General features: G+C 69.5%; 38 protein-coding genes, 1 tRNA gene and 1 riboswitch. Of the genes, 13 read left to right on the forward strand and 26 right to left on the reverse strand.

Features of this window, described 5'->3' with window-relative positions:
• Positions 1-29 precede the first annotated feature (29 nt).
• The 3 genes from NS2_RS19310 to glsA all read right to left on the reverse strand — a co-directional run bounded on the left by NS2_RS19310 (position 30) and on the right by glsA (position 3,497).
• Positions 30-449 carry a DUF1707 SHOCT-like domain-containing protein gene (locus NS2_RS19310; protein WP_033089328.1) on the reverse strand — a complete coding sequence of 140 codons (420 nt, stop codon included), beginning with the start codon at positions 447-449 and terminating at the stop codon, positions 30-32.
• Between the two features lie 93 nt (positions 450-542).
• A complete protein-coding gene (locus NS2_RS19315; RefSeq protein ID WP_036546374.1) occupies positions 543-1,469 on the reverse strand; it encodes a LysR family transcriptional regulator in 927 nt (308 codons plus the stop codon).
• 192 nt (positions 1,470-1,661) lie between these two features.
• Positions 1,662-3,497 carry a glutaminase A gene (gene glsA, locus NS2_RS19320; RefSeq protein ID WP_033089330.1) on the reverse strand — a complete coding sequence of 612 codons (1,836 nt, stop codon included), beginning with the start codon at positions 3,495-3,497 and terminating at the stop codon, positions 1,662-1,664.
• Positions 3,498-3,640: 143 nt separating this feature from the next.
• Between glsA and dxs the strand changes: the two genes are divergently transcribed.
• Both dxs and NS2_RS19330 read left to right on the forward strand, forming a co-directional pair.
• Positions 3,641-5,587 carry a 1-deoxy-D-xylulose-5-phosphate synthase gene (gene dxs, locus NS2_RS19325; RefSeq protein WP_045438238.1) on the forward strand — a complete coding sequence of 649 codons (1,947 nt, stop codon included), beginning with the start codon at positions 3,641-3,643 and terminating at the stop codon, positions 5,585-5,587.
• 119 nt (positions 5,588-5,706) lie between these two features.
• Positions 5,707-6,510 carry an enoyl-CoA hydratase gene (locus tag NS2_RS19330; RefSeq protein WP_033089331.1) on the forward strand — a complete coding sequence of 268 codons (804 nt, stop codon included), beginning with the start codon at positions 5,707-5,709 and terminating at the stop codon, positions 6,508-6,510.
• Between the two features lie 150 nt (positions 6,511-6,660).
• On the opposite strand, the gene NS2_RS19335 is transcribed toward NS2_RS19330, so the two are convergent.
• The 3 genes from NS2_RS19335 to NS2_RS19345 form a co-directional block, all read right to left on the reverse strand.
• Positions 6,661-7,179 (reverse strand): hypothetical protein, encoded by a 519-nt coding sequence (locus NS2_RS19335; protein ID WP_033089332.1) that lies wholly within the window; start codon positions 7,177-7,179, stop codon positions 6,661-6,663.
• A gap of 122 nt (positions 7,180-7,301) precedes the next feature.
• Positions 7,302-8,546, reverse strand: a complete 1,245-nt coding sequence (locus NS2_RS19340; protein ID WP_033089348.1) for a ribonuclease D — start codon at positions 8,544-8,546, stop codon at positions 7,302-7,304.
• A 166-nt stretch (positions 8,547-8,712) separates the two neighbouring features.
• Positions 8,713-9,339, reverse strand: coding sequence for a DUF3000 domain-containing protein (locus NS2_RS19345; RefSeq protein WP_033089333.1), 627 nt, complete (start codon positions 9,337-9,339; stop codon positions 8,713-8,715).
• Between the two features lie 73 nt (positions 9,340-9,412).
• Between NS2_RS19345 and hemE the strand changes: the two genes are divergently transcribed.
• On the forward strand, positions 9,413-10,480 hold the full coding sequence (gene hemE / locus NS2_RS19350) for a uroporphyrinogen decarboxylase (protein WP_033089334.1): 1,068 nt from the start codon (positions 9,413-9,415) through the stop codon (positions 10,478-10,480).
• 399 nt (positions 10,481-10,879) lie between these two features.
• Positions 10,880-12,226, forward strand: a complete 1,347-nt coding sequence (locus NS2_RS19355; protein ID WP_033089335.1) for a protoporphyrinogen oxidase — start codon at positions 10,880-10,882, stop codon at positions 12,224-12,226.
• Between the two features lie 77 nt (positions 12,227-12,303).
• On the opposite strand, the gene NS2_RS19360 is transcribed toward NS2_RS19355, so the two are convergent.
• Positions 12,304-13,254: a serine/threonine dehydratase gene (locus NS2_RS19360; protein WP_033089336.1), complete on the reverse strand. Its 951-nt coding sequence runs from the start codon at positions 13,252-13,254 to the stop codon at positions 12,304-12,306.
• A gap of 88 nt (positions 13,255-13,342) precedes the next feature.
• Here NS2_RS19360 and NS2_RS19365 point away from each other — a divergent pair, with 88 nt between their 5' ends.
• Positions 13,343-13,984: a TetR/AcrR family transcriptional regulator C-terminal domain-containing protein gene (locus tag NS2_RS19365; protein WP_033089337.1), complete on the forward strand. Its 642-nt coding sequence runs from the start codon at positions 13,343-13,345 to the stop codon at positions 13,982-13,984.
• 92 nt (positions 13,985-14,076) lie between these two features.
• Positions 14,077-14,772, forward strand: coding sequence for a hydrogen peroxide-dependent heme synthase (gene hemQ / locus NS2_RS19370; protein WP_033089349.1), 696 nt, complete (start codon positions 14,077-14,079; stop codon positions 14,770-14,772).
• Between the two features lie 143 nt (positions 14,773-14,915).
• On the opposite strand, the gene msrB is transcribed toward hemQ, so the two are convergent.
• The 4 genes from msrB to NS2_RS19390 all read right to left on the reverse strand — a co-directional run bounded on the left by msrB (position 14,916) and on the right by NS2_RS19390 (position 19,326).
• Positions 14,916-15,371, reverse strand: coding sequence for a peptide-methionine (R)-S-oxide reductase MsrB (gene msrB / locus NS2_RS19375; protein ID WP_052086716.1), 456 nt, complete (start codon positions 15,369-15,371; stop codon positions 14,916-14,918).
• A 29-nt stretch (positions 15,372-15,400) separates the two neighbouring features.
• Positions 15,401-16,687, reverse strand: coding sequence for a glycosyltransferase family 87 protein (locus NS2_RS19380; protein ID WP_045438240.1), 1,287 nt, complete (start codon positions 16,685-16,687; stop codon positions 15,401-15,403).
• 273 nt (positions 16,688-16,960) lie between these two features.
• Positions 16,961-18,520: an alpha/beta hydrolase gene (locus NS2_RS19385; RefSeq protein ID WP_033089339.1), complete on the reverse strand. Its 1,560-nt coding sequence runs from the start codon at positions 18,518-18,520 to the stop codon at positions 16,961-16,963.
• A 32-nt stretch (positions 18,521-18,552) separates the two neighbouring features.
• On the reverse strand, positions 18,553-19,326 hold the full coding sequence (locus NS2_RS19390) for a pyrimidine reductase family protein (protein WP_045438242.1): 774 nt from the start codon (positions 19,324-19,326) through the stop codon (positions 18,553-18,555).
• Between the two features lie 35 nt (positions 19,327-19,361).
• Here NS2_RS19390 and zapE point away from each other — a divergent pair, with 35 nt between their 5' ends.
• Both zapE and NS2_RS19400 read left to right on the forward strand, forming a co-directional pair.
• Positions 19,362-20,384 (forward strand): cell division protein ZapE, encoded by a 1,023-nt coding sequence (gene zapE, locus NS2_RS19395; protein WP_033089341.1) that lies wholly within the window; start codon positions 19,362-19,364, stop codon positions 20,382-20,384.
• Between the two features lie 120 nt (positions 20,385-20,504).
• Positions 20,505-21,311, forward strand: coding sequence for a tyrosine-protein phosphatase (locus NS2_RS19400; protein WP_045438244.1), 807 nt, complete (start codon positions 20,505-20,507; stop codon positions 21,309-21,311).
• Positions 21,312-21,320: 9 nt separating this feature from the next.
• Here NS2_RS19400 and NS2_RS19405 read toward each other — a convergent pair whose 3' ends face one another.
• Positions 21,321-21,578, reverse strand: a complete 258-nt coding sequence (locus tag NS2_RS19405) for a hypothetical protein (RefSeq protein WP_033089343.1) — start codon at positions 21,576-21,578, stop codon at positions 21,321-21,323.
• A gap of 196 nt (positions 21,579-21,774) precedes the next feature.
• On the opposite strand from NS2_RS19405, the gene NS2_RS19410 reads away from it, so the two are divergent.
• A complete protein-coding gene (locus NS2_RS19410; protein ID WP_045438247.1) occupies positions 21,775-22,581 on the forward strand; it encodes a DUF5602 domain-containing protein in 807 nt (268 codons plus the stop codon).
• A 204-nt stretch (positions 22,582-22,785) separates the two neighbouring features.
• Complete coding sequence (locus tag NS2_RS19415; protein WP_052486703.1) at positions 22,786-23,508, forward strand: ATP-binding cassette domain-containing protein; 723 nt, start codon at positions 22,786-22,788, stop codon at positions 23,506-23,508.
• Here the strand turns inward: NS2_RS19415 and NS2_RS19420 are convergent.
• On the reverse strand, positions 23,484-24,020 hold the full coding sequence (locus NS2_RS19420) for a GNAT family N-acetyltransferase (protein WP_033089344.1): 537 nt from the start codon (positions 24,018-24,020) through the stop codon (positions 23,484-23,486). The two genes, NS2_RS19415 and NS2_RS19420, sit on opposite strands and share 25 nt — an antisense overlap.
• A 22-nt stretch (positions 24,021-24,042) precedes the next feature.
• The gene (locus NS2_RS19425; protein WP_045438249.1) at positions 24,043-25,275 is read right to left on the reverse strand and encodes an MFS transporter; all 1,233 of its coding nucleotides are present in this window, start codon (positions 25,273-25,275) and stop codon (positions 24,043-24,045) included.
• 362 nt (positions 25,276-25,637) lie between these two features.
• Between NS2_RS19425 and NS2_RS19430 the strand changes: the two genes are divergently transcribed.
• Together NS2_RS19430 and NS2_RS19435 are read left to right on the forward strand one after the other, a co-directional pair.
• A complete protein-coding gene (locus NS2_RS19430; RefSeq protein WP_235263972.1) occupies positions 25,638-26,489 on the forward strand; it encodes a hypothetical protein in 852 nt (283 codons plus the stop codon).
• 166 nt (positions 26,490-26,655) lie between these two features.
• Positions 26,656-28,032: an FAD-dependent monooxygenase gene (locus tag NS2_RS19435; RefSeq protein ID WP_045438261.1), complete on the forward strand. Its 1,377-nt coding sequence runs from the start codon at positions 26,656-26,658 to the stop codon at positions 28,030-28,032.
• Positions 28,033-28,213: 181 nt separating this feature from the next.
• Here the strand turns inward: NS2_RS19435 and NS2_RS19440 are convergent, their stop codons facing one another.
• The 9 genes from NS2_RS19440 to NS2_RS19480 all read right to left on the reverse strand — a co-directional run bounded on the left by NS2_RS19440 (position 28,214) and on the right by NS2_RS19480 (position 38,334).
• On the reverse strand, positions 28,214-29,407 hold the full coding sequence (locus NS2_RS19440; RefSeq protein WP_045438252.1) for a sigma-70 family RNA polymerase sigma factor: 1,194 nt from the start codon (positions 29,405-29,407) through the stop codon (positions 28,214-28,216).
• Positions 29,408-29,606: 199 nt separating this feature from the next.
• Positions 29,607-29,933, reverse strand: a complete 327-nt coding sequence (locus NS2_RS19445; protein ID WP_071811761.1) for a hypothetical protein — start codon at positions 29,931-29,933, stop codon at positions 29,607-29,609.
• Between the two features lie 106 nt (positions 29,934-30,039).
• Positions 30,040-30,112: transfer RNA gene (locus tag NS2_RS19450), tRNA-Gly, on the reverse strand.
• 137 nt (positions 30,113-30,249) lie between these two features.
• The gene (locus tag NS2_RS19455; protein ID WP_052086720.1) at positions 30,250-31,500 is read right to left on the reverse strand and encodes a DUF8176 domain-containing protein; all 1,251 of its coding nucleotides are present in this window, start codon (positions 31,498-31,500) and stop codon (positions 30,250-30,252) included.
• Entirely contained in the window at positions 31,497-33,161 is a 1,665-nt protein-coding gene (locus NS2_RS19460) for a cutinase family protein (RefSeq protein ID WP_081986103.1), read from the reverse strand. Before NS2_RS19460 ends, NS2_RS19455 begins: the two co-directional genes overlap by 4 nt.
• 12 nt (positions 33,162-33,173) lie before the next feature.
• A complete protein-coding gene (locus NS2_RS19465) occupies positions 33,174-33,875 on the reverse strand; it encodes a hypothetical protein (protein WP_143161276.1) in 702 nt (233 codons plus the stop codon).
• Positions 33,872-34,840, reverse strand: a complete 969-nt coding sequence (locus tag NS2_RS19470) for a MinD/ParA family ATP-binding protein (protein WP_052086722.1) — start codon at positions 34,838-34,840, stop codon at positions 33,872-33,874. Before NS2_RS19470 ends, NS2_RS19465 begins: the two co-directional genes overlap by 4 nt.
• A 3-nt stretch (positions 34,841-34,843) precedes the next feature.
• Complete coding sequence (locus NS2_RS19475; protein WP_062614347.1) at positions 34,844-35,581, reverse strand: DUF8176 domain-containing protein; 738 nt, start codon at positions 35,579-35,581, stop codon at positions 34,844-34,846.
• A 1,460-nt stretch (positions 35,582-37,041) separates the two neighbouring features.
• Positions 37,042-38,334 (reverse strand): hypothetical protein, encoded by a 1,293-nt coding sequence (locus tag NS2_RS19480; protein ID WP_033091673.1) that lies wholly within the window; start codon positions 38,332-38,334, stop codon positions 37,042-37,044.
• Positions 38,335-38,675: 341 nt separating this feature from the next.
• On the opposite strand from NS2_RS19480, the gene NS2_RS19485 reads away from it, so the two are divergent.
• Positions 38,676-39,329: a DUF8175 domain-containg protein gene (locus NS2_RS19485; protein ID WP_045438256.1), complete on the forward strand. Its 654-nt coding sequence runs from the start codon at positions 38,676-38,678 to the stop codon at positions 39,327-39,329.
• Between the two features lie 3 nt (positions 39,330-39,332).
• Here NS2_RS19485 and NS2_RS19490 read toward each other — a convergent pair whose 3' ends face one another.
• The 3 genes from NS2_RS19490 to NS2_RS19500 form a co-directional block, all read right to left on the reverse strand.
• Positions 39,333-39,647, reverse strand: coding sequence for a DMT family transporter (locus NS2_RS19490; RefSeq protein WP_033091674.1), 315 nt, complete (start codon positions 39,645-39,647; stop codon positions 39,333-39,335).
• Between the two features lie 9 nt (positions 39,648-39,656).
• Positions 39,657-39,719, reverse strand: a riboswitch (guanidine-III (ykkC-III) riboswitch).
• Positions 39,720-39,802: 83 nt separating this feature from the next.
• A complete protein-coding gene (locus tag NS2_RS19495; RefSeq protein WP_096490627.1) occupies positions 39,803-40,000 on the reverse strand; it encodes a DUF397 domain-containing protein in 198 nt (65 codons plus the stop codon).
• Positions 39,997-40,823 (reverse strand): DUF5753 domain-containing protein (locus tag NS2_RS19500; RefSeq protein ID WP_222594875.1); only part of this gene is annotated, 827 nt, incomplete at its 5' end. The genes NS2_RS19500 and NS2_RS19495, both read right to left, overlap by 4 nt.

Below are 40,823 nucleotides of genomic sequence, written 5' to 3' on the forward strand. Positions count from 1 at the left end.
AGTACTAACCCTCATGTCCGGTAGCGCTCTCACGTCCGGTAATAGCGCGGCCCGCGGGGTCCGAAGCCGCGTCGCCCGCGCGAGGCGGCGAGGAAGAACAGGAACGGCAGCAGGAAGAACGGCAGGTGCGTCAACACCGTGAACCCGAGGGCGAACACCAGGAACACCGCCGCCGCGACCGGCACGACCGGCACCGGCCGCCGCGGCATCGGGGCCGGGGCGAGCAGCTGCGGGGCGGGCGGCTGCGGCCGGGGCAGATCGCCGAAGAGCACCGTCAGCTCGCCCGCGGTCTTGGCGGCGTAGGCCCGGCCCACCCGGTCGTCGTATTCGGCGACGTCGAGCCGGCCGGCCGCGAAATGTTCGCCCAGCGCCGCGGCGGCCTGCTCGCGTTCCGCGGTGCCGACGCGGATTTCGGGCGGCCCGTAGACCGCGGGGTCGAATTCGCTCATGACAATCCGCCTCATGGGAGGGAAGCAATCTCGTTGTCCGCCAGCGTAGGCGCGTTTTCCACGGCGCGCCTGCACCCGTCGGCGTAATCCGCGCTACGCCTGCCGACGTACGCCGGGCGCGGCGTGTTCGGCGGCCAGCGCGGCGAATTCGGCGACCCGCGGATGGTCGTTGCCGCTGCGCCAGACCAGCAGCACCCGGGCCGCGGCCAGACCGGTCAACGGCACGAACGCCACCTCCGGGTGGGCGAAGTAGGTGGGCATGGCGGTGGTGGTCGCGAAGACCGCGTCGGTATGGGCGACGGCCGAGAGCATTTCGGGTTCGGTGCGCGCGGGCGCGGCCTGCGGGATCGGGCGTCCGGACGGGGTGAAAGCGGGCGGCCAGAAGCCGCGCGCGAATTCGGGACTGACGCCGGGGTGCGGGCCGATCACCCGCAGTTCCGCCAGCTGTTCGATATCGATGGAGTCGTGCCGGGACCAGGGGTGGCTGCGGGCGATGGCCAGCAGCCGCGGGAACACCGCCAGCTCCGGGCCCACGGTCAGATCCGGCTGTTCGACCGGGGCGAGGGAGATCTGGACGTCCACCTCGCCGCGGCGCAGCGGCCCGTAGATATCGGTCCAGGACAGCTGGGTGAGCGTGACCGGGCATTCCCGGTGCCGCGCCCGGAACTGCGTCATCGCCGCGTCCAGCGTGTGGCCGTAGGGCCCCAGGAACCCGACGCGCAATCCGCGTGCGGCGGTACGGGTCTCGTCGATGGCCTGCCGCAGGTCGGCGAAGGCCGGGCGGATGCGCGTCACCAGATGTTCGCCCAGCGGGTTCAGCGCGACCCGGCGGCTGGTGCGTTCGACAAGTCGTCGCCCGATGCGCCGTTCCAGACTCCGGATCAACTGGCTGACCCGGGGCTGCGAGAGCCCCAGCCGCGCGGCGGTGCGGCCGAAGTGCAACTCCTCGGCCAAGACCAGGAACGCCTCCAGTTCGGCGGGGTCGACGCGGCTCTCGCGGAAGGATTCATCGATCAGCATTTCTTATCGATTGTCCAGGATTTGCCCATTGATGGAAATCCGACACGTGCCCGATGCTGGATCGGTCAGTGATGCGCGGTGTTTGCTGGCAGTGCACGCCGCCCCGCTGACCGCCCGCTGACCCGAGCGGAACGACTACGGGAGACGTCGTGCGACCGCGAGGGGTGTCGGACGGCCGTGTCCCGGAAGCAGTCAGATGCCGCCGTGCGCCGCGACCGCGCGCACGGCGGCATCGGCCTGGGTGTAGGCCGCGGCCGCGAGCCGCTCCAGCAGGGCCAGTTTGATCTGCGGGGCCTGGCTGGTGAGCCGGTCGAAGCGCGCGGGCGGCAGCACCGCCACCCGGACCGTGGTCTCGGCGTAGACGTCATTGGCGTAGGGAACGCTTGCGAGCATCGAGGTCTCGCCGAAGGACATGCCCGGGGTGAGGGTGATCAGCCGGTGGCGACGCCGGTCGCGGTCGGTGAAGGTGAACCGGACCCGGCCGTCGAGAATCAGGAACAGCCCGCAGCGCGGACTGTCGCGGGCCACGATGAGTTCGCCGCGCGCGATGGTGCGGGTCTCGAATTCCTTTGCCAGCAGCGCGCGTTCGTCGTCGGGCATATCGGCCAGCGCCGGATGCCGGTCGATGGTCAGGGCGGCGGGGCACTCCTGGCCGGGCGGTCGGTGCGCGTCGAGGATGAGTTGTTCGCACCATTCGGTGGCCGCGTCGCGATCGATGAACACCCGCCCGCGCGGATCGTCGGGCACCAGGCTCGAAACCAGATGGCCCAGCTTGCCGTCGGGATCCACCAGGGCCACCCGGCAACCGGCGGCGGCCAGTTCGGCCTCCAGATCGTCGAACATGCGAACCGCGATCGGGCTCACGTCGCCGACCTCGCGCAGATCCAGCACCAGCGCCTCGAGCTCGGTCGCGGAATCCTCCACGGTGCGCACGGTCGATTCCGCACCGGCGAACAACAGGTCGCCGTGCAGTTCGAAGATCCGTGCGCGATCACCGAATTCGTGCAGCACCGCCAGTTCGTCGGCGTCGCGGCGCAGCCGTGAGGGCGCATCGGCCACCGAGTAGGCGGCGCGGATCGCGGTGTGCGCGGCCCGGGTCACGTGCAGGAAGTGCAGGCCGAGCCGGTTCGACAGTTCCCGGCACGCCTTCACCCCGCGCACGCTGCTGCCGTGCGCGTCCAGCCGGGGCGAGTGGACCGCGATGCCGATCTGCCCGGGTAGCACGGCCAGGATCCCGCCGCCCACACCGCTTTTCGCGGGCAGCCCGACCGTGGTCACCCAGTCGCCCGCCGAGTCGTACATGCCGCAGGTGGTCATGACCGAGAGCACCTGCTCGACCAGCGGCCGCGTCAGCGCGCGTTCCCGGGTCAGCGGATTCACCCCGTTGTTGGCCAGCGTCGCGGCCATCAGCGCGAGATCGCGGCAGGTGACATCGATCGAGCACTGCCGGAAGTAGCGGTCCACCGCCTCGTCCGGATCGATGTCGATGATCCCGGCCCCGCGCAGCAGATACCCGATGGCGCGATTGCGGTACCCGGTGCGCGCCTCGGAGGCGTACACCGCCTCGTTCATGCTCAGCTCGCGTCCGGCGAATCGGCTGTAGCTGCGCCGGATTCGGGCGAACCGGTCGGCCGCGTCCGTCCCCTCGATCAGCGAGGCCGCCGCGATGGCCCCGGCATTGATCATGGGATTGCGCGGCCGCTGTGTCACGGGGTCCAGACTGATTTCCGCGAACGGTTCCCCCGAGGGCTCCACATCGATGCGCTCGGCCACCGCCGCGGGCCCCCGATCGGCCAGGGCCAGCGCGTATGTGAACGGCTTGGAGATCGACTGAATGGTGAAGGCGGTGTCCAGATCTCCGCTCCCGTACACCCGCCCGTCCGCGGTAGCCAGGCAGATGCCGAACGAATCGGGTTGCACCGCCGCCAGTTCCGGAATGTAGTCGGCCAGCGTTCCCGATGTGTCAGCTCGGCACAGCTCGTAGACTTCGTCGATGATGCGGGCCACGACGCCGCCGGAGGGGACCACCGGGCCACTGTAACCGGCGTAACGTGTGTTGAGCCTCACATCTGCTGCGATGTCGCAGGTGACATTCGTTCCTGGAATTGGGGGCCGACGAGGGCTCCGTAGACTGTTGCAATCACAGGAGACATCCGGAGGGAGCAATAGCCGTGGGAGTGCTTTCCCGGGTCGATACGCCCGAGGACCTGCGCCGGCTGTCGGTGGGGGAACTGCACGAGCTGGCCGAGGAGATTCGCGAATTCCTGGTGCGGAAGGTCGCCGTCACCGGCGGGCACCTGGGTCCGAACCTCGGGGTCGTGGAGCTGACCATCGCGTTGCACCGCGTTTTCGACTCGCCCGCCGACCCGATCATCTTCGACACCGGGCATCAGGCGTACGTGCACAAGATCCTCACCGGTCGTAAGGACGGGTTCGACACGCTGCGCAAGGAAGGCGGGCTGTCGGGGTATCCGTGCCGGGCCGAGAGCGTCCACGACTGGGTGGAGTCCTCGCACGCGTCGGCCTCGCTGTCCTACGCCGACGGTCTCGCCAAGGCGTTCGCGCTGACCCGGCAGAAGCGGCACGTGGTCGCGGTCGTCGGGGACGGCGCGCTGACCGGCGGCATGTGCTGGGAGGCGTTGAACAATATCGCCGCCGGGCAGGATCGCTCGGTCGTCGTGGTGGTCAACGACAACGGCCGTTCCTACGCACCGACCATCGGCGGTCTGGCCGAGCGGCTGGCCGGGTTGCGCACCCAGCCCGCCTACGAGCACGCGCTCGACGCCACCAAACGGATCGTGCAGAGCATTCCGCGCGTGGGGGATTCGGCGTACTCGATGCTGCACGCCATCAAGACCGGCATCAAGGACGCGGTCGCGCCGCAGGAGCTGTTCAGCGATCTCGGGCTCAAGTACGTGGGCCCGGTCGACGGCCACGATCAGGTGCAATTGGAGGCCGCGCTCAAGCGCGCCAAGGACTTCGGCGGTCCGGTCATCGTGCACGCGGTGACGCAGAAGGGCCGCGGGTACAAACCGGCCGAGGATCACGAGGCCGATCAGATGCACGCCATCAACCAGATCGACCCGGAGACCGGTGAGCCGCTGGGCGGCCCGTCCGCGCCGAGCTGGACCTCGGTGTTCTCCAAGGAACTCATCGCCCAGGCCGAGCAGCGCGACGACATCGTCGCCATCACCGCCGCCATGCCGGGCCCGACCGGGCTGACACCGTTCGGAAATCGCTTCCCGGACCGCATGTTCGACGTCGGCATCGCCGAACAGCACGCCATGACCTCCGCGGCCGGTATGGCCCTGGGCGGGCTGCACCCGGTGGTCGCCATCTACTCGACCTTCCTCAACCGGGCCTTCGATCAGCTGCTCATGGATGTGGCGCTGCTCAAGCTCCCGGTCACGCTGGTGCTCGACCGCGCGGGCATCACCGGCGACGACGGGGCCTCGCACAACGGCATGTGGGACCTGTCGGTGCTGGGCATCGTTCCCGGCATCCGGGTCGCCGCCCCGCGCGACGCCGCCCGGCTGCGTGAGGAATTGGGGGAGGCGCTGCACATCAGCGACGGCCCCACCGCCATCCGTTTCCCGAAGGGCACTGCGATCGAAGAGATTCCGGCCGTGGAGCGTTTCGAGGGCGTGGATGTGCTGCGCCTGCCCGATGTGCCCGACGCCGCCTCCTATTCGGCGCACGCCGATGTGCTGCTGATCGCGGTCGGACCGTTCGCCGAGCTCGCCCTGAAGGTCGCGGATCTGCTGGAGGCCGAAGGGGTTTCGGTCACCGTGGTGGACCCGCGCTGGGTGCTGCCGGTGTCCGACACCCTGGTCAAGATGGCCGAGAACCACCGCCTCGTGGTCACCCTCGAGGACAGTGGCCTGCACGGCGGCATCGGTTCCACCGTCTCGGCCCGGCTCCGCAGCTCGGGCGTGGACGTCCCGGCCCGCGATCTCGGTGTGCCGCAGCAGTTCCTGGACCACGCCCTGCGCTCGAAGATCCACCAGGAGCTCGGCCTGACCCCCGGCGAGGTCGCCCAGCGCGTGCACGTCTGGCTGGGCGCGACCGACACCTCCGCCAGCGAGATCGAGGACGCGCTGCTCCCCGCCGTCGAGTAGCGGTCCCGCCGCACGGCCACGGACCCGCGATCACACCGATCGCGGATCCGTTTTCTATGTGGAGCTGGACTTCTCGCGTAGATTCTGTAACAGGTTACAGTTTCTGGTCAGGAGTTCGGATGTCGTTTGTGCTTGTCGAGAAGCCGCGTCCCCAGATCGCGTTGGTCACGTTGAATCGGCCGGAGCGGATGAATGCCATGGCGTTCGACGTCATGGTGCCGCTGCGCGAGACCCTCGAGGATGTGGCGGCCGACAACGAGGTGCGGGTGGTGGTGCTCACCGGGGCCGGGCACGGGTTCTGCTCGGGCGCGGATCTCCAGCACGCGGGCAAGGTGCCGGGGGTGGAGGGTTTGACGCGCACCAGCATCGCGCGCCGCTCCATGACGCTGCTCGACAATGTCATGCTCACCATCAAGCGCATGCATCAGCCGGTGATCAGCGCCATCAACGGCGCGGCCATCGGCGGCGGCTTCTGCCTGGCCATGGGCACCGACATCCGAATCGCTTCGGAGGACGCCTATTTCCGCGCCGCGGGCATCAACAACGGCCTCACCTCCGCCGAACTCGGCATCAGCTACACCCTGCCCCGCGCCATCGGCACCACCCGCGCCTTCGAGATCATGCTCACCGGCCGCGATGTCGACGCCGCGGAAGCCGAACGCGTCGGCATCGTCTCCCGCGTCGTCCCCGCCGACAAACTCCTCGAGGCCGCCTACGACACCGCCGACCAGATCATCCGCTGGTCCCGAGTCGGCGGCGAACTCACCAAACGCCTGCTCTGGAACGGGCTGGAGGCAGGCTCTTTCGAATCCCACATGCAGAACGAGGGCCTGGCCCAGCTCTACGTCCGCCTCACCACCGACAACTTCGACGAGGCCATCCGAGCCCGCCGCGACCGCCGCTCACCCGACTTCCGCGACTGAGCGGCGACTCCGTCCTTTGACGCCCCTGCGCGCCGAGGGGCGGAGATGCCCAGGCCGGAGTGGTTGCGCCTCAGCCGATGCGGCGCAGGGATCGGGATTGGGTGTGCATTCCTGAACTTGTTTCTGCGACGTCGGGTCGGGGGTCGTCGGTCAGCCCAGGTGTCCGGACGGTGTCGAGTACGAGCTGCCGGGCTGGAGCAGACTGCTGCCGGAGCCGATGCTGCCGCCGCCACCGCAGCCGCCCTGCTGGGGCTGGTGCGGGGTCGGCGCTCCGGGGGGTGCGGCTACGACGGTCACCGTTACCGAGTCCGTCGTGGTGGCAAGGTTGAACAGGCCGCTGTAGGAGCTCGTGGACAGGGTGTGGGTTCCGGTGGTGAGCGGTACCCAGGTGACCGAGTACTGGCTGCCGCCGAGGCAGGCGCCGTTGTCGTAGAAGTCGCTGGTGGGAGGGGTGGCACTGGTGCCGTCGTAGGGCGCGAAGAAGGTATAGCTCTGTCCGACGACGAAAGATGCTGGAGGCGTGCATGTTACGCTCGAGCAGTCGCGTATCTCGATGCCGTGGAGACCGGCGCTGGCGAGGCCGGGGGAGAGCGCGGCGAGGGTTGCGGTGACGCCGACAAGGGTTGCGGCCCAGGCGAAGTGGCGGGTGCGATGGCGGGCGACATGCATGTGTGGACTCCTGTTCGTCCCCCCTGCCCGGGGGTCGACAGAATCCAACTTTCACCTACTGTGAAATGAGTCCACTTCAGAAAACTGTTGTGCCCCAACTTACTTGGGCGATATTTCCGTGGTCAGTCCTTCGGGTAGAGGGCTTCGCTCAGGCGGGGGACGGCGAGTTCGCGTTGCCAGGGGCGCGCGCCGCCCGCGGCGAGGTAGTCCTCGATGAGGCCGGGGGCCTCGCCGTTGGTGGCGGACTTGGGCAGGCCGTCCCAGCACATGCGGCGCAGCAGGTCCGGAGTCAGGAGGTTTTCGACCGGGATGGAGACCTCGGTGGAGAGGTCGGTCATGGCGGCGCGGGCGCGCTGGAGACGGGCGGCGGCGGCCGGGTCGCGGCGCTCCCAGCGGTTGACCGGGGGTGGGCCGTCGAACGGCTGGGTCAGCGGAGGGAGTTCGGAGTCGGGCAGGGCGCGGGCGCGTTCGACCGCGCCGAGCCATTCGCGAGAGTAGCGGCGCTGGCGCGGGCCGCCGAAGATCGGCAGGGTGCGCAGCTGGGCGATGGACTTGGGCTCGTTGGTGGCGGCGGCCACGATCGCCGAGTCCGGCAGGATGCGGGCGGGGGCGACATCGCGCAGGCGGGCCAGGCGGTCGCGGGTGGTCCATAGTTCGCGGACGATGGCGAGCTGGCGGGTGCGGCGCAGGGTGTGGATGCCGGAGGTGCGCCGCCAGCGGTCGGACTTGGGGGCCGACTGTTCGGCGCTGCGCACGTGCTCGAATTCCTGTGCGGCCCAGTCGGATTTGCCCTGCTCGGCCAGGTCGGCGGCGACCGCGTCGCGCAGCTCGATGAGTAACTCGACATCGAGGGCGGCGTAGTTGAGCCAGTCGTCGGGCAGCGGGCGGGTGGACCAGTCGGCCGCGCCGTGGCCCTTCTTGAGCTCGCGGCCGAGCAGCTTCTCCACCATGGCGGCCAGGCCGACGCGCTCGTAGCCCGCCAGGCGGCCGCCGAGTTCGGTGTCGAAGAGCCGGGCCGGGTACAGACCGAGTTCGGCCAGTCCGGGCAGATCCTGCTCGGCGGAGTGCAGCACCCACTCCAGATCGTTGATGGCCGCGGCGAGCGGTTCCAGATCCCCGTCCACCGGAATCGGGTCGATCAGGAAGCTGCCCGCGCCCTCGCGGCGCAACTGGATCAGATAGGCGCGATTGGAGTAGCGGAACCCGGAGGCGCGCTCGGCGTCGACCGCGAGCGGTCCGGTTCCGGCGGCCAGTGCGCGGGCCGCGTCGGCCACTTCGGCGGCGCTGTCCAGTACCGGCGGTACACCGTCCACTGGCGCGAGCAACGGTACCGCGGCAGTGGCTTCGGGCTCATCTGGTACGGACATGGTCTTGAACTCTACGGGTAGGGCAGGGGCGAGCCGCGTCACGTCGGTGAAACGACCGGCCGTGACACTGCGTCGGGCCATCGGGAATCGTACGTCGGGCCCGCCGATTTCGTTGCAGTACAGACGTTCTCGCAGGCAAGGGGCGATTTTCCAGGTGGGGGCGCAATTATTCGTCGCCCTCGCCGCGGCGCACGTCCAGCCGGGTTACCCCGGCGGGCGGTAAGCCGGCCGCGTAGGCGAGCACCTCGCAGAAGGCCTCCACGTGCGGTCGCATCAGGGTGTCGGTGACGGTCCACGACGCCCGCAGTTCGAGTTGATGCGCGCGCGGCGGTCCGGCGATGTCGCCGTAGCGCACCGAGCTGGTCGAGGTGACCGTGCCGCCCAGCGCGGTGAACGGGGCGCGCGAGTCGAGGGCGTCGACCAGCCAGCTCCACGCCACCTCCGGCAGCAGCGGGTCGGCGGCGAGGGCGGAGTCGATGTCGGCCTGGATGTAGGCCACCAGGCGGAAGACGCCGTGCCAGGCTTCCTGCCCGGCCGGGTCGTGCAGCAGGATCAACCGGCCGAAGGCGTCGCCGTCGGAGTCGACGGGCACCACATTGGCGTCGGGACGGGTGACTTCCGCGCCCAGTGCGTACGAGTAGGGGGCGAGGCGCTGCGGCGGGCGGATCGGTGCCAGCTCGATTCGAGGATGCACGGATGCGGTTCCCATGGCCTCGACCGCGGCGCGGAACCGGGCTGGTTCTTCGGGCTCCGGGTTGGGGGCTGCGCCGTCACGGAAGTCGAGCGGTGTCACGAATGGCACCGTAGACCTCTCGGGAGCTCGGTGGTGCGAGGCGCGCCGCCGGGGGCCTTTACGATGGGCGGTGATGAGTACTCACACCCGCCGCCTGCTGGCCGATGCCCCGTTCCTTGCCGCCGCCACCGGTGGCGTGCCGCATCGGCGTCCGGTGTGGTTTATGAGACAGGCCGGTCGGTCCCTTCCGGAGTACCGGAAGGTGCGTGCCGGAATCGGCATGCTGGAATCGTGTTTCGATCCGGAGCTGGTGTGCGAGATCACCATGCAGCCGGTCCGCCGCCACGATGTGGACGCGGCAATCCTGTTCTCCGACATCGTGGTTCCGCTCAAGGCCGCGGGCATCGACCTCGACATCGTGGCCGGTGTCGGCCCGGTCGTGGCCGAGCCCATCCGCAGCGTCGAGGACGTGCGCAAGCTGCCGCGCCTGCGCCGCGAGGAAGTGGGCGCGATCACCGCGGGGGTGAAGCTGCTGCTCGACGAGCTCGACAACGTGCCGCTCATCGGATTCGCCGGTGCCCCGTTCACTTTGGCGTCCTACCTGGTCGAGGGCGGGCCCAGCAAGAACCACGAGCGCACCAAGGCGATGATGCTCGCCGACCCGGAGACCTGGCACCAGCTGCTGGGCGTGCTCACCGACATCACCATCGAATTCCTGCGCGCCCAGATCGAGGCGGGCGTGGACGCGGTGCAGCTCTTCGACTCCTGGGCGGGCGCGCTGAGCCTGGCCCAGTACCGCGAATTCGTGCTGCCGCACTCCGAACGCGTCTTCGCCGAGATCGCCTCGGCGGGCGTGCCGCGCATTCACTTCGGCGTCGGCACCGGAGAACTGCTGGGCGCCATGGGCGAAGCGGGCGCGGACGTCGTCGGCGTCGACTGGCGCATCCCGCTGCCCGAAGCCGCCCGCCGCGTCGGCCCCGGAAAAGCCTTGCAGGGCAACCTCGATCCCGCCGTCCTCTTCGCGGACCCGGCCGCCATCGAATCCGAGGTGCGCCGCATCGCCCACGAGGCCGACGAGGCAATCACTTTGGGCGCCAAGGGCCACATCTTCAACCTCGGCCACGGCGTCCTCCCCGACACCGACCCCACCGTCATCACCGAAACGGTCGCCCTGATCCACAGCCTCCCGTCCCCGCTCTGACCCGAGACCCGGGGCGGGCGGAAGGGGCCGCCGAACACCGTCGGTCCGATCCTGAGCGCCGGGCCGGGCGCGGCAATCCGCGCGCCGCACGGCTCGCCGGACGAACGGGCGGTGGGCCGCCGCGGCCCCGCCGGACCGGCGATCCGGGGCGGCGTCAATCACGTTTCATCGCGCGGGTTTTCCGCGAGGACGTGCACTGCCTCCGCTCCGGCCGCTGAAAGGTCTGGTCAGGCTGGTTTCCTGGGCGTCGGTCCGAGCCGCTGCGGGAGCGGCACCCGAGGCGGGCAGGCCCGGTGGCGGGAGTAGGTTGGCGGGAAAAGCGGCTCGACATCGAGAGTCGGGTCGCGGGCTGCGAGGTGTGTCCGGCCGCGGCCCCGACGAGGTGACGAGGAGTGGTCGATGCGGGTCGCGGTGGTCGGTGGTGGCATCAGTGGGCTGGTGGCCGCGTATCGGGTGCGTAAGGCGCTCGGAGACGCGGCGGAACTGGTGTTGATCGAGCGCCGGGACCGGGTCGGGGGAATTCTGCGGACCGTGGAGATCGAGGGGGATCCGGTCGATCTGGGGGCCGAGGCGTTCGTGGGGCGGCGGCCCGAGATTCCGGAGTTGATGGGGGAGTTGGGGATCGGGGATCAGCTCGTTTATCCGGCGGGGAAGCGGCCGCTGGTGTGGTCGCAGGGGAGCGGGCATCGGCTGCCGGAGCGGACGCTGATGGGGATTCCGGGCGCGGCCGAATCGGTTGCGGGACTGGTGGATGCGCAGACCCTGGCGGTGATCGCGGACGAGCCGAACCGGCCGATGGCGTGGCAGCCGGGTGGTGACGTATCGGTGGGGGAGCTGGTGCGGGATCGGTTCGGGGAGCAGGTGGTCCGGCGCAGCGTCGATCCGCTGCTCGGCGGAGTGTATGCGGGACTGGCGGATTCGATCGGCGTGCGGGCCGCGCTGCCCCCGCTGGCCGCCGCCCTCGATCGCGGCGCGACCAGCCTGACGCAGGCGGTGTCGGACGCGCTGCCGGCGCCGGGCCCGACGCCGGTCTTCGGCGGCATCCGCGACGGCTACCGCGTCCTGCTCGACGCCCTGCGCGAAGCCGCCGATGTGAAGGTTGAAATAGGTACGGCCGCAACAGGTCTCACCCACACCGCGGCCGGCTGGCGGCTGGACCCGGTCGGCGAGGTCGACGCCGTGATCCTCGCGACCCCCGCCCCGGTCACCGCCGAACTCCTGCGCGGGGTGGCCCCGGAGGCCGCTGAACTCGCCGCGGGCATCGAGCTGGCTTCCTCCGCCGTTGTCGCCATGGCCCTCCCGGCCGAAACGGCCCTCCCCGACAACTCCGGCATCCTGGTCGCCACCGGTGAGCCGTTGCGCGCCAAGGCTTTCACGCTCTCCAGCCGCAAATGGCCGCACCTGGCCGCCCGCGACGTAGCCTTGGTCCGAGCGTCTTTCGGCCGCTTCGGGGACGATTCCCCGCTGTCCTGGCCCGACGACGACCTCATCGAGGCCGCCGTCGAAGACCTCGCCACCGTCACCGGCCTCGAGATCCGGCCCCTGCGCACCTTCGTGCAACGCTGGCCCGGTGGCCTGCCGCAATACGCTCCCGGCCACACCACCCGGATCGCCGATCTGCGTTCCGCCACAGCCGATCTCCCCGGCCTGGCCCTGGCCGGTGCCTACCTCGACGGTGTCGGCGTCCCCGCCTGCGCCGCGTCCGGCACCGTGGCCGCAGCTCGCATCGCCGAGCATCTGGCCTGATCCACACCGACCGCACCACTCATCCAACCCCGGCATGGAGGCCCTGGCCATCCCGAGGCGCGGTTGATTGCGGAGGTTCAGCCGATCACGAGGTCGCTGGGGTCCGTGTTGGCGCCGCAGATGATGACGGCCACTCGTTCGCCCGGGGTGGGAACGTATGCGCCGGAGAGCAATGCGGCCAGGGCGGTGGCCGCGGCGTGTTCGACGGCGAGGCGGCGGCAGTCCCACAGGGTTTGGCGGGCGGCGATGATCTGCTTGTCGGTGACCAGCACCGAGCGGACGTCGCCCTCGGCGGCGGCGGACAAGGCCATCGGGGTGATGCGGCGCGCGCCGAGCGCATCGGCTGCGACGGAGTCGATTTCGACGTCCACGGGCTCGCCCGCCTCGAGGGCGGCGCTGAAGGCGCGGCAGCGTTCGGGTTCGACCGCGACCACGCGGACCCCGTGATGGTTGGCCGAGACCGTGATTCCGGTCAGCAGGCCCCCGCCGCCGACCGCCACCACCACGGTGTCGAGATCCGGTATCTGCGCGACGATTTCGTCGAGCAGCGTGCCCGCGCCCGCCGCGACGTAGGGGTCGTCATAGGCGTGCGAGCGCAACGCCCCGCTGGCGGCGGCGAAGCGTTCGCATTCGGCGGCCGCGTCGGCGTAGGCGTTGCCGCCGCTGAGCACCTGGGCCCCCAGCGCCCGCAGTCGCGCCACCTTCACCACGGGTGCGGTGTCGGGCAGGAAGACGGTGGCGGCGGAGTCGATCAGCCGGGCCGCCCACGCGCACGCCACGCCCGCGTTCCCGCCGGAGGCGATGGTGATCCCCACCCGGGGCAGCGTTCCCTGTTCCCGCTGCGCCAGTACGAAATTGGCGGCCCCGCGCGCCTTGAAACTGCCGGTGTGCTGCATGTGCTCGAGCGCGAACCAGACCTCTCCGGCGACGGGGACGGTGTCGGCGTCCGCCCGCGCCGTCACCACCGGTCGGATGTGTCCGGTGATGCGTGCGGCAGCCGCCGTCACCTCGGCATATGTCGGATGCACTTGCGCTTCTTTCGTTTTCGTCGATGAATTGCTCCCGGCTCCCCGGCCGGTTCGACCCCCTGAATACACTGTAACTTACACTGGACTCATGCCCAGGAACTCGAAGTCGCTCGACGAGGCGACACCGGAGGCCATCGCCCGGGCCGGGTTGGAGATCATCGAAACCCGTGGGGCCGCCGAACTGAGTTTCCGCGCCATCGCCACCGACCTGCGGGTCTCGCACACCACCGTGGTGCGCAGGGGCGGCGGCGATTTCAACGGCCTGCTCGACCTGCTGGCCGACCACCTGGCCCTGGACCTGCCCGAGATCCCGCCCGGCTGCGGCGACTGGGCGCACGCCACCGAACGCCGCTTCGTGGCCTGGTACACCCTGCTCACCGCCCACCCCGGCCTGGTGATGCTGCGCGGCCCGCGCCCCTGGGTGGGCCCGCGCCTGCTGGCTCGCCTCACCGAACCGCAACTGGCCGACAATATTTCGCTGGGCCTGAGCCCCGCCGCGGCGTTCCGGGCCTACCGCGAGTGCTACCTCTACACCCTGGGCTGCGCGGGCCTGGTCGAGCACCGCGACCGCAAACCGGCGCAGCTGCGCACCCGCGCGGGACTGGCGGCCCTCGACCCGGCCGAATACCCGGTGATGGCAACCCATCTGGACACCATCAGCAAACTGCTCACCAGCGACGAGGTCTTCCACGACGGCCTGCGCCGCCTGATCGCCTCCTGGGCCGTCTGATCCGAGCGAGCCGGGCGAACCTGCGATCCGAATCACCATGTCCGCCCTGCCCGATTCCGGCCGGATTTCGGCGCAGTGGCACGATGGGTGCCATGGCGCGACTCGACTACAAGGCACTCAACGACACCATCCGCTACCTCATGTTCTCGGTGTTCCAGGTGGAGCCCGGCGAGCTCGGTGACAACCGCGAGGCGGTGATCAAGGAGGCCCGCGCCTTCTTCGATTCCCTCGAAGAGCGCGGTGTCGTGGTGCGCGGTATCTACGATGTCGCCGGCCTGCGCGCCGACGCCGACTTCATGATCTGGTGGCACGCGGAGAAGATCGAGGATCTCCAGGCCGCCTACGCCGACTTCCGCCGCATCACCGAGCTGGGCCAGATCTCCAACCCGGTCTGGAGCCAGGCCGCCCTGCACCGGCCGGCCGAGTTCAACAAGTCCCACATCCCGGCCTTCCTCGCGGGCGAGGAGGCGGGCAACTACATCTGCGTGTACCCGTTCGTGCGCTCCTACGACTGGTACCTGCTCCCCGACGAGGAGCGCCGCAAGATGCTGGCCGATCACGGCAAGGCTGCCCGCGATTATCCGGACGTGCGCGCCAACACGGTGGCCTCCTTCGCGCTGGGCGACTACGAGTGGATCCTCGCCTTCGAGGCCCCCGAACTGCACCGCATCGTGGATCTGATGCGCGACCTGCGCGCCACCGAGGCGCGTCGCCATGTGCGCGAGGAGATTCCGTTCTTCACCGGGCCGCGGGTGGAGCTGGACAAGCTCATCAACGCCTTGCCGTAGGCGATCGGGGGCCCTGCCGTAGGCGATCGGGGGCCCTCTCGCCAGCGCGCGGCGGGCGTTGCCCTGAGGTAACGGCAAGGCTGCCCGCACAATTCGGGGCATGCGCGGATTCGCGCATGCCCCATAGTCTTTCTGCGATTCGATCAGCTGCCGCTGTCCGAGGGGTGCAGTCGCAGTGAGATCGAGTTGATGCAGTAGCGCTTGTCCGTGGGCGTCGGGTAACCCTCGCCCTCGAACACGTGCCCCAGATGACTGTGGCAGCTCGCGCACAGCACCTCGACGCGGCGCATCCCCAGCGAATCGTCCGCCCGCAGCACCACCGCGTCCGAGTCGGCCGGATCGAAGAACGACGGCCACCCGCAGTGCGAATGGAATTTCTCGCCGCTGCGGAACAATTCGGCCCCGCAGGCCCGGCAGGAGTAGACGCCCTCGGTCTCGGTGTCGGTGTATTCGCCCGTGAACGCGCGCTCGGTGCCCGCCTCCCGCAGCACCCGGTACTCCTCCGGGCTCAGCTTGGCCCGCCACTGCTGCGGGGTCAGCTGGATGCGGGGGACAGCGTCTTCGCTCGGGGTGCTCGAGGTGTCAGCATCGGAACTCATGGCTCCACGCTAATACGTGCGGCTGCGCGCTAGATGGCGGCAGCGGCCCGGGTGCGCGGCGCGACGGCGTCCTCGACCTCGGCGGTGGCCCATTCCGGGTGCATCCAGGCCGGATCCAGCGATTTGCCGACCTGTAGCCGTCCCTCACGCTTGGCGGCCAGGTAGCGGTCGCCGAGCACACAGAACGCCACAATGAGCAGCAGTCCCCACCCGAAGGTGGTGCGCAGGTACTCGAGATCGCGCCCGAGGCTCTGCCAGCGGTCCGACAGCCACTTGTCGTAGGACATGAATCCGAAGATCGCCAGCCACGCCGGCCAGTTGCGCAGCAGTGAATTGCGCTGCACCACGGTCATCAGCATGGGGAACAGGAACATCGAGTAGTACATCTGGCCCAGCGAGCCCAGCAGCATGACGGCGGTGATCAGGATGCCGGAGGTGTTGCAGACGTAGAACACCTCGTCCTCGCGGTAGTACCGGTACAGCAGCCACAGCGAGATCAGCACCAGGATGCCCATCACGATGCGAATGGTCCAGGTCAGCCACTCCGCGACACCGTAGTACCCGGCATTGCCGACGATGGCGCTGTTGAAGTAGTCCCGCGCCTCCATCAGGTACGGCAGCGTGTGGGTGAAGAACGCCTTGTAGTCCACGATCAGCGGCCAGGCGATCAGGTTCAGCGCCACCGGAATACCCAGGGCGGTGATGAACACCTTCCACTGCCCGCGCACCAGCGGAATCAGCAGCAGCGGCACCAGCAACGGCCCCTTCACCGCGATGGTCAACCCCAATGCCACACCGGCCCAAAGATCTTTGCGCTTCAGGATCAGGTGCAGGTAGGCCATCATCGCCAGGAACAGGCAGCCGTTGATATTGGTGAAGCCCAGCGTGTTCGTCACCGTCTCCGACACGAACATGGCCAGCAGCAGCGCGGGCGCGGCCACCGAGTTCAGCGTGTAGTCGAACAGTCGCAGCAGCAGATACCAGGCCAGCAGCAGCGCAACGGCATTCACCAGAATGAAGCCCCACCGCGACTTCTCCGGATCGAGAATGGCCAGCGGCGAGATCAGCAGCGTCCCACTCGGCGGATACAGATACGCCGGATCGGTCGAGCTGAAGTTCGCGTCGTACACGGCCCGCTTGTTCAAGAACGCCAGCGACGCGTTGTACACCGGCGTGAAGTCATTGGTGACGTGATAGTTGACAGCGTTGATGAACACCCGATGGATCACGGTGAGAATCGCGACCGGCCACAGCGCGAAGTTCAATACCTCGGCGGTGGTGCGAGCGGTACGGGGCTCGAGCTGTCGAAGGAACACTCGGGCACGGTACACCGAAACCCCCCGGTCTACTCGCCCCGACCCGCCCTAGGTGTCGCGTGGCGCACGCTGCGGCCCCCACCCCGATAACTCCCCCAACCGACCCCTAATGCCCAACCGAGTCAAGCGCTCCGCGCCCCCGCCGCCCGGTGACCCGGCTCACTGCGCGCGCGTCGATCCGGCGGATTCCGCGCGGTCGCGCCTGTGCTGTTCTCGGCGTACATCGGTGCGCCAACCGATCTCGCACCGGATACGCCCGAGGCGGCGGAACGGTCAGGCGGGGCAGGCGGTGCCGTCGGCGGGGAGTTTGGCGGATTTGAGGTAGTCGGTGAGAGCTTGCTGGGCGCAGCCGGAGTGGGCGAAGGCGGGGTGGCCCCAGCCCTGCCAGACCACGGTGGCGGGGCGTGCGCCGGCGTTGGTGAGAGCGCCGGTGACGGTGGGGCGGCCGTCCTGGCCGACCACGGGATCGGCGCTGCCGCCGAGGACCAGGACGGGGAGCTCGAGCTTCTCGGGGCGGGCGAGGGGGGCGGCGGCGGGCCAGGAGGAGCAGGTCATCAGGTCGATGGCGGCCACCTTGCCGAAGATCGGATACTGGGTGGCCCAGGCGGTTTCGAGTTCCTTGGCCTTGACCGGGGTGGAGGGCTCGTGGTTGTCGCTGCAACGGTTGACGAATTCGCCGTCGGTGGCGATGGCGGCGGCGCGCAGCACGAACGGGGTGAGTGGGGCGCGGTCGCCGCGGCCGAGGGCCGAGAGCGCGTCGGCGAATTCGGTGATCTGCGGATTGCCCTGTGTGCGTGAGTCACCCAGGAACCCGGTCAGGGTGGTGACCAGCGCCGACGCCGACAGTTCGCCGAATTGCCCGGCGCCGGCGCGGTTCACGAGGTCGATGACCGCGGCCCGCGGATCGGCCCCGAGCGAGCACTTGAGCGAGGCGCAGCGCTGCGCGTACGCGGTGAGCGCGGCCTCCTGTCCCTTGACCCGCTGCTCGGCGCGCCCATTGGCGTCGAGTCCCACGGCCTGCGGCGAATCCAGCACCAGCCGACCCAGATGCTGCCCGTACTTGCGTGCGTAGTTGAGCGCCACATTGGCCCCGGTGCCGGTGCCCATCAGCGCGAGGTGATCGACCTGCAACTGCTTGCGCAGCTGCTCGATGTCGTCGGCGGCGTGCGGCGCGTCCCACACGCCCTGTTCGGGAGCCAGGAAGTCGAGGCAGGCGACCGCGGCCTCGCGGCCGAGACCGCTCATGGCGTCCACGGGATCGGTTCCGCCCCTGGTGAATTGGCCCTGGTCGGCAATGATCCGCCGCTGCTGGTCGGTCATGCAGGTGATCGGCACCGAGCTGCCGATGCCGCGCCGGTCCACCGCGATGATGGGCCGCACCGCCAGCAGCGCGCTGGCGTTGCCGGCCGCCAGCCCGGCGAGGGTGGCCGTCGAGGACCGGTCGTTGCCGGAGGTCAGGATGAGCGGTGCGGCGTCCTTGGGGGTGCGGTCATAGCGGGCTCGGATGGCCGAGTTCTTGAAGTTCCCGGGCACGGTTGCGGCCACGTCCTTCTGCGCCGGGTATTCGGCGCATTCGAGCACCAGCCCCTGCGGCGGCGCGCCCAGCGACAGCAGGTTGAAGGTCGGCACCGTGCAGTCGCGCCAGTTCAACTCGACCTTGGGCACCTCGGGCGCGGGCGGGACGGCGTCGGCGGGCGCGGTGCTGACCTCGGCACCGGCCTGATGCGGCTGGTCCACGGCGACGGCGGGCCGGTTCGACGGCCCGGCCCCGCAGGCGGTGGTCACCAATACCGACAGTGTCGACGCCAGCAGAGCGGCCCGAGTCCAGCGCATGCGCTACAGCCTGCCAGGTCCGGCACGCGGTTTCAGCCTCGGGTGTGCGCGCGTTCCCATCGGGTCAAGATCGTGCCGTCGGTATCGAGCAGCAGGTGGCGCGGACGCATGGGGCTGGGCGCGGCCATGGGGGACACCGCGATTCGGCCCGCGCTCCCGCCCACCAGCTGCGGTGACACGGTCAGGCAGAGCTCGTCGACGGCCCCGGCGGTGAGGAATTCGCCGAACAGCGAGGGCCCGCCCTCGCACAGCACCCGCCGCAGTCCCAGCGCGTCGAGCCGGGTCCGGATGCCCGCTGCCGCACACCGGTTCTCGCCGACCTCGATCACTTCGGCGCCGGCGTCGGCGAGCCGCTTCTTGTTCTCGCCGGACGCGGCGGCGGTGGTCAGCACCAGGGGCCGGGCTCCGCGATCGGTGAACAGCTTGCTGCCCGGATCCAGTGCCGCGCGGGCGGTCACGACCGCGATGCGCGGCGGCGTCCCGTCCGCGTCGCCCCCGCACCCCTCCCGGCACAGTCGCCGCCGCAGCTCCGAATCGGTATGCGCCGCACCGTAGTGCTCGGCCCGCGCGGTGCCCGCCCCGACCAGCACCACATCGGACAGATCCCGCAGCAGCGCGAACACCTTCTTGTCCGCGGGTGTCCCCAGCCCGCCCGAGCGCCCGTCCACGCTGACCGCGCCATCGATGCTGGTGACGAAGTTGAATCGCACATACGGGACCTTCGGCTCTACCGGATAGGCGTACAGCTCGACCAGGTCGTCGCGGGTGAGATCTGTGAGCTGAATCGCATTCGGCACATGCTGCATAAGGTCCCATCCCACCACGGTTCTACAGTTGCCCGGTGCAGCAACGCCTCGTCGATCGCCACCCGGAGGTTCCGGCAGACCAGCTCGTGGCCCAGATGGTTCCCCCGCCCACCTTCGACGAGGTGAGCTTCGGGTCCTACATCCCGGACCCGAAGGAACCCACTCAGGCCGCGGCCGTGCAGAAGGCCGCGCAGTTCGCCGATCAGGTGAGCAAACTGCGTAAGGCCGCGGACAAGAAGTCCCTTTTCGGCAAGAAGAAGCCGGTGCAGGGCATCGGCCTGTACCTGGACGGCGGCTTCGGTGTGGGCAAGACCCACCTGCTGGCCTCGATCTTCCACAGCGTGCCGGGTCCGAAGTCCTTCGGCACCTTCGGTGAGGTCACCAATCTGGTTGGCGCGCTGGGCTTCAACAATGCCGTGGAGCGCCTCTCGGCCAACAGCGTGCTCTGCATCGACGAGTTCGAGCTCGACGATCCGGGCGACACCATGCTGGTCTCGCGCCTGCTCACCGAGCTGACCGACCGCGGTGTCTCGATCGTGGCCACCTCCAACACCCTGCCGGGTCAGCTGGGCGAGGGCCGTTTCGCCGCCCAGGACTTCCTGCGCGAGATCAAGAAGCTGGGCTCGCTGTTCGAGCCGATCCGCGTGGACGGCCCGGACTACCGCCACCGCGACCTGCCGCCCGCTCCCGAGCCGACCTCGCCGGAGCTGCTGGTCGAACGGGCCGCCGAGACACCGGATTCCACGCTCGACGACTTCGACGCACTGGTCAAGCACCTGAGCACGCTGCACCCGTCGCGGTACAACGCGCTGATCCACGGCGTGTCCGCCGTGTACATCTCGGACGTGCACACGGTCACCGATCAGGCGGTCGCGCTGCGCATCGTGGTGCTCGCCGACCGCCTCTACGACGCGGGCATCCCGGTGACCGTGTCGGGCGCGAAGCTGGACGAGATCTTCACCCAGGAGATGCTCGACGGCGGCTACCGCAAGAAGTACCTGCGCGCGATCTCGCGACTCTTGGCACTCTCGCGTTTCGAGGCCCCGGCTCACGTGTGACCGCACGGATGCGAGAGTCGGGCTACCCCGGTCGGTCTCATAGTTGCCTTAGATAATAAGTTTCGAAGGTCAGCGAAAGCCGGGCCGAATTCGGTTTTCGGCCCCGGAAGGAGATCAACCTTGCGTACCCGTGCCGTGCAAGCTGCCGCGGTGGTCACCATCGCCCTGTCCGCGAGCCTGGGCTCGGCGGCGACCGCCCTCGCCGCCGACCCGCCCGCCGCCACCGGCAGCGTGCTGGTCAACACCGACAGCCGTGTGCTCGGCCTGACCGGTGTCCTGAACGCCCGCGACGCGGGCGGCTACCGGACCGCCGACGGCCGCACCGTGCGCACCGGCCTGGTCTTCCGCACCGGTGATCTGTCCAAGGCCACCGGTGACGACCTGGCCAAGCTCACCGTGGACGGCGTTGTCTCCGTGCATGATCTGCGCACGAGCTACGAGCAGCAGCTCATGGGTGTGGACAAGATCCCCGCGGGCGCGACCGCGCACCACGACGACATCATCGGCCAGGCCCCGCCGCAGGTGATGGCCTCCACCCTGTCCGCGGGCACCGACCTGTACCGCGCCTTCATCACCGCCCCCGGCGCGAGCGAGGGTTTCGCGAACGTGCTGCGCGACATCGCCTACAACCCGGGCGGTGTGCTGTTCCACTGCACCGCGGGCAAGGACCGCACCGGCTGGACCTCGGCCGTGCTGCTCACCATCCTGGGCGTCGACAAGGACACCGTCTACTACGACTACCTGCTGTCGAACTACTACCGCGGCGCCAAGGACGGCGACATGATGAACGGCGTCACCGCCGCCGCCCTGGACTCCGCCTTCGACCAGGTGAACCAGAGCTACGGCAGCTTCGACAACTACGTCCGCGACGGCCTGCAGCTCTCCGACGCCGACGTGGCCGCGCTGAAGGCGAAACTGCTTTCCTGAGAAAGGCTTTCAGGCCAGCCAGTACTTCCGGGCCACGGCGGCCAGTACGAAGCCGAGGCACATGGTGGCCACCGATGTCCACACCGCCTCCTTGGCCCGGGGCTGGCCCTTCTGATTGGCCGCCAGGCCGAGAAGTATTCCCGCCCAACCGAATAGGCAGGGGACCAGCAATGCGAGCGCGGCGGCGGCGAACGCCGCGATCACCAGTCCCTTGCCCGGTGCCGGCGGGGGAGCGTCGCCCGGGTACCGGTCCGAGTGCGTGCCCATGACGTGTTCCTATCCGCCGTGCGTAGACGCAAACGCTACGCCCGGAAATTCCGCGACGTCCGATAACGATCGCGCTGGTAACCGCGATTCATCGATTACCTGACAATCGCAGCTGGTTCGCGCAGCCACCATGGCGGAGACCCGCGCCCATTCTCGGTTCCCATTCACCAGCTCTGGAATACCCGAGGAATCGATCATGGACGTCTCACCTCGCCTCCGGTCTGCCGTAAAACTGGGTGCGGCCCTCGCCGCGTCGGCCGCACTGGCGGTGGCCTGTTCGTCGAGCAAGCCCGCCGACCGCTCCGGCACCTTCGAGGGGACCGCTCAGCAGCTGGGCAATGGCCAGGTCAGCACCTTCGTGCAGCTCGACCGGGACGGGAATCCCGTCGCGCTGGGCCTGCACCTGACCCGCGCCGCGCTCGAGGGGCTGCCCACCGCGGACCCGGGCCCGCACCAGCCGCTGACCCTGGAGCTGGCCTTCCCGGCGCAGGCCGGTGCGACCGATTTCGATCACGTCATGCTGAACTGGAACGCGCAGGGCCACGATCCGATGGCACTGTTCGGGGTTCCGCACTTCGACTTCCACTTCTTCATGATCGATACGGCGGCCCAGCAGGCCATCGATCCGGCCGATCCCGGCTTCGCGACCGCGGCCGCCAATGCGCCTGCGGCACAGTATGTCCCGCAGGATTACCGGCAGGTTCCGGATTCCGCGGTGCCGTACATGGGCGTGCACTGGGCCGACGGCAGCACGCCGCTGGTGCCCGGGCAGTTCCAGTTCACCCGGATCCTGATCAACGGGTCCTGGAACGGCAAGTACACCTTCGTGGAGCCGATGGTCACCCGCGACTACCTGCTCTCCAAGCCCGATGTGAGCCAGGATGTGAAGCAGCCCAAGGCCTTCCAGACGTCCGGGTACTTCCCGACGCACTACGAGCTGCGGACCGGCGCCGACTCCTACACCGTGGCGCTGACCGGCCTGACCCACCACGACGCCAGCTGATCGGCTTCGAACGCGACGCCGGGTGTGATCGCCGTCCAATTCGGTTGACCACCACCCGGCGTCCCGTCTGACGTCGCAGACCTCATGGGTATCGGTTTCCTGTTTTTGTGATCGCTTCGCCGCGTTGAGCTTCGCTCCGCGTCGAGTCCTCGTTCACCCCAAAAAATATGGGAGATCACTTTGCTTACCCTCCAACCCCTTGCCGTGTCCCAGCTGACCCTGTCCGGGGTCTCCAAGCGCTATGCCGATCGGGTCATGTTCGACGCGGTCGACCTGTCCATCCGCCCGGGCGAGAAGGTCGGGGTGATCGGCGACAACGGTGCGGGCAAGTCAACTCTGTTGCGGCTCATCGCGAATCGGGAAGTACCCGACAATGGCGAATTGATCGTGCAGGCCCCGGGCGGCATCGGCTACCTGGCCCAGACCCTGGAGCTCCCGCCCACCGCGACCGTCGGCGAGGCGATCGACCTGGCGCTGAGCGATATTCGGGAACTGGAATCCCGGATGCGCACGGCCGAAGCGGAATTGGCGGCCGCCGCACCCGGGAATGTCGATCGCCTGCTCGGCGGCTACACCGCGCTGGCGGCCCGCTTCGAGGCGCGCGGCGGCTACCCGGCCGACGCCCGCGTGGACGCGGCCCTGCACGGGCTCGGACTGCCCGAGCTCGACCGAAATCGCCTGCTGGGCAGCCTGTCCGGCGGTCAGCGGCAACGGCTGACGCTGGCGGCCACCCTGGCCTCCGCGCCGGAACTGCTGCTGCTCGACGAGCCGACCAACCACCTGTCCCCGGCCCTGGTCGAGGATCTGGAACAGGCCCTGGACGGCTACCCGGGCGCGGTGGTGCTGGTGACCCACGACCGCCGCATGCGGCAGCGCTTCACGGGTCGCCGCGTGGAGCTGGTTCAGAACTCGTGCAGCATGACGTAGTCGTGGTGCCGCTGGGCCCCGACCAGGAAGGTCTTGGTCCCTGCGACGCGGAACCCGTGTTTGCCGTAGAAGCGCTGGGCGCGAACGTTTTCCTGGTTCACGCCCAGCCATACGGCGATGCTGCCCTCGGCGCGCGCGATCTCGAGGGCGCTGCTCATGAGCGCCCCCGAGACGCCGTTGCCGTGCTGCCCGGGCAGCACGTACATCTTGCTCAGCTCGGTCACCGGCCGCCGCGTGATGACGGCCGCCACGTCCGGATCGGCGGGCGGCACGGCATTGAGCAGCGCGTACCCGACGATCACGCCATCGGTGACCGCCTTGAGTACCACCCGCGCGGGATCGGCGACGTACTCCCGGAACCGGTCCGGCGACAGCCACTTCGCGATGAACGCGGCCTCGTCCTCGGGGGTCGAGCCGGGCGGGCAGGCCAGCGGGAAGGTCACCGCCGCCACCGCGGCGAGCGCGTCGGCGTCCGCGGTGTCGGCCCGTGCGACGGCAGTGGTATCGCTCACCGCTCCAGTCAAGCAGGTTCGGCTACGCAGGTTCGGCGGCGGGCGCGGTGGCGCGGGCGGTCGCGCCCGCGCGGTTGTGGAAGACCCGCGCGAATCCGATCAGCACCACCGCGAACGCGAGCGGAATCGCGAATCCGGCCCGCAGATTCGCGACCTCGGCGATCGTGCCCACCACCGCGCCGCCGACCAGTGTGCCCGCGTAGTTGAACAGGTTGAGCCGGGCGATGAGCGCGTCCAGGTCGCGTCCGCCGGTGAGCTGCCCGGCCTCGCTGAAGCACAGCGGCGCGATGACCGGCAATCCGATTCCGGCGATGAGGAATCCGAGGATGGCGGCCACCGGTCCGGGCGCGGCCACCACGATGACCAGCCCGACCGCGCCCACCGCGGCGGCCACCCGCACCACCGCGCGCGGCCCGAACCGGCGCACCCACAGATCGCCGGTGAGCCGTCCGAGCAGCGACGCGCCCTGGTAGGCGGCCAGCGCCAGCGCGGCCATGGCGGAGGAGGACAGCAGCTCGTCCTTCAGATACAGCGCCGACCAGTTGCCGACCGCGAGGTCGATGGCGAAGGCCAGCGCGATCACCACGCCGAAGATCAGGAAGATCCGCACCGGCACCGAACTGGTCGGTTCATGTTCGGCCGGACCGGCTTCCGCCGCATCGGTGCCCAGGAGTTTCGGCCCCACCGCCAGCCCGCCCGCCAGCACCACGGCCGCCGCGGTCACGACGGCGGCCCACAGCGGCGCGTGCAGCGCCTCGAACGCCGACACGAACAGCGCGCCCGCGATCGATCCCGCACTCCAGGCCGCGTAGAACGACACCAGCACGAATCGGCCATAGCCGTGCTGAATGAACACCGCCTGCATATTGGTTCCGGCATCCACGATGCCGACCGCCACGCCGTACACCCCGAGCGCGACGAAGTCGGCGGTGCGGTTCGGCGCGAACGCGATACCCACGCCCGCGATCGCGATGAGCAGCAACCCGATCCGCAGTGCCGTCCGGCTCGACCAGCGCAGCGCGAGCCGCTCGGCGGTCACGCTGCCCGCGCCCGCGAGCAGCGAGATCAGCGCGACGATCGCGACGATGAGCCCGTCGGTCAGCGAGAATCGCTCCTTCACCTGGGGCAGTTCGGTGAGGATGACCGCCAGGAAGAACCCCTGCAGCGCGAACGCCACCGAGTTGGCGGCGCGCGCGCTCCGCAGTCCCGGGGCGAGAGAGCTGGACGACGGCGGCGGGTACTGCGGGGAAAGCATGGCGAAAGAGTAGCGGCAGCACAGCGGTCCGGCATCCCGGGCATCGGTTACGAACCGCCTCGCCGTTGATCACACGAGGCTCGCGGTTGGGTAACGAATCTGGTCGCTTTGCGGCCTAGTGGTGGCCGCGTTGCTGCACTCTGGAACTGACGGCACGGGCTGGTGGTTTCCGATGAGGCGGAAGCGGTCCCTGCGGTGAGTGTGGTGGCTGGGGTGATCTTGTGAACACGAGGCGAGTCGAGGGTCCGCGGGAGCGGGCGGTAGCGCTGCTGGCGGCCGAAACTGATCTTGCCGATCCGGGTTCGCGCTCGAAATCGAAGGCGACGGCGGGGAATTCGGCGGCATGTGATTCGCGTGGGCACGTGGCGGGGGAACGGTGCCGAGAAACCGACTGTGCGGATTGCCGCTGGGATGTGCGCCGCCTGGAATTCTGGTTGCGCGGGCGGCTGCTGGCCGCGGGCGCGGACGAGGTGCACGTGGACGCGACCTTCGGCGCGCACACCGTGGACGTGCTGTGGCGCAAGGGTGATCGCACCTGCGTCATCGAGGTGTCCAGCGCCGCACCCGAGTTGGCGCGCGCCCGGACGCTCACCGCCGAGCTGCGGTCCGGCGGTTGCGGCGAGGTGCTCTGGATCTGCCCGCCCGGCTTCTGGACCGCGCAGCTCCCGGCCCTGGGCATCGACGATTTCGCGGCCGAGGGCTGCGAGTACCGGGTGGTCGGCGGTCTGCTGGCGTCCGGGCCCGGCGGTGTCGTGTCGGCCCGCCAGTCCTCGGGCGAACTGCGCGAATTCATCACCGGTTGGGTAGCCGAGGAGATAGCGTTCGGCTGCCGCGACGAGCACTCGGGAGGATGGGCGACCGTGACCGATTGGGAACGCCACACCCGGACCCAGGCGGCCGTCATCGCACGGCAGCGCCAGGAACTCATGAACCAGCGCACGGCACTCGCCTTGGCCCGCAAGGCAACCCGCGACAAGACCAAGCAGCTGCTGCGGCTGACGCACCGGCTGGAACGCGCCGAGATCGCCGCGCAACAGCAGGCCGACGACCTGGCCCAGACCCGCCGCAAGATCGCCGACCACAACCGCGTGGACGCGACCCTGCGCCTGACGGTGGCGAGTCAGCGCTCAGCGATCGTGCATTGGCAGCTGATCACCTGGTTCGCCGTGCTCGTGATCGTCACGTTCATCGTCGCGGGACTGGTGCTGAAGTAAGCACCGACAGAATCGGAATCTCTCCCCCTCTTCAACATATATCGCAGTGGGGGGCTTGCGGCAAGACCCGGGTCATGCTGCAAAATCGTCGGCCGCGGGGTTTTACCTGCGGATATAGCGTTCGCAAATGGTTGAGTGGACGCCGAAGTCGACGATGGGTGGGTTCATGTTCGATGTGATCGTTGTTGGGGCCGGGCCGACCCGTCTGATGCTCGCGGGTGAATTGCGAGTCCACGGTGTCACGGCACTGGTGATCGACCGGGATGCGGAACCGACGAAGGTCGTGCGCGCCATGGGCATGCACGCACGCACCGTGGAAGTGCTGGATCAACGCGGCATCGCCGACCGCTTCCTCGCGCTGGGCAAGCAGCACCCGACCGCGGGCTTCTTCGCCGGAATCGTGAAAGCCCAACCGGCGCTCCTGGATACCACGTTCCCGTTCGTCCTGGGCTTGCCGCAGCCGATCACCGACCGCCTGCTGGCCGAGTGGGCGGTCGAGCGCGGCGCGGAGCTCCGCCGCGGCTGCGAACTGGTCGGCCTGACGCAGGACGGGGACGGCGTCACCGTCGAACTCTCCGACGGCACCGCACTGCGCTCGCGCTACCTGGTGGGTTGCGACGGCGGCCGTTCCACCGTCCGCAAATTGCTCGACGTCGGCTTCCCCGGCACCCCGAACACCTGGGAGATGCTGCTGGGCGAGGCCGAACTGACCACTCCGCGCGACGAAGTGATCGCGGCGGTCATGGAACTCCACAAGACCCACCGCCGCTTCGGCGCGGTACCCCTGGAAGGCAGTCTGTTCCGGGTGGGCGCACCCGCCGAGGGCCCGGCCGAGGACCCGCGTACACCCCCGACCCTGGAGGATCTCCGCCGCCAGGTACAAGCCATCGCGGGCACCGACTTCGGCATGCACTCCCCGCGCTGGCTCAGCCGCTTCGGCGACGCCACCCGCCTGGCCGACCACTACCGCGTCGGCCGTGTCTTCCTGGCGGGCGACGCCGCCCACATCCATCCCCCCACGGGCGGCCAGGGCCTCAACCTCGGCGTCCAGGACGCCTTCAATCTCGGCTGGAAACTCGCCGCCGCCGTACACGGCTGGGCCCCGGCAGACCTCCTCGACACCTACGAGTCCGAACGCCGCCCCTGGGCCGCGGACGTCCTGAACAACACCCGCGCCATGACCGTCCTGTCCGACACCGACCCCGGTCCCCGAGCGGTCCGCCAACTCATGACCGAACTCATGGACTTCCCGGAGGTGAACCGCTACCTCATCGAAAAGGTCACCGCCTTGAGCACCCGCTACGACTTCGGCGACGGCCCCGCCCTTCTCGGCCGCCGCCAACGCGATATCGCACTGAAGCACGCCCGCCTCTACGACCTTCTGCACGAGGGCCGCGGCCTACTCCTCGAACAAACCGGTACGCTCTCGGCCGCAGGCTGGTCCGACCGCGTGGACCACGTGGTCGACGTCAGCGAACAACTCGACACCCCCGCCCTGCTCGTGCGCCCCGACGGCCACGTTGCCTGGCTGGGCGACGACTAGCAATCCCTCACCCCCGCCCTCACCCGCTGGTTCGGTATCCCCACCCCCTGACCCACCCCCCGACATCAAGATCAGGGAGCTCTCAGCGAGGCGATCCGGACAAATTCCCTCACCCACGGCTCCCTGATCTTGATTTGAGACACTGCCACATGGGATTCGGCGTGGAATGCCCTGGGGCGGGTCAGCGGGTCAGGCGGAAGGGGGCGCGGTCCCAGCGCCAGTTGTGGCGGTGGACGAGGGCGGCCAGGTCCAGGAGAGCGAGGTCGGCTCGCAGGGATTGGAATTCGGGCCAGGACAGGGGACCGGTGGCCAGGCGGTTGGTGAGGGCGCTCTCCGGGCGGGTGGGGACCTTGCGGCTGAGGAGATCCGGGAGGGCTTTGGTGCTGCCGGTCCAGGCGAGGTAGCCCCAGCCTTGGGAGTGGGCGTGGGCGCGGGTGGCGGCGGCGCGGGTGCGGTGGACGTGGAGGGCGGTGTGGGCCAGGGGCAGGACGTCGATGAGGACGGTGCGGCCGTCGGTGAATCGGGCTGCGGCGGTGGGGTAGTGGACGCGGTCGGTGCCGTCGATCTCGTAGGGGACGGCGGCGGGGAGTTCGCGGAAGTCGGCCACGCGGGGGCTCGCGTCCAGCAGGCGGAGCAGGCGGGCTTGCAGGGCGGTGTCGAAAGTTACTTCGCGGCCGAGCTTTTCGGAGTACATGTGGCCGCGGCCGTCATCGTCGTAGTCGAGGCGGCCGGCGGGGAGGACGGGGAGTTCGCCGGGCTGCCCGGCGGCCCATTCGACCCGCTTCAGCCACGGATTCCAGCTGTCGTCGGGCTGGTCCTCGGGTTGCGGGTGCGGCATGAGATGCCAGCGGCCCTTCTGCTGCCAGCCCGCGATGCGCTGGAACACGAAGCCCGCCAGTCGTTTCGAGTCCTGCAGGTCGTGCCCGGCCAGCCGCAGCTTCAGATACGCCCAGTCCTGGGCCGCGATATCCCCGTCGGTGGCATAGGTTTCCGCGAGCAGGGTCCGCACCAGCCGCTCATCACCCCACCCCACCGGATACCGCCGCGCGAACACCCCGAGATCCGGTTCGCCGGTGGCCAGCGCCTGACGCACCATGACCCCGACCGCCCGGGTGTACAACTGCCGCGCCCGATCCCGCGACACCCCGAACCTGGCCCCCAGCAATGTCAAAGTCTCCGGACTCTCCCCGTCCAGCCCCAGCCTGCACGTGATCAGCTCCGCATCCCGCGGCCGATCCGCCACCACCTCGCCGACCATCCCGGCCAGCACCTCATTGACCTGCTCCAGCCCGAAGTCCACCCCGTCGGCCGGATCGTCGCGCGGCGTCGTGTGCCCCGCTGCCCGAGGTGTCGTCGTGCCCGTATCGCTCGTCAAAGCGGCCCCTACCCGTCTTCGCCAGTCTGTTCGACGAGCGTAGCCGCGCCCACCGACACATTCGGCGCTACGCGGCCGAGCCGTGCTCCCCGAAGCAGGGCCGTGCTCTGCGCAGTAGTGCTGCGCTCCGCGAAGGGGTTGGCCCGGTGTTCATCGAGATCCGGGCCGATCCGGACGGGTGGTTGTTACTGCCGCGGTGTCAGCTGCCGATGACGGCGTTCATGATGGTGCCCGCGCTGGTGGCGATGATGCCGCCGATCATGGCCCCCGCCACCATCTTCGGTGAGGCCAGCCCGCCGCCGGACCACTTCTCCCAGGCGAACCGGCCGCCCGCGTAGGTGATGCCGAGGACGCCGGACAGCAACACGAACCAGGTGAAGTAGCGGACGAGCTTCATGAGCTTGTCCGCCACCGGCGGTGTCTCCGGGGTGGGGTTGCCGAGCTGGGCGAGTACGTCGTGCTGGGCGAGCGCCGCATCGGCATGGAAGAGCACAGTGTCGTGGAAGGCGCTGAGCAAGATGGTCACCACGAAAAGGTACCGCGAAACCGTGGCGACATGCCCGGGATGTGCGCGAGATCTACTGCGCGAGAACAACTTTCGTTGAAACATTGAGCGTTTCGTTGAAATATTGAGCGGATGACGAGATTCGAACTCGCGACCCTCACCTTGGCAAGGTGATGCGCTACCAGCTGCGCTACATCCGCATCGCTTCCCTCCGGGCTTTCGACCCGTCCGGCTGCGAGAAAGAACGATAGCCCACCGCCCGCGCATTTCCAAAACGCCTGGCAAACCCCGAGTTGCCCGGCGTTTCGCCGCCGTTTCCTTCGCGTACCGCGCGGGCCTATTTCGGGGTGTCCTCGGTCATGGGGACGATGGCGGAGATGAGGGTGGCGTCACCGACCTTCGTGGTGATGACGAGTTGCGGCGCCCAGGTGCGCTTCGACGCGTCGGGATGCTGCTCGTTCACCACCATCACGTGCTGTCCGTCGAAGGGCCCGGGCATGATCTGCACGCAGTAGGTGGTGCCGACCGGGATGGAGTCGATGCCCGCCTGGATCTGCTCCACGCTGGGCGCGGCCGCGTCGGGCGCGAACATCTCGCGAACCGCCTTGCCGGACCGGTCGACGTAGTACCGATTCTGCAGCGCCAGAATGACATCCGGCCCGGACTTGGTACTGCCGGGACCGTTGCCGCGGACATTGCCGCCCTTGACCTCGTTCGGGCACAGGTTGGCCGGACCGGCCGCGGGCTGGGAGAAGGCGGAGGCGGTCGGGGCCACGGTGCCGTTGGGAGACACGGCGGCCGTGGGCGACACCGCGGCCTGCGGTGTCGCGACACCCGGTTTCGCCGGTGTGCTGTCCCCGGTCATCTTGGCGATCTGCACCGCGACGGCCGCGGTCACGGCCAGCACCGCCAGCAGACCGAGCAGTGGCACGGCCCACTGCCGTCCGCCGAGATCCAGCGAGATCCCGAGCCCGCGCCGCGCGGGACCGGTCCGGGTCGCGCGCTTGAGCGGTCGCCGGGCGGTCGGGTACCCGGGTGGCGGGTCCAGCCGGTCGCCGGGTGCGTGCTGAGCGGCGGGGTCGAACGAGGCCCGCTCGCGCAGCACGTCATAGGCGGTCCGCGCCCGCGGCGACGCTTCTATCGTGCGCGCGCGGATCGGCCGGTCGGGCGCGTGGGCGGGCGACGCGGCCGGACCGCTGGGCCGCGACCATTCATCGCCGGACCGTGACTCCTCACCGCTGGACCGTGGCTCCTCGGCCCAGGACCGCGACCCTTCACCCGCGGGCCGCGACTTCTCGTCTCTGGGCCGTGACATCCCGGCCCCCGGCTGCGACTGCTCGGCCCCGGCGCGGGACTCCGTGGTCCGGGGGTGCGGCTCGTAGTCGTCTTCGTCGTCGAAATCGCCGTATTCGTCGTACGTCTCGTCCTCGTCGTAGCTCTCATACTCCTGCGTGTACGCATCGCGCCTGCCGCCCCGCGCCGGTGCGGGCGTGCCGGTGATCCAGTCCGACCAGCTGCCGGTGTACGCCCCGTCGTGGTCCGGTTCCAGCGGGTCGGTTGTCCGCGAATCCGATTCGGTGGTGCTCATGGCGTCGCCCGTGGGCTCAGGTCGGGAATCAATGGGGCTCCGCCGGTGGCGGGCGTGCTGGTGGCGGGCGCGAAGGTCATGAGCGGTGCGCCGCTGGTCGGGCCGGTGGCCGTCGGGTTGCCGCCACCGAGCGGGAACTGGCCGTTGGGCGGCACGCTGGTGGTCACCGTCGCGCTGCCCCCGAAATCCATTCCGAGACCGGGCTTGTCGCTGCCGCCCAGCGGTGTGCTGCCGGTCTTCGCGGCTCCGGACAGGTCGTGGGCCACGGCCGCGAACCACTGCCCGACCCAGTCGGTCGGGCTCTCCCCGAATCCTGCGCCCTGGGCGTGGGTGTAGTCGTGCTTCTGCGCGGTGTCCCAGTAGCGCACCCAGGTGGTGACGTCCAGGAGGTCCTTGTTGTCGGTGATGTGCTGGGTGACCGCCGAGAACGACTGCGTGACCAGCCGGCTGATGGTGGTCGGCGGCACCAGATCGGTGACCGCCCCCAGCAGCTTGCCCCCGAAGACCGCCAGTCCCGCAATGGGATTGGCGAGCCCGGCGGTGGCGATCTCGGCGATATTGGCGGGCGTGAGAATGTCCTTCCCCACGGCCACGATGGAATTGATGGCAATGGTCCCGACCTTCAGCAGCGCCTGGATCGCGCCCGGAATGTCGACCTGATTGTTCGGGTTGGAGGCGTCGGCGATGCGCTGCGAGATCGACTTCTGCGGCTGATACGACAGGTCCGCGAGCGAGTTCCCCGAGACGTCCTTGTTCACCACCTGGGTGACCGTCTTGATCGAGGTGAACGCCAGCGCCTCCGCGATCGACTTCAGCGACCCGATCGGGTCACCCGCCGAAAGCTCCACCTGGCCCGCGATATTGGCGACGGTCCGCACCAGCGGCGCGCCCACCGGGGTATCGCAGGCCAGATCGCCCTCGGTGCAGAATTCCGCGACCCGCCCCACCAGCGCACCGAAGTTCTCGAGGGTGGCGCTATCGGGCGCGATGCCCGCGCCGGAGGCGGTCTTGGTGGCGGGCGGATCCGAAAGCGCCGACACCGCTTTGCCATCGGTGCCCGGCGCGGCCGTCGGCAGTTTGGCGTCCGGCTTGCCCGGGAACAGCGGTGCGTTGGCATTGCGGTTGGGGTCGCCGAAAAGCGCTACGGCCGCGATCTTCTCGGCCGCCACCGTGCCCTTGCCCGCGCCGACCTCCTGCGCGAACTGCGCGGCCACGTGCGCGCCCTGGGAGTATCCGGCGAGGGCCAATTTCGTGGTGGGGCAACGGTCGGCGACCTGTTTGGCCATGGATCGCAGCCGGTCCAGGCCGTCGCCGACGGATTTGGTGTAGGTGACGGTGCTGATCGAGGTGGCCCCGCCGAAGGACGCCTCGTAGGGCACGTAGGCGCGGTCCACCAACCCGGCGTCCGAGGCGGCGGCCATCATGGGCCGGAAGACCTCCGAGAGCATGCCGGTGTCGGTGGTGACGGCGGCGTCGGGTGAGGATTCCCCGGTGCCCTGGATGCCGAGCGCGAACAGCGCCGGACATTTGTCGATGGGGACGGTGGTGTCCGGTGGCCCGCCGTGGGCCAGGCCGACGGCCGCGGTCGCGATCACGCAGACGGCCGCAGTCAATACTGCCGCGCTTCGGAACCCCATGATGGGCAGCAGTTTTCGATGCACGTCGCACCTCGTTCAGGTCTGTGGTCCGGCTGATTCCGCGCCGCGGCGCGCCTGTTCGGTGATCCGCGCCCCGGCCGTGCGGGCCGCGGTGAGGATCTGCTCGGCCAGCAGCCGAACCGGTTGCGGGGGAGTGCGGGTGGGATCCCCGTCGTCGATGGGTGAGCCACCGGCGGCGGGATCCCAGGCGGCCAGCTCGTAGGGTTCCAGGGACCGCCACTGTTCCAGCCAGCCCAGCCGCCAGGTGCGTGCGCCCAGCGCCAGCGCCAGACCTTCCATCTCCTCGCGGCGCTGGGCGACCGGAATCGGCAGTGGCCGAGCCGCGTCCGCGACCGTCAGCACCCCGACCACCTGGCTGCCCACCGGCGTCCCCCGCGCCTGGTGCGCGAGCAGCGCCCGGTGCAGTGCGTTCACGCCGTGCAGATGACTGCGCCCGACCAGCACCACCAGGGGCGAATCCATGTCCGCGGCAAGCCCGATGCGCGCGGGCCAGCGCTGCCCGGCGTCCCCGGCCCAGCTCAGGCTCGCGGCCAGACTGCTGACTCCCGCACCGCCGTGCACACCCACCAGCCACACCAGCGGGGGCCGCTCCGGCCGATTCGGTACCGCCCGATGCCACATGGGGACGGGCGACACCGCGGGTTCGGGTGTCGGTGGCTGCTGCGGCATAGCCGCCCAAGGGGTTTCGACAGCTCCCGAGAGTTGGCCGATCCTCATCGCAACGCTCCCAGCAGGGTCAGGTAGGCGTCACGGGTTTCGGCGGTGAGGCGATGCCACGAGATCGGTCCGCCGGTGGCGAGGTGGATGTCGAACGGAATCTGCACGATGGCCCGCACCCACGAACCCAGATGCGTCCGAACGTGATCCACGACGGTGGCCGCCGACCCCGGCACCTGCTCGGTGAGCACGATGACCGCGTCTCCGACCACGAATTCCCCGAAGTTCTCGTCCAGCCACCCCAGCGCGGGTTGCAGCCGATTGATGGCATCCGGGCGCGCCGCCACCGTGAGCACCAGTCCGACCCGCGGATCCGCCAGCAGCGGTGCCGCCAACCGGCTGGTCACCGGTGCACCGGCGTCGAAAACCCCCAGCAGCCCCGCGGTATCCAGATGCCGCGCCACCGACACGAGAGATTCCCTGCGCGGCAACGGATCCGGTGTCCGCGCCAGCACCCGCACCCCCGTCGACGTCTGCCCCGAGCACGCCCCCACACTCGACGCGAGCCCCGGATGCGGTGTCCCCAGCCACTTCTGCAACGTGCTCACCGGCGCGACCGCATCACACCCCCGCAACGCCACATCCCCACCCCCGAGCGTCGCGTCCACCACGACGGGCCAGATCTCCCCGTCGCTGTCCACCGCCGCGGCCGCCGCCAGCCCCAACGCCGTGGTGGTGGCCCCGGACGACCCGGACCCACCGAGCACCAGCACCGAAGGCGCCGCCGCCCGCACCAGCCGCCCCTCCCCGCCCCGCAACGGCACCGCATCGGTCGGCGACCCGGCACGCGCAGGCTGCATCAGCTCACTGACCCCCGAATCCTCCTCACCCCCGACATCACTCGCCCGCACCGCCTCGACCAGCCGCGCCGCAACCTCGGCCGGTAGTGGCGTACCGGGGTCGGCCTGCGGCGACGTGGTGTTCGGCTGGGGTGGAGTGCGGAGCCGGTCGTCGATGTCGACCATGGCTCACCGGCTTCCGGAGACGATCGCGGTGATGAGGACCTGGCCGTCGCGGTTGGCGGTGGTGATGACCTGTTGCCAGGAGGTTTGGGTGCCGTCGGGGTGCTGCTCGTCGATGGTGACGTTCCAGTGGTCGGCGTCCGCGCCGGTGATGTTGACGCAGTGCTTGGTTCCGGTGGGGGTGGCCGCGATCGCGTCACGGGTGGCCTGCTCCGGCGCCACCTTCGCGTCGGGTGCGAGCAGCGCCCGCACCGCGGCCGGATCACGCTGCACGTACCAGGCGTATTCGAGTCGCATGATGACGCCGGGCCCGCTGCCGAGATCCCCGGCGCTGGCCCCGCTCACCCGATCCGGCGACGTCCGCTCCTGACACCAGGCAACCAGCCCCGGCTGATTCGCGGGCTTGGTCGGCGCGGCGGCCGTGCTGCTCATCGGAACCGCCCGCGGCGCACCCGAATCCCCGGGCGCGAGCACCAGCCACCCCGCCACCGCCGCCGCAACCACCGCCAGCGAAACCCCAGCAACCGCCAGTATCCGCCGCCGAATCCGCATCCGCCGCTGCGTCTGCGCCGCCCGCCGCCGCGCCTCGACCACCAGCGCCGCCATCGGATCCTCGGCCGCGATGTCATAGGGACTGGCGGACTTGACCCGCCCCCCACCGTATTCCGCCCCCGCCCCGGCCGCCGTCGCCTCACTCAGCCACGACGCCCACCCCGGCCCGCCGTCCACTTCCGCCTCGCCCACCCCGGCACCCCGCCCGCCCCCTTCGGGCATCAGCGCGGGCAGCGGCGGCCGCCCCGCCCCGTCACCCTCCGAACCAGCCCCCGCCCGCTCTCCCCGCCGCCCGGACTCCCCCCCCCCGCCCGCGCCCGGACTTCCAATAACCCGCATCCACCCCGACCGCCGCCGCAACGCGCCCTGCGGGCGCGGCAACATCCGTCGACACCCCCGACACTCCCGAGCCTCCGAACCCACTGGTGCCACTGCCCCGAAGCCCATCGGAACCACCCGGCGCGCCATCAGCGCCGCCTCGACTCCCGCCAGGCTCGCCGGAAGCCGCATCGGTTGCGGCACGTTCGCGACCGGACCTGTCGGGCGTTGTGCCGGACCCGGCCAGGCTGCCGCTGGGCTTGCCCTGTGCCACATCGGCCGCGGCGCGCTTGCTGTCGGACGTGGCACGCTTGCTGGCAGATCCGCCGAGCGTGCCGTCGGATGTAGCGCGCTTGCTGTCGGATTCGCCGAGTGTGCCGTCGGACGCAGTGGGATCGCCGCCGGATTCGCCGGGCGCGGTGTCGGATGCGGCGCGATTCTCGCTGGCGTCGCCGCGCGCGCCACGCGATACGGCGTCACTGCCGATGGACCGGGCAGACCCGATGCCGGGGACGCGGCTGCTGTCGTCGGAACCGGTCGCTGTGGTTCCGGAGGTGCGGCGATCGTCGCCGGAGCCGACAGGCGTGCGATTGGCCCTGAGTCGGTCTGCGCCCGAACCTGTTCGCGTCGTTTCAGCGGCCAGAGGGTCCGCGCTGGCTCCGATTCGCGTGGTATCGGCGGCGAGAGGTTCCGCGCCTGCTCCGGTTCGAGTGGGGTCGCCGGTGAGCGAGCCCGTGCCCGCTTTGGTTCGTGTGGTGCCGCTGATGAGAGGGTCGGTGTCCGAGCCTGTTCGGGCGGTGTCGCCGGTGACGGGGTCTGCGCCCGCGTCGGTTCGCGTGGGGACGCCCGTGGGAAGGCCCGGGCCCGAACTGGATCGGGCGGTAGCGGCGGTGAGAGGGCCTGTGCCTGCTCTCGTTCGGATGGGGTGGCCGGTGAGAGGGCCGGTGCCTGCTGGGGCTTGCGCGGTGTCGCCGGTCAGGCGGGGGGTGGGGCGGGATGGTGGGGTGTCGCGGGTGCGGCGGTCGTTGGCGGGCTTGGGTGTTGGGGTGTTTCCGGCTGGGCGGGGGGTGGGCGCGCCGGAGGGTGGGGTGTCGCTGGTCAGGCGGCCCGTGGTGGATTTGGTTGGTCTGGTGTCGCTGGTGAGGCGGGGGGTGGTGGGGCGGGGAGCGGTGGATTCGGCTCGGGGTGGGGTGGATTCGGTGGGGGCGGGGTCGAGGCGGGTGAAGTCGGGGGTGGGTGCGGTCTGGTCGGCTGGGGCGGGGGATAGGCGGCCTGGCGTGGATTCGCCGGCGGCGTCGCGGTCTGCGGTCACGGCGTCACCTGTGTCGTTCCGGTCAGGCGCCCGGCGCGGCGGGTTGCAGCGCGGCCATGAAGGCCTCCGGCGTCAGGGCGGGCATTTGCGCCACCGCCGTCCGCAGCGAATCCACCTGCGTATTCACGGCTTCCGTCACCTGCTCCACCACGGGCGCGGCCTGCGGCACCGCCGCACTCACCTGCTGCCCGACGGTGTTCACGGCCTGCTCCACCACCGGAGCCGCCGCCTGCACCACCGGCGCGACCTGCTGCTCCACCGCAGCGGCAGCCTGCTCGACCACCGGCTGCACCTGCTGCACCGCGACAGCGACCTGCTGCACCACCGGCGCGGCGTCCTGCATCACGGGTGTAACTGCCTGCACCACCGGCGTGAGTGCCTGCGCGATCGGCGCGGGCACGCCGGGTAGCTCGGCGAACGCGGCCACCGGCTGCACACCCGGACTTCCCGCCTGCCCCGAAAGCGGTACCTGCGCAGCGGTATCGATCAATGCTGTTGGGGCTGCTGGCTGCACGGTCGGAGTACCGCCCGTCAGGCCACCGAGAACACCGCCCGCGACAGCTCCGAGCGCGGCACCAACGAACATGCCGGGGAATCCTCCGACCAGCGCGCCGGTGAGGCACCCAACGGAACCGCCGATACCGGCTCCGACCGGGGCGCCGACCCCGCCAGTGGGAATACCGCCAATCGCAGCACCGGCGATACCGCCGATGATGCCGCCAACCGCGCAACCGCCGACTACGAACAGCCCGGTGCTGACCATGCCGACACCGGCACCTGCGACACTGCCCGACACGCTGCCGGCGGCCATACGATCGGATTGATCTCGGGGAAAGCCCAATCCGTCGTAGAACGCGGCAATCTGCCACTCCGCCATGTCGAGGTAGGACTGCGCTTTGTCGCGAGTCTTGGTATCGACGAAATCTGGCAGCTGGACCGTATTCGTGCCGACCCGCAGCTTGTGCGGATCGACAGGCATCACCTCAGGCGCGTTAGCCGCAGGCTGGTCCGGCTGCGTCGTATCCGGCTCCGTCGGGGTGACCTTCGGCTGCTGGGGCTGAATGATGGTGTCCTGCGGCGTTGTCTGCTGCTTCGGACGCGGCCGGTTGGGGGCCGGGATGGGTGGATCGGGGATGTAGTCGGCCGGGCTGGGGGCATTGTTCACCGGGGGTTGGGGTTGGGTGCTGATGCCGGGCTGTCCTTCGCCGGGCACCGCCAATCCGGGCTGGCCGGGCGCGGCGTTGACCACGCCTTGGCCCGCGACCAGCGCGATAGGCAGCATCGATAACAAGATCGAGGTTCGTTTGGTCTTCATGGCCACAATTCCTCTTCCCCGAACCAACAGCAGCGGGCGTGAAACCCGAATCCCCCACCTGCCATGGCATTCCATACCACCGGCTGAAAACACAGGCGGCCCACCGGAACAGCGTCCCGATGATCCATCATGAAACCCCACCACCTGCGAAGATCATGTTTTCGGCCCTGATCTTACCCGGATCGCCAGTAGCCACAACCGGTTCCGTGACAGGAGTGACGAATTGTTACACCCAACCGACCCTGACTCGTAGTATCAACCGACTCGCCCGCCCGGTCGCCCCGAACCGCCGCCACCGCAATACTTCTCGGCAGCCCCGCCATCCACCCGGAGGAATCCCCATGCGCGCCAAGCCAGCACACCACGCGCAAACTTTCCGCGCCGTGGCCGCCGCGCTGCTCGTCACCGCCTGCGCCCTCACCGCCGCGGCCTGCGGCAGCAGCGACAAAAGCGCCGCCACCAAGACCACGCAGCCCGATCCGGCCCGCGCCCCCGCCGACGTGCACTGGCAGAACTACCAGGGCGTCCAGCTCCCCATCGGCGAGCACGACGGCCCCAGCAAACTCGGCACCGCCGCCGCGGGCTACTCCCGCACCCCGCAGGGCGCGGCCCTGGCCGCCATCAACCACAGCACCCGCCTGTCCCTGGCCCCCGACGGCATCTGGCCCCAGCTGGCGGCAAGCTCCCTTATCCCCGGCCCCGCCAAGGACTCCTGGGTCCTGGCCCGCGCCCAGATCTCCGTGACCGCCCCCGCCAACCCCGCGGTGGCCCCCCGCATCACCGCCTACAAGCTCACCACCTACACCCCCGACCGCGCCGACCTCACCGTCTACGCCACCTACTCCGACGCCAGCATCACCGCCACCGCCGAAACCGTCCTCTGGGTCTCCGACGACTGGCGACTCCTCCTCCCCGACCCCGCCGCCAAAACTGTGACCGTCCAATCGGTCCCCGCCATCCCCGCCGACACCGTCAACCTGAACCCCCCGAAATAGCCGTCACCCGACCAGCTTCAACCCGATCACGCACGCCACGATCCCCCCGAGCAACACCAGCTTGACCGCACTCACGGCCGCCCCACCGGTAGCCATCGAATAGCCAACGGTCAACACCGCCCCGATCCCCACCCACACGGCATAGGCGGTCCCAACCGGCAGCCCGCGCATCGCATAGGCCAGCCCAGCCATACTCGCCGCCAACGCCACCCCGAAGACAACTGTCGGCCCGAGTTTCGTGAACCCCTCGGACTTCCCGAGCGCAGTGGCCCACACCGCCTCGAAAACCCCGGACACCACCAACACCAGCCAAGACATGACAACCTCCGAAGGCCGTCTTGTCGCACGCCGGGTACGGCTCCCTCGTCCGGTCCCCAGATCGGGGTCTACATACACCCTCGCAAACACTCAGCGACCGGAGCAAATCTCCACCCGGTGATCTCGGCCTCCACCCACCGAGACCACCGACGCGGTCACCGCCAGAGGCCGCCCGCCAGGAATCGATCCCACTGCTCGCCGGAGAACACGAGCACCGGCCCACCGGGATCCTTGGAGTCGCGCACACCGACGATGCTCGCGTCACCTCCTGCGAAGGCGATCTCGACGCACTCCGAGGCATTAGCGGACCTCGAGGACTTGAACCACCGAGCAGTGGACAGATCGTTGATCACGCGCCGTACTCCTTCGCGATCCTCGACACCAGCTCCCTGGAGTCGTCTTCACTCAAAGCTACATGCCGAATGCTGTTGATCGCCTGCCGAAACCGGGCGATAACGGTCGTCTGCTCCAGGTACAGCGCGCCTTCCGTACCTTCGACATAGATGACCGGAGGCTCGACCAAGTTTATTGCGAGATGGGGGAATTCGAGCAGAGTGAACGACTGGAAGGCCACCCCGAAACGAACGACGGCGGTGAAAGGAACGACCCGTATCGAGACGTTCTCCTGACCGCTGACTTCGGCGATATGCCGCAACTGCCCTGACATGACAGCCGGTTCGCCGAGCCGGTGACGCAACGCGGCTTCCGACAGCAGCACCTCCAGGTGAAAGTCTTTGTCAGCAAGCCGTTTCTGCCGACGCACGGCGAGCTCCAACCGGCGCTCCATGTCGACCTCCGACACCAGTGGCTCGGTCGCTTCAATGATCGCCCGGCGGTACTCGCGGGTCTGCAACAGCCCGTGCATCATCGCGAGTTGGTGCGTCACCAGATGATCGGCCCGCTCCTCCAATCGCATGTAGTGATCGAAATGCGCGAGATACTGATCGGCGTAGGCCTGCCACCACCCCTTGTAGGTGCCCTGCAACTTGGCGGCCTTGTCCTGCCGTCGAACCTCCTGCCACAGCGCCAGCGCCTCGGCACGGACTGCGGGCGAGACGCCATAGAGGTCGAGCAGTGATTGGAGTTGTGGCGTAGAGACCTTCGTCGGCTGCCCATCCTCCAGCCGCAGCACGGTCTGCTTCGACGTATCGATCTGCAAACTGGCCATTAGTGTCG

The sequence above is a fragment of the Nocardia seriolae NBRC 15557 genome (genome assembly GCF_007990715.1).
GTDB lineage: Bacteria > Actinomycetota > Actinomycetes > Mycobacteriales > Mycobacteriaceae > Nocardia > Nocardia seriolae.

Coding starts and splice junctions, on each gene's coding strand:
- NS2_RS19310 (WP_033089328.1), bottom strand. CDS start 449: ATGAGCGAATTCGACCCCGCGGTCTACGGGCCGCCCGAAATCCGCGTC.
- NS2_RS19315 (WP_036546374.1), bottom strand. CDS start 1,469: ATGCTGATCGATGAATCCTTCCGCGAGAGCCGCGTCGACCCCGCCGAA.
- NS2_RS19330 (WP_033089331.1), top strand. CDS start 5,707: ATGTCGTTTGTGCTTGTCGAGAAGCCGCGTCCCCAGATCGCGTTGGTC.
- NS2_RS19335 (WP_033089332.1), bottom strand. CDS start 7,179: ATGCATGTCGCCCGCCATCGCACCCGCCACTTCGCCTGGGCCGCAACC.
- NS2_RS19340 (WP_033089348.1), bottom strand. CDS start 8,546: ATGTCCGTACCAGATGAGCCCGAAGCCACTGCCGCGGTACCGTTGCTC.
- hemE (WP_033089334.1), top strand. CDS start 9,413: ATGAGTACTCACACCCGCCGCCTGCTGGCCGATGCCCCGTTCCTTGCC.
- NS2_RS19355 (WP_033089335.1), top strand. CDS start 10,880: ATGCGGGTCGCGGTGGTCGGTGGTGGCATCAGTGGGCTGGTGGCCGCG.
- NS2_RS19365 (WP_033089337.1), top strand. CDS start 13,343: ATGCCCAGGAACTCGAAGTCGCTCGACGAGGCGACACCGGAGGCCATC.
- hemQ (WP_033089349.1), top strand. CDS start 14,077: ATGGCGCGACTCGACTACAAGGCACTCAACGACACCATCCGCTACCTC.
- msrB (WP_052086716.1), bottom strand. CDS start 15,371: ATGAGTTCCGATGCTGACACCTCGAGCACCCCGAGCGAAGACGCTGTC.
- NS2_RS19385 (WP_033089339.1), bottom strand. CDS start 18,520: ATGCGCTGGACTCGGGCCGCTCTGCTGGCGTCGACACTGTCGGTATTG.
- NS2_RS19390 (WP_045438242.1), bottom strand. CDS start 19,326: ATGCAGCATGTGCCGAATGCGATTCAGCTCACAGATCTCACCCGCGAC.
- NS2_RS19405 (WP_033089343.1), bottom strand. CDS start 21,578: ATGGGCACGCACTCGGACCGGTACCCGGGCGACGCTCCCCCGCCGGCA.
- NS2_RS19410 (WP_045438247.1), top strand. CDS start 21,775: ATGGACGTCTCACCTCGCCTCCGGTCTGCCGTAAAACTGGGTGCGGCC.
- NS2_RS19425 (WP_045438249.1), bottom strand. CDS start 25,275: ATGCTTTCCCCGCAGTACCCGCCGCCGTCGTCCAGCTCTCTCGCCCCG.
- NS2_RS19435 (WP_045438261.1), top strand. CDS start 26,656: ATGTTCGATGTGATCGTTGTTGGGGCCGGGCCGACCCGTCTGATGCTC.
- NS2_RS19455 (WP_052086720.1), bottom strand. CDS start 31,500: ATGAGCACCACCGAATCGGATTCGCGGACAACCGACCCGCTGGAACCG.
- NS2_RS19465 (WP_143161276.1), bottom strand. CDS start 33,875: ATGAGGATCGGCCAACTCTCGGGAGCTGTCGAAACCCCTTGGGCGGCT.
- NS2_RS19470 (WP_052086722.1), bottom strand. CDS start 34,840: ATGGTCGACATCGACGACCGGCTCCGCACTCCACCCCAGCCGAACACC.
- NS2_RS19480 (WP_033091673.1), bottom strand. CDS start 38,334: ATGAAGACCAAACGAACCTCGATCTTGTTATCGATGCTGCCTATCGCG.
- NS2_RS19485 (WP_045438256.1), top strand. CDS start 38,676: ATGCGCGCCAAGCCAGCACACCACGCGCAAACTTTCCGCGCCGTGGCC.
- NS2_RS19490 (WP_033091674.1), bottom strand. CDS start 39,647: ATGTCTTGGCTGGTGTTGGTGGTGTCCGGGGTTTTCGAGGCGGTGTGG.